This is a genomic window from Mycobacterium sp. 852002-40037_SCH5390672, assembly GCF_001665875.1.
Classification (GTDB): domain Bacteria; phylum Actinomycetota; class Actinomycetes; order Mycobacteriales; family Mycobacteriaceae; genus Mycobacterium.
This window is the reverse complement of sequence record NZ_LZTA01000081.1, coordinates 57,672-115,342: the sequence shown is the minus strand read 5'-3', so window position 1 is coordinate 115,342 and position 57,671 is coordinate 57,672. Positions and strand designations below refer to the sequence as shown.

The window sequence follows — 57,671 nt, the reverse complement described above, 5'->3', positions numbered from 1 at the left end:
GTATCTGGCGACGCTGCGCGACAAGCCCGCCGTGGCCCGCCGGCTCATGCATGTGCTGGGGACCTCGGCGTACGTGCCGGACCTCTTGATGCGCGCCCCCCGGGTGATTCAGGACTACGGCGACGGACCGTCTGGCCCGAAGCTGCTCGCCACCGAGCCCGCCGCGGTGTCCCGCGCGCTGGTCGCCGCGGCCAGTCGCTACCCCGACCCGGTGCGGGCGATCGCCGGGGCGCGCACGCTGCGGCGCCGCGAGCTGGCCCGCATCGCGTCCGCCGACCTGCTCGGCATGCTCGAGGTCACCGACGTCTGCGCGGCGCTGACCTCGGTGTGGGTGGCGGTGCTGCAGGCTTCGCTGGAGGCGATGATCCGGGCCAACCTGCCCGAGAACGGCAAGGCACCGGCGGCCATCGCGGTCATCGGCATGGGCCGCCTCGGCGGCGCCGAGTTGGGCTACGGATCCGACGCCGACGTGATGTTCGTCTGCGAGCCGGCGGCCGGCGTCGAGGATTCCGCGGCGGTGCGCTGGGCGACGGGCGTCGCCGAGCAGGTCCGGGCGCTGCTGGGCACCCCCAGTGTCGACCCGCCGCTGGAGGTCGACGCCAACCTGCGGCCCGAGGGCCGCCAGGGTGCACTGGTGCGCACCCTGGCGTCCTACGCCGCCTACTACGAGCAGTGGGCGCAGCCGTGGGAGGTTCAGGCGTTGCTGCGCGCGCACTCGGTTGCCGGTGACGCGGAGCTGGGCCAGCGGTTTTTGTTGATGGCCGACAAGACGCGGTATCCAGCCGCCGGGGTGTCCAGCGAGGCGATGCAGGAGATCCGGCGCATCAAGGCCCGCGTCGATTCCGAGCGGTTGCCGCGCGGCGCAGACCCCAACACGCACACCAAGCTGGGCCGCGGGGGACTGGCCGACATCGAATGGACCGTGCAGCTGCTGCAACTGCGGCACGCACACGAGATTCCCGCGCTGCACAACACGTCGACGCTGCAGTGCCTGGACGCGATCGCCGCGGCCGACCTGGTGCCCGCCGACGAGGTGGATCTGCTGCGGCAGGCCTGGCTGACCGCCACCCGGGCCCGCAACGCGCTGGTGCTGGTCCGCGGTAAGCCCACCGACCAGCTGCCCGGGCCCGGGCGCCAGCTCAACGCGGTCGCCGTGGCAGCGGGCTGGCCGACCGACGAGGGCGGGGAATTCTTGGACAACTATTTACGGGTGACGCGACGCGCAAAAGCGGTCGTGCGCAAGGTGTTCGGAAGTTGAGTCAGGAGGCCGGCGCGTTGGACGCCATATTCGAGGTGCTCAGCGCGGCGGAGGCCGATCGCGTGACCGCGCTGTACGCTCCGTTGGCCGATGCGGTCCGCGAACTGGTCGACGCCACCATCCGCACCGAGGCCGACGACGACGTCGTCGCCGAGGCCCGGCGGGCGATCGAGGCCGTCACCGCATCGTTGCGGCAACGCACCCGACCGGTCGGGGTGAGCTACCGCGTCAACGGTCGCCCGCTGCCGCTGGGCAACGCCGCGATCGGCGTGTGCAACCCCATCGCCCCGCCGATCGTCGTACAGCACCAGGGCGACGGGCGCTGCTTCAGCGAGTTCATCCTCGGCTCGGCCTATGAGGGCCCGCCCAAACTGGTGCACGGCGGCGTCAGTGCCCTGGTGCTCGACCACATGCTCGGCGAGGCGGCCAGCGAGGGATTGTCCAAGGCGCGGTTCACCGGAACCATCACCGTGAAATATCTGCGCGGGACCCCGCTGGGCCCTCTTCGCTGTGAGGCGTGGGTCGACGGCAAGGAGGGTCGCAAAGTCTTTGCGCGTGGCACCATTTCGGACTCCGAAGGGGTCACCGTCGAGGCCGACGGCGTCTTCATCGAGCCGGCCTGGGCGCAGGAGACGCAGTGAAGTTCTACATCAGCAGCGCCTTCTTGAATACGCGTGAGATCGTCGAGCTCGCCAAGGCGGCCGACGAGCTCGGCTACGACGGGATCGGCATCCCCGACCACGTCGTCAACCTTCAGACCCTGGACACCCCATATCCGTACACCAAAGACGGGCAACGGCGCTGGCAACCCTTCACCGACTGGCCCGATCCCTGGGTGCTCGTCGGCGCGCTGGCTCAGGTCACCACGCGGTTGCGTTTCGTCAACACCGTATACATCCCGGCGATGCGCAACCCGTACTCGGCGGCCAAAGCCATTGGCACCGCGGCGGTTCTGGCATCGGGGCGGGTGGAGCTGGGCATCGGCGTGGGCTGGTGCCGCGAGGAATTCGCTTTGATGGGTGAGCAATTCGAGGCCCGCGGTAAGCGCACCGACGAGATCATCGAGCTGATGCGGGCGCTGTGGGCTCCGGGCTGGACGGAGTTCGACGGCCAGTTCTACCAGGCGCCGCGCCTCGAGATGCAACCCACTCCGCCGCGGATACCGGTGTATGTCGGCGGGCTCAGCGACATCGCGCTGCGCCGCGCCGCCCGCAACGACGGCTGGATCGGCGATTTGATCAAGACCGAGCGGGCCATCGAGGCGGTCGGACGGCTGCGCGACCTGCGCGCCGAAAACGGCTTGACCATGGACGGTTTCACCATCCTGACACCGTTGACCGACGCGTTCACCACCGCCGACTATCGGCGCGTCGAGGACGCCGGCATCACCGGCATCATCACGATGCCGTGGATGTTCTACGCCGGGCCCGACGCCGGCCTGGACGACAAGATCGACGGCATGCAGCGCTTCCGCAAGGACCTGTCACTCGACGGCTGAAGTCCGACGCATAAACAGTGGCGAAGACACGCCGCCGCGGGTGTGCGTCGTCTATGGCTCGTCGACGCCGGCCACGGAAACGACCGCGACCGGGACGCCTGATCCTCGGCAGCGCCGCACATCACTGACGACCATCCAGCGCAGTCGTGGCCCATGCGATCAGCCAGCCGGCCTCCGCCAACGCGTCGACCAGATACATCTTGCTGATCCGTCCCCTCGGGGAGTAGAGCACGTCGATCGTTCCCAGCGTCAACGCCGAGCCGATTCCGATCCGCCGGCCCAGCCGCAGGCTTGCCGTCTCGCCGGTGGCGCTCAATTGGGTCGCCCCGATGCAGGCCATCAGGCCTGCGACGGTATACACCAGCCACCGGTCGACCTTGGGGCCAAGCACGGCTTCGAAGCTTCGCATATGCACCACCGGCCACAGACCGCCGGCAACGTTGAATGCTCCATGTAGCCGTGCCAACGGCAGGGCCCGGCTTTTGTTCAGCGGCGCAGCCGGAAGCGTTGCGTCCATGACCAACCGGCTACCCCGGGCCGGCAATCAGAAACGCGGCGAAGACGAAACCATCACGGCGATTGCCCCGTGGTGGTACGCACCGGCTCAGTCGACCCTGATGACGAGCTTGCCGAGGTGCTTACCGTCGCGCAGTCGTTCGAATGCCGCTCTCGCGTCTGAGAATTCGAAGATTTTGTCGATAACCGGCGTGAGCCCGGTGGTGGTGACGGCCCGCACGAGACTTTGAAGCTCTGTGCGGTCGCCGACCGTGATGGACCGCGTTATTGCGCCGCTGCCCTTGAGCAAGAAATAGTCGATGCCGGGATTGTCCTGGCTCAGGAAGCCGATCAAGGTCACTTCCCCTCCGGCCGCGACCGCGCGCAATGACTGTTCGATGGTGGCCGGTCCGCCGACTTCGACGACACGGTCGACGCCGCGACCTTCGGTCAATTGCCGCACCCGTTGGCCCCATTGAGGGTTGGCGCGGTAATCGATGACCTCGTCAGCGCCCAACGACTGCAACACCTGCGCCTTCTGGGTGCTCGACGTGGTCGCGACGACACGCGCCCCGAGCAGTTTCGCCAGCTGCACGGCAAAGACCGATACCCCGCCCGAGCCGAGCGTCAATACGGTTTGGCCGGCGCGAATCGGTGCGGGACCGCCTAGCGCATTCCAGGCAGTGACACCGGCGCAGGGCAGCGTCGCGGCGTGCTCGTCCGACAGAGCGGGCGGCACGGCGACGACCGATTCCTGCGACACGACTTTGTATTCGGTGAGCCATCCGTCCTGTCCGCCGCCGTAACTGTCGGACTCTGCGGTCGCCGGCAGTGGCCCACCGAACCACCTGGGTTGAAACGTCCCTACCACCCGGTCGCCGGGCCGGTAGTCGGCGACGCCGTCACCGATCTCGACCACTTCGGCAACAGCGTCGCTGCACGGCACCAAACCGGTTTTGGCGTCACGCACGTAGCGGCCCAACGGAATCGCTATGTCGCGGTAGTTCAACGAGACCGCTTTAATCCGTAGTAGGACTTCTCCTCGCTGCGGTGAGGGTACGGGTTCGTCGTGCAATTGCAGACCGTCTAGCCCCCCGTGGTTATCGAATCGGTAAACGCGCATAGCGATAGTCCTTTCAGTCGGATGTCAGTCGCGGACGAGACTCGTGTTTGCCCATAGGAAGTAATCCGCCACAAGGTCCGCAATTACCTTCCGTCGTTTACCTGCGTCCGGTATCACCGGAGTGTGAGTTTGTGTTGGCGCTCGTCGTAGGGGACGAGTTCGTGGCTACGTCCGGCGTGGCGTAGCGTGTCATCGGCGCGAGTGCGAACCGGTTGGGCGGCCGCAGCGAGCCCACCGACAACGGAGTCAGCAAGCCGGAGATGTCGACGGCGTCATCCGCTCGATACGAGCCGGGTGGGCGAAAGTCCTTCGTCATTCGATTCCTCTCAGCGATCGAGCAGTACAGGGTGTTCGCGCGGCTGAGCCCGCGCCGGCTTGTCCGAGCTACCAGGTGAGCACGAGACGACCCCGCAGGCCGCCGGCCTCTAGCCGCCGGTGCGCCTCGGCGGCCTGCTCGGCGGGAAGGGTGTCTGCTACACGCAGGGTCAGGACGCCGGCCTCCACGAGATCGCGCAAAGTGTTGAGAACGTCGGTGCGCGTGGTGTGTTGGTTGACGAAGACCTTGTGCCACACGATGTTTCGTTCGGTGGGGCCGACGTGTTGGCGGCCCGAGGTGACGGCGCCGCCATCGCGGATCGCGGCAACGATCGCATCGTTGTACAGCGCGGCGTCCACCACACCGTCGACTCCCTCAGGTAACGCTGCACGAATGTGATCGGCCAACTTGTCTCCGCGGCGGACGACGATGTCTGCCCCTAACCCCTTCACCAACTGCTCGTCGGTTTCAGCGGCATCAGCAATGACTTGCAGCCCTTGATGTTTGGCCAGTTGAACGGCGTAGCCGCCCAGAGCCCCGGCCGCGCCCGTCACCGCGACCGTGCCGCCGGCCGGGACGGCCACTGCCTCGAGCATGGCATATGCGGTCACCGCATTCATGAGAAGAGTGGATGCGGCAACGGCTGTGGCGTTACCCGGTGCTCGCACAACCGAGCGCGCGTCGGTGACCACGTATTCGGCGTAAGCGCCGACATCGCCGATCGGGCTGAGCGTCAGGCCGATAACGTGTTGGCCAACCGCGATCGGAGCGCCCTCGGGGGACTCGTCGATAACACCGCAGAAGTCCCATCCCGGTACGTACGGCGGTTCGGGGTAGCGTCCTCCGGGAAGCGTGTCTGGCGCATAGGTCCGCTGCATCCAGCCCGACCGGGCCGCTGTGTCAGCAGGATTGACCGCCGCTGCCTGCACACGGACGCGAACCTGCCCGACCCCCGCGTGGGGCTGCGGCAACTCCAAGACGCGCAAGACTTCAGGACCACCGAATTCGGTATATCCGATCGCTTTCATACCTCACCACAACCAACCATGTGCACTCCTATTCCCGAGAATCGACATCTTTTACCCGGCATCCAGCATGAAAAGGGCAGGGCAACACAGTGTTTCAACCATTCGATCAATTCATCGACGCCCATCACCGGCCTGCGGTACCGACAATTAAACGCAGGTAGGACAGGATGGCCTCGGCAACCGCGTCGGGTTGTTCGGGGAACAGCGCATGGCTCGCATGCTCGATGACGACGGTGGTGATGCGATCGCCGTAGCGGGCGCGCAAGTCATTCCATTCTTCTCGGGCGTGAAACGGGTCGAGCGCGGCGATGATCTCGAGCACCGGCGCGGCGCCGGCGCCGCGGTAACGACGCAGGTTGGCGTGCCGGACACAGTCGACTTGCATCGCCAGAGTGTCTGGGTACCAGCCGGTTAACCACGTCGTGGCGTCGTGCTCGCGGGTAAAGAACGCCAGGCGCAGCGCGTCCAGCCGGACGGCGTCAGGCAGTGTCGGGTCGGCTGCGCGCATGGGAGCCGTCATGACCTCGGGCGGCACCGTCTTGCCCGACGCCGCCGCCACGATCACGGCACCCACGTTGGCGGGGTGGTGCACCGCCGTGGCGCGGGCGACAAGGTTGCCGAACGCGTGACCGAGCACCACCGCCGGCCCGTCGGCGAGCTCATCGATCACCGCGGCGAGGTCATCGGCCATGTCTTCGAAGGTGACCCCACTCATCGGACCGATCGAGCGGGCGACGCCGCGCGGCTGGGGCCGCAGCACCCGGTAGCCGCCCCCGACGAGCGCGGCGGTCAGCGCGTCGAAATCGGCGTCACCGCCGCGGCCATAGGACGGGACGATCACTACCGCCGGTCCGTGCCCGTCGACGTAGGTTTCGATGGACGCATCTGGTGTGTCGACGACTTCCCCGTGCCGGGTCATGGCCGCCCCGCGCCGGATGTTTCGGATGGGGCCGAGTCCAGTGCGACGCGCAGCAGCGCCGCGTTGCGCACGATGCCCTGCGGGGGTGCGGTGGTGCCGCCGTCGGTGGTGACATAGAAAACGTTGCCGCCTTGTCCGGGGCGGCGTCCCCAAGCGGCGCTGGAGGGTCCGATCAGCGCTTCGTCGAAGGGATCGCCGACGAGGTGACGGACCTCGCTGCCGTGCCGCGGCTGCAGCGGTACCCGGTCGATGGTGTTGGCGCGGTGGCGGGTGACGTAGGCGAACCCGGCGTCCTCGTCGAGGCAGAAGTCGTCGGCGTTGTCGATCGCGGCGACGAACTCCGGTGCCGCGGCCGGGTTGCGTGTGAGGGGGTCGACGGCGACGCGCATGAACACTTTCTGCGCGGTCGAGGTGTAGTACAGGTAGCCGGTTTTCGGGCTGTAGCGTACGCCGTTGACACCCGGCTGGGGCGGTGGCGGCAGGCCGCTGTCGGGGTCGAACGCCATGGTGTCGTGGGTCAACCACACCTCGGCGGTGGCCGCACGGGTGTCGCCTGCGAGGTCGACCCGCCAGATCAGGCCGGCGAAACAGTCGGCGACCGCCAGCACGTCCGGGCCGAGCATGCAGGCGCCGTTGAGTCCGCGGACGCGGTCGTCGAACCGGTAGATGGTCTCCGGGATGACAGGGTCGCCCGGGGCCCAGCCGACGAGATCGACTCTCACGAGCAGAGATTCGTGGGTCGTGTAGGCCTCGGTGAGGCTAAGGACGAACACGTCGGCTGCGACCTCAACGATGCCGGTGACCGGATGGTCAAAACGATGCAGCAAGACGGGTTCCACCGGCGAACCACTCTCGGTGGCCGGGACGTACCAAAGTTCCTTCTGCAGCACCGCGGTGATCAAGACGGAGCCGTCAGCGCGCACGGCCAGGTTTTCCAGAAAGTATTTCTTCGGGAAGAACGCCACGGGTGCCAACGTGACGGTGGGCAGGGGTACATCAGGCACGGTTGGTCCTACCTTCCGGTGTCTTCAGAACTAGAGCAGGATGTGCAGGCCACGAAGCCCGGCGCGAAATGGTCACGGGGCGGGGATGGCGAAGGCGGTGAGGATGGCGCAAACCGCGTGGTATGTGCCGGCCAGCACGGCGATGTCGAAAACCCCGGATTCGCCGAAGATACGTTCGGCCTGGCCGTAAACGGCGTCATCGACGCAGTGACTCGTCGATAGCTGTCGGGCCAGGCGGTGGGCTGCGGTTTGCGCGTTGGTGAGCTGCTCGGGCTCACCGCCGCCGGCCAGCTCGGTGATCACCGTCTTCGACAGTCCCGCGCGCTGCGCCACCCGGGAATGAGCGTAGAGCTCGTAGGGGGCCCGCCACACCGCACCCACGGTGAGGATGACCACTTGGCGAACTCGCTCGTCGAGCGAAGTGTGCTCCTGTTCGGCGGCCTGCAGCTCCAAAAATGCTGTCGCGAGGCCGGGATTGAGCAAGCTGGGGTTAAACGGTCCGATGAGCTGGCCGCCAGTGGTGGTGGCCGCGAAGCCGCTGCGGTGGGCCCAGGGCACTGCGGTGGACAGGATGTGGTCGAAGAGTTCGCGCTGTGTTCGGCTCAGCGCGCCGGGGTCGGCCAGCGACAGTCGCCCGCCCAGGCCAGAGGCTGCGGCGCTCACTGGTCCAAACCCGTAGCGTCGGCAGGCACGTCGAACGCGCTCAGCGTCAGGCACACCATGGTGAACCAGCCGAGCAGCACCGTCACGTCAACGACGCCGGCGTCGCCGAGCAGATCCCGGGCACGCCGGTACAGTCCCATCGGAACCACCCGCCCTGCCAGCAACGTCGAGGCGAGGTCGTAGACCACCTGCTGGCGTGGATCGCTAAAAGATGTCGGCAACCCGGCGATCAAGGCTGCGACGCACCGCGCGTCGAGCCCGCCGTCCCGCTCGCCGATGATTTCATGCTCGTAGCTGGCGTACGCACTGCGCCATCGACCGCACACCAGGTTGGTCGCAATTTCGATCTCCGCCTTGCTCAGCGTCGAATGGCGCTGATAGTAAGCCCCGGTCGGCACAATCGTCGTGGACAGCGTCGGGTTAGCCAGCCAGATCCTATGCGGACCCGGCACCAACCCGCGCAACTCGCGGGTGAAGTCATAAGCCTGCTTCATCTCCGGTGACATGTCGTGTACCGGCGTCTCCACAAACCGGCCGAAAGTTCCGAATTCTCCTGCATCACTCATCGATCCATCTCCTCGTTAAATCCGAGCTGCCGTGCGGTTCAGTTACAGATAAGAGAATGAGCGCTCATGTTTTTATGTTGCCACTGTCCCGCGCTGGCGTCAAACGCGAACGCTCATGTGCGTTTGAGGTAGGGTGTGACGATGCCGAAGGTGTCACTCGAGTACCGCGCCGAACGGCGCGCGCACATCCTCGCCGCGGCACGCAGGTGCTTCGTGCGCGACGGCTTCCATGGCACTTCGATGCAGGATCTCGTCGACGAGGCTGGCGTGTCCTCGGGCGCGGTATACCGCTACTTTCCCAGCAAGGACGCCGTCATCGAGACGATCGCCGCCGACAACCTTGATCAGGTTGTCAACGTGATCCGCACGTCGATCGAGGACGGCTTGACGGCCGAAGCGGCCATCGGCGCCGTCCTCGACTTCGTCACCGCCCGCCATGCTGAGGATGGTTTTGCAGCGATCGCGCTGCTTGTCTGGTCGGAGGCGATGCGCAATCCCGTTCTGGCGGAACGACTCCGTGCCTCGAGTACGGCCGCAGCACGGCTCTTACGATCGCCCAAGCGCCCCGCCCGTGACGCGGTTGCGGTGACCGACCTGCTGTTGTGTGTCCTGCCGGGCTACCTGATGCAGTTGGCCCTCACCGGACCGGCCGCCGTCAAACGCATACCCCGAACCGTGGAGAAAGTCTTCGGACCGTCGGCCTGACGCCAACCAGTCGCAGACCGCCATGTCACCTCGCCGCATTCGAGCTAGGCGAAAGGTGCAGGGGGAGTGTGAAAGACCGCGCTCCGCAGCCGATCGCGTCCGCAGCGGGCATCAAAGCGGTGCAGGCGCGGGTGCGTCCCGCCGGCGCGTGAACCACTTGGTCCACTTACGGGTACATGGAGCCTGATGCCGATGAGCCCACCACCCCCTCCACCGAGAAGGATTGCGGTCGCCGCGGATAACGCGACAACGCGGCGAGACGAAACCACCCGCGGGGCGATTGCCGAGCGGGTGGTCTCGTCAAGCCGACTTATACGTCGTAGTAGAGCGCGAATTCGTAAGGGTGAGGCCGGATCTGGACCGGCAGGATCTCGTTCTCACGCTTGAAGTTGATCCACGTCTCGATGAGGTCGGGCGTGAATACGCCGCCCTCGGTGAGGTATTCGTGGTCTTCTTCCAGACGGTCGATCACCGCGGACAGCTGGGTGGGCGCCTGCGGGATGTTGGCGGCCTCCTCGGGCGGCAGCTCGTAGAGGTCCTTGTCGACCGGTGCCTGCGGCTCGATCTTGTTCTTGATGCCGTCCAGGCCGGCCATCAGCATGGCCGAGAACGCCAGGTACGGGTTGCCCGACGAGTCGGGGCAACGGAACTCGAGCCGCTTGGCCTTCGGGTTGGTGCCCGTGATCGGGATACGGACACATGCCGAACGGTTGCGCTGGCTGTAGACCAGGTTGATCGGCGCCTCGTAGCCGGGCACCAGACGCTTGTAGGAGTTCACCGTCGGGTTGGTGAACGCCAGCAGCGACGGCGCGTGGTGCAGCAGGCCGCCGATGTAGTGGCGGGCGGTGTCCGACAAGCCGGCGTAGCCGGTCTCGTCGTACATCAGCGGGGTGCCGTCCTTCCACAGCGACTGGTGCGTGTGCATCCCGGAGCCGTTGTCACCGAACAGCGGCTTGGGCATGAACGTGACGGTCTTGCCGTTCGCCCAGGCCGTGTTCTTGACGATGTACTTGTAGAGCATCATGTCGTCGGCCGCGTGCAGCAGCGTGTTGAACTTGTAGTTGATCTCGGCCTGGCCGCCGGTGCCGACCTCGTGGTGGCCCTTCTCCAGACTGAAGCCGGCCGTGATCAGGTTGGTCAGCATCTTGTCGCGCAGGTCGACATAGTGGTCCACCGGGGCGACGGGGAAGTAGCCACCCTTGGGGCGCACCTTGTAGCCGCGGTTGGGGCTGCCGTCGAGTTCGTTCGGCGAGCCGGTGTTCCACCAGCCCGAGATCGCGTCGATCTCGTAGAACGAGCCGTTGGTGCGCGAGTCGAAGCTCACCGAGTCGAAGATGTAGAACTCGGCCTCGGCGCCGAAGTAGGCGGTGTCGGCCACGCCGGTGCTGATCAGGTAGTTCTCTGCCTTGCGGGCGATGTTGCGCGGGTCGCGGGAGTACGGCTCGAGGGTGAAGGGGTCATGCACGAAGAAGTTGAGGTTCAGCGTCTTGGCTTCGCGGAACAGGTCGATCTGTGCGGTCGCCGGGTCGGGGAGGAGCAGCATGTCGGATTCGTGAATGGACTGGAATCCGCGAATCGACGAGCCGTCGAAGGCCAAGCCATCCTCAAAAACGCTCTCGTCGAAGAACGTAATCGGAATCGTGAAGTGCTGCATGATGCCGGGCAGGTCACAGAACCGGACGTCGACAAATTCGACGTTTTCGTCCTTGGCGAGTTTGAAGACGTCGTCGGGCGTCGTTTCCGTCACAGAATGCTCCTTTACTTGGTGAGATCCGCGGCCTGACGCTATGGAGCAGATGTTGCCCGTCAGTCAACCCGATGTTGCGCGCACGTTACGTGACCACTGCCACACGCTAAAAGTGGCCGCTTGGGCGGCGGGTTCTATTGTGGGGCGATGGATCGCAAGATCGTATCTTTTCTGGTGAACGGGCGCACCGCCCGCCCTCCTTACCAGGCCTCTGCGCCGGATTATTCGGACTCCGGTCCGAGTCGATGATGGCGGAATCACGATCCGCATTTCCGGGCGAAAAGCTGGGGTTGCCGGAGAGCGGGCCCGGGTCGTTGGCGCCGATGGGGCGCCGGCTGGGAGCGCTGATGATCGACTGGTTGATCTCTTACGGTCTGGCGGCGCTGGCCATGCGATTCGGCTTTTTCTCCCAACAGGCGCTGGCCACCGCGGTATTGGTGATTTGGTTCGTGCTGGGGGTGGTCTTTTTGCGGTCGTTCGGGTTCACCCCCGGCCAGCTGGTGCTACGCCTGCAGGTGGTGACGGTCGATGGCCGCAACCCGGTCGGCCTCGGCCGGGCCGTGGTGCGCGGAGTGCTGGTCGGGACGGTGGTCCCGGCCTTGTTCACCGATTGGGACGGCCGCGGCATGCAGGATCGGTTGACCGCGACGGCCGTGGTGCGACGGTGAAGGCGAGGCGGCGACCCGCTGCGCCCGGCTGCGCCGCGCTGGCGATCGCCGCTGACCTGATGGCGGCGACCCGCTGCGCCCGGCTTCGCCGCGCTGGCGATCGCCGCTGACCGTCTCGCTGCTACTTGCGACGGACGGTGCGCTGCACGCCGCGCATCTTGCCCGCGTTGGGCAGCGGACCCTTGGGCATGACGGCCGCGCCGGCTCGCGACCCCAGTGCGGCCAACCGCGATTCCAGCGTGTCCATCTGCTTGACGGTGATGTTGGCCGGCAGCCGCGTGAGGTGGCGCTCCAGCTTGGCCAGCGACACCTCGTCCTCGCCGTTGCCGACGATGATGTCGTAGATCGGCACGTCCCCGATCAGGCGGGCGGTGCGCTTTTTCTCCTGCGCCAGCAGCGGCCGGACTCGCGCCGCCGCCCCCTCGCCGACCAGGATGACGCCGGGCCGACCGATCACCCGATGCACGGCGTCGAAGTGGCCGGTGGCGGCCACCCCCGGGGTCACCCGCCACTTGCCGCGCAGGTTGTCCAAAGCCCAAGCCGCGGCTCCGGTTTGGCCTTCGGCCTTGCGGTAGACGGACTTCTGGGCGCGGCGGCCGAACACGATGAAGGCGACCAGCCCGCCCAGCACCACACCAAGCGGGATCAGGGTGAGCATCGTCAGTCCGCCGGCCCAGATACCGACACCCACCGAGATGCCCAGGATCAGCACAAAGGCGCCGATCATGTACGGCAGTAGGCGCTTGTCCTCCTGGCGCTGAATGTTGAACGCCTGCCACAACTGGGTGCGGCGCTCCCGCGCGGCGGCCTTGCGGACAGCCTGCGCCTGCGCTCGGGCGGCCTTGTTCTCAGAGGCAGTGCGGGGTTTAGCCATAGTCAAAGAATACGTAGGCCCGCGACCGGCGAACGCCGCTACCGTGCGCGGCATCTTCAGGCGCGGCTGCGGGCGGCTTGCTCATAGAGGCGTCCCGCGCGATACGACGAGCGCACCAGAGGTCCGGCCAGCACACCGGCGAAGCCAAGCTCCTCGGCGTGCTGCGCGAACTCGACGAATTCCTCCGGGTTCACCCAGCGCTCGACGGGGTGGTGACGCGCCGACGGGCGCAGGTATTGGGTGATGGTGATGATGTCGCAGCCGGCGTGGCGCAGGTCGGCCAGGGCGGTGCGCACCTCGTCTGGGGTTTCGCCCATGCCGAGGATGAGGTTGCTCTTGGTGACCAGCCCGAAGTCGCGCGCGGCGGTCAGGACGTCGAGGCTGCGCTGGTAGGTGAAGGCGGGCCGGATCCGTTTGAAGATGCGCGGCACGGTTTCGACGTTGTGCGCCAAGACTTCCGGGCGTGACTCGAACACCTCGGCCAGCCGAGCGGGTTCGCCGTTGAAATCCGGGATCAACAGCTCGACGCCGGTCGACGGGTTGAGTTCCTTGATGGCGCGCACCGTCTCGGCGTACAGCCAGGCTCCGCCGTCGGGCAGGTCATCGCGGGCCACCCCGGTGACCGTGGCGTAGCGCAGTCCCATCGTGCGCACGCTGTCGGCGACCCGCCGCGGCTCGTCGCGGTCCAGCGCCGCGGGCTTTCCGGTGTCGATCTGGCAGAAGTCGCAGCGGCGGGTGCACTGGTCGCCGCCGATCAGGAAGGTGGCCTCGCGGTCCTCCCAGCATTCGAAGATGTTGGGGCAGCCGGCTTCCTCGCAGACCGTGTGCAGCCCCTCCCGCCGGACCAGGCTCTTGAGCTGGGTGTACTCCGGGCCCATCCGGGCCCGTACCCTGATCCACGGCGGTTTGCGCTCGATCGGGGTCTCGGCGTTACGCACTTCCAGGCGCAGGAGTTTGCGTCCTTCCGGTGCGACAGTCACATCGCTGATGTTACGCGCGCGGCCGGGTGGTCACGGACCGGCAGCACCCCGTCCAGGGCGTCGCAGACGGCATCGGCGACCGCGGTCTGGACATCCTCGACCGACACCGGACGGCGCAGTTCGGCCGACAACGACGTCACTTCCGCGTCGCTGATGCCGCACGGCACGATGGCGTTGAAGGCGTCCAGGTCGCAGTCGCAGTTGAGGGCGAACCCGTGCAGGGTGGTCGCCCGCGAAACCCGGACGCCGATGGCGGCAACCTTGCGGTCGGGCCGACCCTCACCGCCCGGCACCCACACCCCGGACCGGCCCTGCACCCGGACCGCGTCCACGCCCAGGTCGGCGCAGACCTTGATCAGCGCTTCCTCGAGGCGCCGCACGTAGTTGACCACGTCGAGCGGTTCGGCCAGGCCGATGATCGGATACCCGACCAACTGGCCGGGACCGTGCCAGGTGATCTTGCCGCCACGGTCGGTGTCGACGACGGGAGTGCCATCCACCGGCCGTTCGTGCGGCTCGGTGCGCCGCCCCGCCGTGTAGACCGCGGGGTGCTGCAGCAGCAACAACGTGTCGCTGCCGCCGGCCACTCGGGCGTCGGCCAGATCGCGTTGCTGCTGCCAGGCCACGCGGTAGTCGACGATGCCGAGGGGGCGGACGTCGATCAGGGCCTGGCTGGACCGGATGGAATCGATCACGTTCGCGACGGTACTCGGCCCGCGCCGGCGGGGCCCAGTCCGGTCTGGCCGCGGGGCTAGTCGTGCTCGCGGCGGGCGGTGGCGTAGGCGAGCGCCTCGCCAACGGTGTTGTGGTGGAAGTCGAAGCCGGCGCGCTCGAGCGCGGACGGGATGGCGCGCTGCCCCGTCAGCAGGCCTTCGTCGGCGAACTCGCCCAGTGCGGCGCGGATGGCAAAACCGGGCACCATCAACGGGGTTGGGCGATTGACCGCCCGCCCGAACGCGGTGGTGAATTCGGCGTTGGTGACCGGCGCGGGCCCGGTCATGTTCACCGGGCCGGACAGCTCGGGGCGCAGAATCGCGAACAACAGCGCGCGCACTTCGTCTTCCAGCGTGATCCACGACATGTATTGCCGCCCCCCGCCCAGCCGGGCGCCGAGGCCGGTGCGGAACAACGGCCGCAACCGGCCCAACGCGCCGCCGGCGGGAGAGAACACCAGCCCGGTGCGGGCCAGCACCACCCGGGCGCCGCCGTATTGGGCCGGCAGCGTGGCGGCTTCCCAGTCTTCGCACAGCCTGGCCAGGAAACCCGTTCCCGCACGGTCGGTTTCATCGACCACGCGGTCCTTGGTGTTCCCGTAGAAACCCACCGCGCTGGCGTTGACCATGGTCGCCACACCCGCGTCGGCGACGGCGTGCGCCAGGACTTCGGTGGGGGCGATGCGGCTGTCCCGCAGACTCTGCTTGAAGGCGCCCGACCACCGCCGCTTGCCGATGTTGACGCCGCACAGGTTGACGACGGCGTCGACGTGGGTCAGCGTCTCGGGATCCAGATCGCCGCTCTCCGGATTCCAGTGCAGCTCATCGGCATTCGCCGGTGCCCGGCGCACGATGCGCAACACGCGGTGGTCGGCGGCGCGCAGGGCCGCGGCCAGAGCGGAGCCGATCAGGCCGGACGAACCCGCAATCGCGATGACGGCCTTCTGGCCAGCGCGAGCCACGTTCGCTTGTCCTTCTTTTAGAGGCCGAGGTCGGCCTCGAACGCGCCCTCTTCGAGACGGTGCTTGATGGTGGTCAGGAAGCGGCCGGCGTCGGCGCCGTCGATCAGCCGGTGGTCATAGGTCAGCGGGAGGTAGCAGATCGAGCGGACGCCGATCGATTCGTTGCCACTCTCGTCGACCACAACCCGCGGGCGCTTGACGATCGCGCCGGTGCCCAGCATGGCGGCCTGCGGCGGAACCAGGATCGGGGTGTCGAACAGCGCACCCTGGCTGCCGATGTTGGTGATCGTGAAGGTGCCACCGGACAGCTCGTCGGGTTTGAGGTTGCCCGACCGGGCGCGCGCGGCGATGTCGGCGATCGCCCTGGCCAGCCCGGCCAGGGACAGGTCACCCGCGTTGTGCACGACGGGGGAGAGCAGACCCTGCTCGGTATCGACTGCGAAGCCGAGGTGCTCGGCGTCGTAGTAGGTGATCTCCTTGGTTTCCTCGTTGTAGCTCGCGTTGACGTTGGGATGAACCTTCAGCGCGTCGATCACCGCCCGGGCGATGAACGGCAGGAAGGTCAGATTCACCCCCTCGCGCTCGGCGAAAGCCGCCTTGGCCCTGGCCCGCAACCCGACCAGCTTGGTCATGTCGACCTCGTGGGTCTGGGTGAGTTGGGCTGTGGCCTGCAGGGATTCGCGAGTTTTGTTCGCGGTGATCTGGCGGATCCGGCTGGCCTTCTGGGTGGTGCCCCGCAGGTGCGCCAGCGCCGGAGCCGGGGTGGGCGCCGCGGCGGCGCTGGGGGCAGCGGAGGGCTGCGCGGCGGCCGGCGCGGGGGCGGCCGGCTCTTGTTGCCGTTGCTTCTGCTCGGCGGCGGCCAGCACGTCTTGCTTGCGGATGCGACCGCCCACCCCGGTGCCCGTGAGCGAGTTCAGGTCGATGTTGTTTTCGGCGGCCAGTTTTCGCACCAGCGGCGTCACGTACGGCGCGCCGTCGGCGGCGGGGCTTGCCGGCTGGGCCTGCGCCGGTTGAGCTTTCGGCTCCGGCGCGGGCTTGGGCTGTGGTGCGGGCGCCGGCGTGGGCTCGGGCTCGGGCTGCGCCTGGGGCTGGGGCGCCGGTTCCGGCGTGGGTTCAGGCTTGGGCGCGGGCGGGGGCTGGGGAGCGGCGGACGCCTCGGCAGCGTCGGAACCGGCGCCGATGCGCGCCAGCTCGCCGCCGACGGGCACGGTGGCGTCCTCCTCGGCGGTGATGCTGATCAGGACACCGGCCACCGGTGACGGGATCTCGGTGTCGACCTTGTCGGTGGAGACCTCGACCAGAGCGTCGTCGACCTGGACCGAATCGCCGACCTTCTTGAGCCAGCGCGTCACGGTGCCCTCGGCCACCGACTCTCCGAGCTCGGGCATCAACACCGGGGTCGCGGCGCCGCCACCGGAACTCGGCTGGGCGGGCGCGGGCTCCGCCTGGGCCTGGGCCTGGGGCTGCGGCTCCGGTTGGGGCTCGGGTTGGGACTGGGACTGGGCAGGGGCCGCGGACTGTGCCTCGGGCTCCGGCTGGCTTGGCGCCTGCGAGTCGCCCCCAGCCCCACCACCTTCGGAGCCGTCGCCGATGACGGCCAGCTCGCCACCGACCTCGACGGTGTCGTCCTCCTGGGCGACGATCTTGGTCAGCACGCCCGCGGCCGGCGACGGGATTTCGGTGTCGACCTTGTCGGTCGACACCTCGACAAGTGGTTCGTCGAGTTCGACCGTGTCGCCTTCCTGCTTGAGCCAGCGGGTGACCGTCCCCTCGGTGACGCTTTCACCGAGTGCCGGCATCTGGACGGAGAAGGCCATCGTTTTTGACTCCTCGATCGCTCGTGGGTCGGGGCGGGTCGATCAGCTCGCTTTGCGGAAGGCGAAGTAGCAATCCAAAACTATCCTGTCACTGCGCCCTTGTCGGCACACATCCAGGGCAGATACCCCGCGCCGGGCGGGTGACGACGATCACGCTTGCTACGGTGTGGCCACTGCAGCCAGAGCGGGGAGGTCCCGATGCCGCCATCACAACGATTAGGCCAGCGTTTCGTCGAGAGCGCCGACGGCGTCCGCATCGCCGTCTACGAAGAGGGCAACCGCGAGGGCCCGACCGTCGTGCTGGTGCACGGCTTCCCCGACTCGCATGTGCTCTGGGACGGTGTCGTCCCGCTGCTGGCCGAGCGGTTCCGGATCATCCGCTACGACAACCGGGGCGTCGGTGAGTCCTCGGTGCCCAAGCCGGTGTCGGCCTACAGCATGGACCGCTTCGCCGACGACTTCGCCGCGGTGACCGGCGAGCTGAGCCCGGGCCGGCCCGTGCACGTGCTGGCCCACGACTGGGGCTCGGTGGGGGTGTGGCACTACCTGAAGCGTCCCGGCGCCCATGACCGGGTCGCCACGTTCACGTCGGTGTCCGGACCCGCTCAGGACCAGCTGGTCGACTACATCTTCAGCGGTCTGCGGGCGCCCTGGCGGCCGCGCACCTTCCTCCGCGCGCTCAGCCAGGCGCTGCGGCTGACCTACATGATCTTCCTCTCGATCCCGGTGCTGGCGCCGTTGCTCCTGCGGCTGACCCTGTCGATCCCGGCGCTGCGGCGCAACGCAGTCGACAACATCCCCGCCGAACAGATCCACCACTCCGAGAAACTGGCCTCCGATGCCGCCCGGTCGGTGAAAACCTATCCCGCCAACTACTTTCGGTCGTTCTCCGGTCGCAAGGACGGCGTCGCGGTCATCGACGTGCCGGTGCAGCTCATCGTCAACACCAAAGACAAGTACGTGCGGCCCTACGGGTACGATCACGCTCCGCGCTTCGTGCCGAGGCTGTGGCGCCGCGACATCCAGGCCGGTCACTTCTCGCCGATGTCGCACCCCCAGGTGATGGCGGCGGCGGTGCACGAGTTCGCCAATCAGGCCGAGGGTCAAAAACCCAGCCGCGCACTGTTGCGCGCGCAGGTGGGCCGTCCCCGCGGCTCGTTCGGCGACACCCTGGTATCGGTCACCGGTGCCGGCAGTGGAATCGGTCGCGAGACCGCGTTCGCCTTCTCGCGGGAAGGCGCCGAGCTGGTCATCAGCGACATCGACGAGGCTGCGGTCAAGGCCACCGCGGCCGAGATCGCCACCCGGGGCGGTGTCGCGCACGCCTATGTGCTCGACGTGTCCGACGCGCAGGCCGTGGAGTCGTTCGCCGAGCGGGTCAGCACCGAGCACGGCGTCCCGGACATCGTCGTCAACAACGCGGGCATCGGGCACGCGGGCGGATTCCTGGACACCCCGCCCGAGCAGTTCGACCGGGTACTCGACGTCAACCTCGGCGGTGTGGTCAACGGGTGCCGGTCGTTCGCGCGGCGGATGGTGGAGCGGGGGACCGGTGGCTACATCGTCAACGTGTCGTCGATGGCTGCCTACGCCCCGTCGCGGTCGCTGAATGCGTATTGCACGTCGAAGGCGGCGACCTACATGTTCTCCGACTGCCTTCGCGCCGAACTCGACACCGCCGGCGTTGGCCTGACCACCATCTGCCCGGGCGTCATCGACACGAACATCATCAACACCACCCGGTTCGACGCGCCCGTGGGAAAGCGGGACGACGATGTCGACGGCCGCCGTGGGCAGCTGGGCAAGATGTTCGCGCTGCGCCGCTACGGCCCTGACAAGGTCGCCAACGCGATCCTGTCATCGGTTCAAAAGAAGAAGCCGATTCGCCCGGTGGCGCCGGAAGCCTATGCGCTGTACGGCCTTTCGCGTCTGGCGCCGCAGGGGTTGCGAAACGCTGCGCGGATGCGGGTGATCTGAGACGGGCTAAGCGGCCGGTGTCGCCCCGCGACGTCCCGTCAACAATGTCGCGCCGATCGCGATGACCCCCAGCACGGCCAGCGGTATCGCCCACGCGCGCCGGCTGCCCACCGACGACTGGCACTGCGCGACGTAGTCGGTGTGCGGAATGATCTGGTTCAGAATCGGGATGTTCGACCCGTTGCTGTTGTTGGCGTTTCTGGCCGCGGAAAGGTCCGTGGCCACGGCGTTTCCGCATCCGACCGAATGGCCGTTGCTGTCGGAGACCGACACCGGCGCCAGCAGTCCAATGACTCCGGCCAACAAGAGCACGGCGCCCACCCCGAGGATCAACCGTCGCAGCGTCATGGTCTCGCCTTTCGTCGTGGGGGATTTCGACGCTAAGGAGATTAACCGCGGCCCACCGGCGGTAAACCCGACGTTGACGCCGAATAACTCCTCGATTGCCGGGTATCCGCCGCGATAACCAAAGACATGGAGGGTTTCTGAGGTGATCACCGCAACGCGCGAGGTGCCCGAGTCGTGTGAACGGGTGTGGGAGGTGCTCGCCCAGGGCTGGACGTACACCCAGTGGGTGGTGGGTAACAGCCGCATGCGGGCCGTCGATCCGAACTGGCCGGAACCCGGCTCCTCCATCAAGCACTCCATCGGGATCTGGCCGTTGGTTATCGACGACGCGACCATCGTGGAGGAATGTGAACCACCGCGCAAGCTCGTGCTGTGTGCCCGGCTGGGGCCGTTGGGTGCCGCGCGAATCACCATGCTACTGCACGAGATCCCGCAAGGCTGCCGGATCGAGATGATCGAAGTTCCCGTCGAAGGGCCGATGGCGGCCGTTCCCGATTCCCTCGCGTTGGCCGCGGCATACCCCCGCAACAAGGAGTGCCTCTGGCGGCTGGCGGCGTTGGCGGAACGCCTGGAGCCGGGCCAGGTGAAGTGACGTGCGGGATGCCGCCGACGCCGTCGTGATCGGGGCGGGACACCACGGGCTGGTGGCGGCGTCGATGCTGGCGGACGCGGGTTGGGATGTGCTGGTGCTGGAAGCCCAGCCCGAACCGGGCGGCGCGGTGCGCAGCGCCGAGCTGACACCGGGCTACATCACCGATTTGTTCAGCTCCTACTACCCGATGACGGTGGCCTCGCCCGCCATGACGGCGTTGCGGTTGGAGGATCACGGGCTGCGCTGGTCGCATGCACCGACGGTGGTTGGTCACCCGCGCAACGGTGCCGACGACGACCCGCCGATCGTGTACCGCGACCCCGCCCGGACGGCAGCGGAATTCGCGCGGCGAACGCCCGCCGACGGCGAGAACTGGTGGCGTCTGGTCGAGCTGTGGAACAAGATCAAGGGTCCGTTGCTGGACGCCATGCTGGCCCCCTTCCCGCCCGTGCGTCCGTTGCTCGGACTGCTGCGCAAACTCGGCACGCCGGAGGCCGTCCGGGTCGCGCACCTGCTGGTGCAGCCGGCCAATGCCATGGCAAGTCAGCTGTTCGAGGGTGAGGCACCGCGAGTGTTGCTGTTGGGCAATGCAATGCACGCCGACGTCCCCCCGGATGCGCCGATCAGCGGTGCCATGGGCTTCCTCATGACGATGCTGGCCCAGGATCAGGGCTGGCCGGTGCCGGTCGGCGGATCGGGCCAACTCACCGCGGCGCTGGTCAAACGGGCCTGCTCGGCCGGAGCGCGAATCGAATGTAACCAGAACGTTTCTCGCATCCACGTGCGGGGCGGCCGGGCAGTCGGCGTGACCACCGCGGAGGGGCGGACTGTGAGTGCTCGCCGTGCAGTGGTGGCCGACGTGGCGGCACCGCGATTGTTCTGCGACATGCTGCCCGCGGATGCGGTGCCGGTGGCGTTGCGTCGCGACCTCCAACATTACGAGTGGGATCCGCCGGTGGTGAAGGTCAACTATGCGCTGGGAACGCCGATTCCGTGGCGAGCGAAAAATCTGCGGTCGGTGGGCACCGTCCACTTGGGAGCCGACGGGGATGGACTGATCCGCTGGATGGCCGATCTGAACACTCGCGTGATACCCCAGCATCCGTTCATGTTGCTGGGCCAGACCACCACGGCGGATCCCAGCAGATCGCCAGTTGGCACCGAAAGTGTTTGGGCCTATACACATTTGCCGCGAAATGTCTCTGACGACGCTTCGGCGGACCGTCTGGCCACAGCGGTGGACCGGGTCATCGAAGAGCATGCGCCGGGCTTCGGGTCGGCAGTGATCGACCGGTTCGTGCAACGGCCGTCGGATCTCGAGGCCAGCGACGCCAACCTGCATCTCGGGGCGCTCAACGGGGGAACCGCGCAGTTGCAGCAGATGTTGGTCTTCCGTCCGGCACCGGGGATGGGTCGAGCCGAAACACCCATCGAGCGGCTCTATTTGGGCAGCGCGTCCGCGACGCCGGGTGGCTCGGTGCACGGCGCGTGCGGGCGCAACGCGGCCAATGCCGCACTGGCCGCTGACGGCCCGACCGGCTGGCCACGCCGCAAGCTGAGTCGAGCCATGATCACACGGCTGACCCGCTAGCCGTTTTCGGCGATATCCTCCAACACCGCGAACATGGTCCGGGTCGGCACGCCGGTGGAGCCCTTCGGCGAGTAGCCCCACGGGCTGCCGGTGTTGTAGGCCGGGCCGGCCACGTCGATGTGCGCCCAACTCACGCCGTCGGCGACGAACTCACGCAGGAACACCCCCGCCACCAGCATGCCGGCGAAGCGTTGCCCACTGATGTTCGACAGGTCGGCCACCGTGGACTTCAGGTCTTCCTTGAGTTCGTCGGGCAACGGCATCGGCCAGCCGTTTTCGCCGACCTGCTGCGAGATCGACGCGACGCGGTCGCGGAACTCGTCGCTGCCCATCACCCCAGGGATGCGGGCGCCGAGCGCCACGGTCTGCGCACCGGTCAGCGTGGACGTCTCGATCAGGTAATCGGGGTTGTCCTCACACGCCCGCACGATGGCGTCGGCCAGGATGAGCCGGCCCTCCGCGTCGGTGTTCTGCACCTCGACCGTGATTCCGCCGTACTGCGTCAGCACGTCGCCCGGGCGCTGCGCCGTGGCCGACGGCATGTTCTCGGCCATCGGCACGGTGGCGATCACGTCGATCGGAAGTTTGCGCTGCGCGGCCAGCGCGACGGTCGCGACCACCGCGGCGGCACCGCCCATGTCCGAGGTCATGTGGTGCATCCCCGCGGCCGGCTTGATCGAGATGCCGCCGGTGTCGAACGTGACGCCCTTGCCGACCAGCGCCACTCGCTTTCCAGCCTGGCCCTTCTTGGTTTTGGCCAGCTTGGAACCGCGGTGGATCAGGCGTACCAGCCGCGGTGGACGCGACGAGCCCTGCCCCACACCGATGATCCCGCCGTAGCCGCCTTTTTGCAGCGCCTTCTCGTCCAGCACCTCCACCTCGAGGCCGACGGACTCACCCAAAGCTCTTGCGCGCTTGGCGAATTCGGCCGGGAAGAGGTGGCTGGGCGGGGTGTTGACGAAGTCGCGCGCGGTGGCGACCGCCGTCGCCACCGCGGCGCCGTGCGCGGCGTCGTTCTTGGCGTCCTTCGCGGTGGCGAGCACCGTGATCTTGCGCAGCCCTTGGTCTTTGGGCGCAGTCTTGTCGCTGCGGAATTCGGTGAACCGGTAGCTGCCCAGGATCAGGCCCTCGACGGCGGCCGAGCCGATGCCCTCGCCGGGCAGCCCGGTCAACGTGGTGATCACCGACTCGGTCTTGCCGAGCGACCGCGCGGCCACACCGGCGGCGCGACGGATGGTGTCGGCGGGCCACTCGGATCGCGCTTTGCCCAGGCCGATCGTCAGCACACTGGACACCGGCAGCGATCCCACCACCAGCCGGTGCACCTGTTCGGCGCCGCCGGTGGCCTCCAGCGCCCGCAGACCGGATTCGATTTCGGCGACCGCGCCGGAGGACAGGAACGGCTCGGCCGCCGCAACGGCCGCGCCCGGTTTGTCGTCCTCGCCGGTCGAGACGACGGGCACGATCAGCACGGTGGACGCGGCGGCGCGCCGTGGCAGCGAGGAAGCGACACTAACAACGGGGGAGGCGTAACCGGGTTCGGTGCTCATCCGCATCACCCTAACGGTCCACCCGTCACGGCTGATTAGGGTGAAGAGTCGTGAGCAATGAAGCCGACCTTCTGCACGGACCGTTGGAAGACCGTCACCGGAGCTTGGGCGCCAGTTTCGCCGAGTTCGGCGGCTGGCTGATGCCGGTGTCGTATGCCGGCACGGTCAGTGAACACAACGCGACGCGCAACGCGGTCGGTCTCTTCGACGTCAGCCACCTGGGCAAGGCATTGGTCCGCGGGCCGGGGGCCGCGCAGTTCGTCAACTCGGCGCTCACCAATGACCTGAATCGCATCGGGGCGGGCAAGGCTCAATACACACTGTGCTGCACCGAATCCGGCGGTGTCATCGACGACCTGATCGCCTATTACGTCGACGACGACGAGATTTTCCTGGTGCCGAACGCCGCCAACACCGCCGCCGTGGTCGATGCGCTGCAGGCCGCCGCCCCGAGCGGGCTGACGATCACCAACCAGCACCGCTCGTATGCGGTGCTCGCCGTGCAGGGGCCGCGATCGGCCGACGTGCTCGGCGAGCTGGGCCTACCCACCGACATGGATTACATGGCTTACGCCGACACCTCGTTCTCGGGCGTACCGGTGCGGGTCTGCCGCACCGGCTACACCGGCGAGCACGGCTACGAGCTGCTGCCGCCGTGGGACTCCGCGGGTGTGGTCTTCGATGCGCTGGCGGAGGGGGTCACCGCGGCGGGCGGCGAGCCGGCCGGCCTGGGCGCGCGCGACACCCTGCGCACCGAGATGGGTTATCCGCTGCACGGCCATGAACTCGCCCTCGACATCTCCCCGCTGCAGGCCCGCTGCGGCTGGGCGATCGGCTGGAAAAAGGACGCGTTTTTCGGCCGGGACGCCCTGCTGGCCGAGAAGGAGGCGGGCCCGCCGCGGCTGCTGCGCGGCCTGCGGATGGTGGGCCGAGGTGTGCTGCGCGCCGGGCTGACGGTGCTCGCCGGCGACACGCCGGTGGGGGTCACCACCTCGGGCACGTTCTCGCCGACGCTGCAGGCCGGCATCGCGTTGGCGCTCATCGACACCGACGCCGGAGTCGAGGACGGTCAGGAGATCACCGTCGACGTCCGTGGCCGTCCCGCCGCATGCGAAGTCGTGCGCCCGCCCTTCGTCGCGGTGAAAACGCGCTAGCCGCGCCGCGTGCGCGGGCGAAATCCGATTCGGCAGGCGGATATACAATCGGCGAATGACCAGTGGCTCCCTTGAGTTCACGGTTTCGCGCTCGGCAAATCCGGCAACCGACGCTGAACGCGAAACCATCCTGGCCGAGCCGGGTTTCGGCAAGTACTTCACCGATCACATGGTGTCGATCGACTACGACGAGACCGGCGGCGGTTGGCACAACGCGCGCGTGATCCCGTACGGCCCGATCGAGCTGGACCCGTCGGCGATCGTGCTGCACTACGCGCAGGAAATCTTCGAGGGACTCAAGGCGTACCGCTGGGCGGACGGCTCGATCGTGTCGTTTCGGGCCGAGGCCAATGCCGCACGCCTACGGTCCTCGGCGCGTCGGCTCGCCATTCCGGAACTGCCCGAAGAGCTGTTCATGGAATCGCTGCGCCAGCTGATCGCGGTCGACAACGCCTGGGTTCCGGCCGCCGGCGGCGAGGAGGCGTTGTACCTGCGCCCGTTCGTCATCGCCACCGAGCCCGGATTGGGTGTGCGGCCGTCCAAGCGCTACCGCTATCTGCTGATCGCCTCGCCGGCCGGCGCGTACTTCAAGGGCGGCATCAGCCCGGTCACCGTCTGGGTGTCGACGGAGTTTGTGCGGGCCAGCCCCGGCGGCACCGGCGCGGCCAAGTTCGGCGGCAACTACGCGGCCTCGCTGTCGGCTCAGGCCGAAGCCGCGGCCAACGATTGCGACCAAGTGGTGTGGCTGGACGCCGTCGAACGACGCTTCGTCGAAGAGATGGGCGGGATGAACATCTTCTTCGTGTTCGGCAGCGGCGGCTCGGCGCGGCTGGTCACCCCGGAGCTGTCCGGTTCGCTGCTGCCCGGAATCACGCGAAACTCCTTGCTACAGTTGGCCATTGACGCCGGATTCTCCGTCGAGGAGCGCAAGATCGATATCGACGAGTGGCAGAAGAAGGCCGCCGCCGGGGAGATCACCGAGGTGTTCGCCTGCGGTACCGCCGCGGTCATCACCCCCGTCTCGCGCGTGAAGTACGGCGACGCCGAGTTCACCGTCGCCGACGGCCAGCCCGGGGAAGTGACGATGGCGTTGCGCGACACGCTCACCGGAATTCAGCGGGGCACCTTCGCCGACACCCACGGCTGGATGGCCCGGCTCGGCTAGTCGGCGCGGCTAGAGGCGCACCAGAGCCGCGAGCACGACCGCGCTCACCGTCGCGGTCAGTTCGATCGCGGCGCCCAGCACGTCACCGGTGATGCCACCGAATCGGCGCACGCAGTGCCGCACCAGGAGCGCGCCGCAGCCCAGGCCCAGCAGCACCGCCACCGGTCCCTGCCACGGCCGAGGCCCGGCCAGCAGCGAAACACCAACCAGCACCGCGATCCAGGCCGCCACCACCGACGCCGGCTGGCTTCCCGCGACCCGGACACCCAGGGCGCTGCCGCCGGCCGCCGGCACCGAGCGGCGGCTGGCCAGCACCGCGGTCACCCGGCCCGCGAAAACCGCCACGGCGATTCCGGGGATGATCCGGTCCGCGGCCCCCAGTGCCGAAAAGGCCAGGGCCTGCAGCATGATCACCACGACGGCGGCGGCCACGCCGAACGGCCCCGTCGATCCCTCACGCATCACCGCCAGCGCCCGCTGCGGCGGCCCGTAGCAGCCCAGGCCGTCGGCCGTATCGGCGACACCGTCGAGGTGCAGGCCGCGGGTCACCACCAGCAGCACCGCGACCGCGAGCACGCCGGGCAGCGGGCTGGACCGACCGAAGGCCAACGCCGAACCCCAGGTCACGGCCGCGGCCAGGACCCCCAGGGCGCCCCCCACCACCGGCAGCGCGGTCATGGCGCCCCGGCCCATCGGCGCATTGCCGCCACTCGGGACGGGTAGCACCGTCCCGAACGCGAAAGCCGTTGCCAGCGAACGGATCACGACGGGTGAGTGGGATGATCGGAGCTGTCGATGCGGTTGGACACACCGGCCTGGGCGAAGGTCGCCATCGATGACAGCGTGGCCACCGCGGCGCGCAGGACCGGCAGCGCGAGCGCGGCGCCGGTTCCCTCACCCAGCCGCATCCGCAGGTCGAGAATCGGCTCCAAATCCAGCGCCGTCAGCGCGAGTGCGTGCGCGGGCTCGGTGGAGCGGTGACCGGCCTGCCACCACAGCCTGGCGCCCGGCGCCAGATGCTCGGCGACCAGCGCGGACGCCGTCACCGCCATGCCGTCGAGCAGCAGCGGCGTGCGCCGGAGGGCGGCCTGCGCGCAAAAGCCCGCCATCGCGGCCAGGTCGGCGCCGCCGGCGCAACGCAGCAGCGCGACCGGATCGGGCAACACCTGCCGCGCGCGAAACAGGGCGTCGCGCACCGCGGCCGTCTTGCGCGCCCACCCGGCGTCGTCGATCCCGGTGCCGAAGCCCACCGCCACGACCGGCTCGGCGTTCGTCAAGGCCGCCACCAATACCGCTGCGGCCGTGGTGTTTCCGATCCCCATATCGCCGGCGATCAGCAGGTCGGCGCCGGCATCGACCTCCTCGTCGGCGATGGCCACGCCGGCGGCGAGCGCCCGCGCGGTCTCGTCGTCGCTCAGCGCGTCCTGCACCCTGATGTCACCGCTGGCGCGGCGCACCTTGTGGGCGCCGATCCGTTCGGTCAGCGGGTCCGCGTCGACGGCGAGGTCCGCAACCCGCACCGTCGCCCCGGCGATGTCGGCCATGGCGTTGATCGCGGCGCCGCCGGCATCGAAGTTGGCGACCATCTGCGCCGTCACCTCCGGCGGGTAGGCCGATACCCCCGAGCGGGCGACGCCGTGGTCACCGGCGAACACCACCACCCGGGCGCGCTCGAATTGCCTTGGCGGGCAATGCCCCTGGCACGACGCGACCCACACCGACAATTCCTCGAGGCGGCCCAGCGCACCCCTGGGCTTGGTCAGGGTGTCCTGGCGGACACGGGCGGCGGCGGCGGCGTCCACATCCGGCGGCGAGATGGGAGCGAATTTCATCGGGCCCCCGGCGGCTTGATCGGTACCGGCTGGCCGGCCACCACCAACATCACCCGGTCGCACAACCGCGCGAGACGCTGGTTGAGGCTGCCCAGTTCGTCGGCGAACCGGCGTCCGGAGGCGGTGGCGGGCACGATCGTCAACCCGACCTCGGGGCTGACCAAAACCAGCGGGGCGGCGAAGTCGCCGACTGCGGCCAGCACGTCATCGACGGGAGCGGCCACCGAGCCGCCGTCCCAGGCGTTGTTGCGGTCCAGCGCGCCGGTCAGCCAGGTACCGAGATCGTCGACCAGTGTGGGAATGCCCGGCGATTGACGCAATTGCGTTGCGATGTCATCGGTTTCGATCGTCGACCAGTGCACGGGCCGGCGGCCGCGATGCTGGGCGATCCGATCTGCCCAGGCGGCATCGTGCTCGGTCGGGCCGGGCGCCAGGTAACGAACCCCCTGCCCGGCCGGCAACCCGTTGGCGATTTCTTCCTCCGCCCACTGCGATTTGCCTGACCTGATCCCGCCGAGCACCAGGGTGCGCACTCGTGTCAGCCGGACTTCTGGCGAGCTTTAATCGACACTGCTGCCGTGCTTGACCTGGGGCCGCGGCGCCCGCAGCCGGCGCATCTGAGACGCTCGGCTGGCGGCATAAAGGCCTAGCTTCCAACGGCTTTCGGTGTTATCAGGGAACTTCGCGTCGACCAGCCTGCTGACTTTGCGGCCCAGGATGAGGCCGTCGACGCTCATCACGGCCATCAGCACCAGCATCGCCGGAGACACCCACAGCTGCAGCTGGGGGACACCGAACATGGCGAACATCAAGAACAGGGTCGACGGCATGAACAGGCCCAGCAGGTTGCGCCGCGAGTCCACCACGTCGCGAACGTAGCGGCGGATGGGCCCCTGGTCGCGCGGCAACAGGTAGCCCTCTTGGCCGGCCATCATCTTTTCCCGGCGATCCGACATACGGGCACGGCCGGCGGCCTTGTCGGCGCGGCGCTCCTCACGGCTGAGCTTGGAACCGGCCAGCGATTTGCGCCGGGCGCGCGCCTCGGAGGCCGTCATGGGCGCGGGCGCGACGGGACCCTTCCTGGCATTGCGGCGGGCGTCGTTGCGCTTGGGCGTGGGGCGTCCCTTGGGGCCCGTCCGCTGCGCCTCGCGGGTCGCGTCGCCCGAGGCACCAGCACCGCCGGATGCGTCCGACGCGGCTGCGCTCTCGTCAAGGTCGGTGTCCTGGCCTTTCCAGCGGCCCAACAGCTTCACAGTGGCCAGGTTACTTCGCGGACTACTCGCTCCGGAATTCGCCTGGAATGCCTTGCTATTAGACCTGCGTTAGTGCCGCACTTGGTCCTACTCTTACACGTGATGAACGGCTGCCTTTGATGGACGACGGGTCGATGGCCTCGGATGATGCTGGTCCCGGCCTGGCCCCCGGCCGTCTTCAGTTGCCCGCCATGCAAGTTCTGGTGGCCCCGGATTGCTACGCCGACAGCATGTCGGCCCTGGAGGCGTCCGCCGCCATCGCGACCGGTTGGACCCGTTCCCGCCCCGGCGACCGGTTCATCGTCGCCCCGCAGTCCGACGGCGGCCCCGGCTTCGTCGAGGTGCTGGCCAGCCGGCTGGGGGAGACGCGGCGCCTGCGGGTCTCGGGACCGCTGAAAGCCATGGTGGAAGCCGATTGGGTATTCGACCGCGGTTCGGCCACCGCGTTTCTGGAATGCGCGCAAGCGTGCGGCCTGGCGCTGATCGGCGGACCGCCCACCCCGGAGACCGCCATGGCGGCGCACAGCAAGGGCGTTGGGCAGCTGGTCGCCGAGGCGCTGCGGGTCGGGGCGACCCGCATCGTGGTCGGATTGGGCGGCAGCGCCTGCACCGACGGCGGCCAGGGCATGATCGCCGAGCTCGGCGGCCTGGACACCGCCCGCCGGCAACTGGGCAACGTGGAGCTGATCGCCGCCTCCGACACCGAATACCCGATGCTGGGCCCGTGGGGGGCGGCCCGGGTGTTCGGGCCGCAGAAGGGCGCCGACACGGCCACCGTCGCCGCACTGGAGGTTCGGCTGCAGGCGTGGGCGTTGATCTTGGAAGCGGTGGCCGGACGGGACGTGAGCGCCGAACCGGGCGCGGGGGCCGCCGGCGGCATCGGCGCCGGCCTGCTGGCGCTCGGCGGGCGCTGTCAGTCCGGGGCCGCCATCATCGCCGAGCACACGCGGTTGTCCGACGACCTGGACACCGCGGAGCTGATCGTCACCGGTGAGGGCCGGTTCGACGAGCAATCCCTGCACGGGAAGGTGGTGGGCTTCCTCGCCGACGCGGCCCGGCCGCGGGGGATTCCGGTGGTCGTGCTGGCCGGCCAGGTCGACTTGGACAATGCGACGGTGCGCTCGTCGGGCATCATGGCGGCGTTATCCATCGCCGAGCACGCCGGATCGGTGCGGCTGGCGCAGGCCGACGCGGCCAATCAACTCATGGGTCTGGCTTCCGTTGTGGCGGCGCGACTCGGGAATAGCGGTCCTGCAAGGTACCGTTGAAGCAGTGGACTTTTCCGGCGGTCCGGATCGCTCGGCGCTAGCCGGTGACCTGCGGCTTGACCGGACCCACCCAACAATGAGGCATGTAGGAGAAGCAATGACGGTGCAAAACGAGTCGAACGCCACGACGACCCACGGCGTGATCCTGACCGAGGCCGCCGCCACCAAGGCAAAGTCCCTGCTGGACCAGGAGGGACGCGACGACCTGGCGCTGCGCATCGCGGTGCAGCCGGGTGGCTGCGCCGGGCTGCGCTACAACCTCTTCTTCGACGACCGGGCGCTGGACGGCGACCTGACCGCGGAGTTCGGGGGCGTGCGGCTGACGGTGGACCGCATGAGCGCGCCCTACGTCGAAGGCGCGTCCATTGATTTCGTGGACACCATCGAGAAGCAGGGCTTCACCATCGACAACCCCAACGCCACCGGCTCGTGCGCCTGCGGCGACTCGTTCAACTGATCGGTTAATCCCGCAAATCCGCCGGCCGACCTGATGTCCGGCCGGCGGATTGCGTTCAGTATGAGCCGCCGGTGCGCAGCACGTACGAGCAGACCATGATCTGGCCGCGCTGGAACAGCAGCTGCGCGATGCCCTGCACCTGCCCGTGCATCGGGCTCCCGCTCACCGGGGACACCCGCATCGTGAACAACGCCTGGGCCTGGTACTGCGACAGGTACACGATCTTGTCGATCGAGGTCAGCTCGACCTCGGAGAACTGCTTGCGGAACGCGTCGCTGCTGAGCTTGGCCAGGGCCTGGTCGGATCGTTTGTCCTGGACGCCGTCGTACAGGCCGCACAGCGCGTTGCGGGCGATCTCGTTGATGTCGCGGTGCTCGAGTGCGTCCAGATAGCCCTGGATGGCCGTCTTGGCCGCCCCCTCGGAGAACGTGGCGCCGGTATTGGCCCCGTTGGTGCGGACCCCGTACACGATGGCCACCGTCAGCACCGCGACGAGCACGATGGCCAGCACGATGCCGACGATCAGCCGGCGCTTGGAACGTTGCGGCGGGTACGGCACCGGCGGGGGAGGCTGCCCGGCATAATGGGCGGAAGCAGGTCCTGCCTGCGACGCTGCGGCGAAGCCCGGGTCACCGGTGTTGGGGTCATCGGGGAACTCGAGTGGCTGGGATTCGCTTGGGGGGGTTGGTCCTTCGCCGCCGACGGTGTGGTTCGGCGAGTGCGGACCTGCCATCGTGGTTCTCCTACGGTGGTAGACGGGACTGCGAGCGGGTTGCGGCCCGAGCAATGTGATCCCGGCGACGTGAATGAGTAACTGAGTGGGTTTCTAAGGGAGGCTAGCGCACGGCCTCGCGCCGACCGTGCACACAGCGACGGTCAAGCCGGCGTGGGTAAGCTAGATAACCTTACTAACGAAGGGTGGAGTTTTCGTGACGATCGCGGTGACAGGTTCGATTGCGACCGACAATCTGATGCGGTTCCCCGGCCGGTTTTCCGAGCACCTGCTGGCCGAGCACCTGCAGAAGGTGTCCCTGAGTTTTCTGGTTGACGACCTGGTGATTCACCGCGGCGGCGTGGCGGGCAACATCGCCTTCGCCATCGGGGTGCTGGGCGGCGACGTGGCGCTGGTCGGTGCGGCCGGTGACGACTTCGGCGAGTACCGCGATTGGCTGCAGTCGCACGGTGTCAACTGCGACCACGTGCTGATCTCGCAGACCGCGAAGACGGCACGCTTCGTCTGCACCACCGACCTGGACATGGCACAGATCGCCTCCTTCTATCCCGGCGCCATGTCGGAGGCCCGCGACATCAAGCTCGCCGACGTCGCGTCGGTCGTGGGCACGCCGGACCTGGTCATCGTCGGGGCCAACGACCCGGAGGCGATGGTGGTGCACACCGAGGAGTGCCGCAAGCTCGGCTTGGCGTTCGCCGCCGACCCGTCCCAGCAGCTGCCCCGCCTGTCGGGCGCAGAGATCGACAAGCTCGTCGACGGGGCGGCCTACCTGTTCACCAATGACTACGAGTGGGAACTGCTGCTCTCCAAGACCGGCTGGTCCGAGGCCGACGTGCAGGAGAAGGTCGAGCTGCGGGTGACCACGCTGGGCGCCAAGGGCGTCGACATCGTCGAGCGGGACGGAACCACCACCCACGTGGGTGTGGTGCCCGAGACCAGTCAGACCGACCCCACCGGCGTCGGCGACGCGTTTCGGGCCGGCTTCCTCACCGGCCGCAGCGCCGGGCTGAACCTCGAGCGTTCGGCCCAGCTGGGCTCGCTGGTGGCCGTGCTGGTGCTGGAGTCCACCGGAACCCAGGAGTGGACGTGGGACGCCGCGGTCGCCAAGACCCGTCTGGCCGATGCCTACGGCGACGAGGCGGCCGCCGAAATCGCCGCGGTGCTCGCCTAGCCATACTCGGCGCGGCGCGGCTGAGTGTGAACTCAGCGGCGTCGGGTGTGAGCTGACGGCGACGACCCGCCGGAAATCACCGCCCAGCGTTCACATTCGCACCCTCGCCAGACGCTAGAGCTGCACCGGATACTGCGGCTCGCTGATCTGGGGCACCACGCTGTGCTCGACGAAGATCGCGTGCCAGAGCATGAAGATCAGCAGCGTCCACAGCCGGCGGCTGTGATCGCTGACGCCGTTGCGGTGCTCGTCGAGCATCCGGCGCACGGCGGCCGGGTCGATCAGATGATCGGCCTGCGACGAGTCCACCATCGCGTAGGCCCACTCCAGCAGCTCGCCCGCGCGCAGCCAGTGCCGGATCGGCACCGGGAAGCCGAGCTTGGGCCGGTGCAGCACGTGCGCCGGAACGATCGGCTCCAAGGCGCGCCGCAGCGCGTACTTGGTGGTCGTACGGGTGATCTTCGCCTCCACGGGCAACCGGGAGGCGACCGCGAACACCTCGGGATCCAGGAACGGCACCCGAAGCTCCAGTGAGTTGGCCATGGTCATCTTGTCGGCCTTGACCAAGATGTCGCCCCGCAGCCAGGTGAACAGGTCGATGTGCTGCATGCGGGCCACCGGATCCCAGCCCGCCGATCCCGCGTACAGCGCCGCGGTGACGTCGGTGTGGGTCCATTCCTCGCGGAAGCCGGGCAGCACGTCGCGCAGCTGCGCGTCGGAGAAACTGCGGGCATTGCCGTAGTAGCGCTCCTGCAGCGTCAGGGAGCCGCGGTGCAGCAGGCTCTTGCCCCGCATCCCGTCCGGCAGGGGTCTGGACACCTTGCCCATCGACCGCCGCAGGGGCCGTGGCAGATAGTCGAAGGGCTTCAGCGACAACGGTTCCCGATAAATCGTGTAGCCGCCGAACAACTCGTCGGCGCCTTCGCCGGACAGCACCACCTTGACGTGTTTGCGCGCCTCCCGGGCGACGAAGAACAGCGGCACCAGCGCGGGGTCGGCCACCGGCTCGTCGAGGTACCAGACGATCTCGGGCAGGGCGGCGACGAACTCGTCGGGGGTGACCACCTTGGCGATGTGGCGGGCGCCGATCGCCTCGGCCGAGGCCACCGCGACGTCGATCTCGGAGAAACCCTCGCGCTCGAAGCCGGTGGTGAACGTGATCAGCCGGGGATTGTGCCGGATGGCCAGCGCCGCGATGGCGGTCGAGTCGATGCCGCCGGACAGAAACGCCCCGACGGTGACGTCGGCGCGCATGTGCTTGGCCACCGAGTCCTCGAGCACCGCGGTGATCTCGTCGTACCGGGCCTGCTCGGTGTCCCGGGTGATCCGCGTGGCGCCAAAGCGCGGCACGAAATACCGGGTGACCTCCGGTTGTAGGCGGTCGGGACGGATCCGTGCGTAGCAGCCCGACTCCAGCCGGCGCACCCCGCGGTGCAACGTCTCGGGCTCGGGCACGTACTGCAGGACGGTGTAGTGCTGCACGGCCCGCTCATCGATCCCGGTGTCGAATCCGATCAGCTCGGCCAGGTCCAGCAGGCACTTCTTCTCGCTGGCCACCGCGGTGCCGCCGCTGCCGGTCGCCATGAACAGTGGCTTGATGCCGAAAGGGTCACGGGCGCAGAACAATTCGCCGGCGGCGGTGTCCCACAGCGCGAACGCGAACATGCCGCGCAGCCTGGTCAGGGCGTCGGTGCCCCAATAGTGATAGGCGGCGACGACCGCCTCGCCGTCACCGTCGGTGGCGAAGGCGGCGCCATGCCGGCTGGCCAGTTCGTCGCGCAGTTCGAGGTAGTTGTAGATCTCACCGTTGAACACCAGCACGTAGCGGTCGGGCGCCTCGGGCGGACCCCAGCGCAGCGGCTGGTGCGAATGCGCGATGTCGATGATGGACAGTCGGTTGAAGCCGAAAACGACCGAGCCGTCGGCGTCCGGGTCCACCCAGGTGCCCGGCTCGTCGGGCCCGCGGTGGCGCATCGAATGCGACGCGCGCGCGACCGCGTTGTCGGCCCGGGCGGCGGCCGCGTCCTTATCCACGCCCTCGGGGGCAGCAACGAACGCCAGCAGACCACACACGGCGCCCCAGTATGCCGCACTTGGGAGGACGTACGTGGATGTCACGCCCGGCACGTCGTGAATGGCCGGGCAGACTGGCGGGCCGGGGTTTCGTCGCCCGGCTCAGGCGCGTGGTCTACGCTGCGTAGTATTCGATATCCGAGCAGGAGGCGCTAACGTGACCCCTCGCGAGCAGGACCGTTCGCAACGTTTGTCGCAGGGCAGGTTTCGGCGCCATTCCAGCGGGGGCCCGGCTAAGGGTCTTTCCCGTCGTCTTCGGCCCTTCGCGCTGGCCGTGACGCTGGGTGTGCTGGCGTTGTTCTTGAGCGGATGCAGCAGCTGGGCCGACGCACTGGCCCTGGGCTGGCCGCGGGGCATCACCCCGGAGGCTCACCTCAACCGGGAGCTGTGGATCGGTGCGGTGATCGCCTCACTGGTCGTCGGCGGCATCGTGTTCGGCCTGATCTTCTGGGCGTCGGCCTTCCACCGCAAGAAGGCCACCGACACCGTGCTGCCCCGGCAGTTCGGCTACAACATGCCGCTGGAGCTAGTGCTCACGGTGACCCCGTTCCTCATCATCTCGGTGCTGTTCTACTTCACCGTGGTGGTGCAGGAGAAGATGCTGCACCTGGCCAAGGACCCCGAGGTAGTGATCGATGTCACGGCCTTCCAATGGAACTGGAAGTTCGGCTACCAGCGTGTGGCCTTCAAAGACGGCACGCTGAACTACGACGGTGCCGACCAGGCGCGCAAGAAGGCGATGCTGTCTCGGCCCGAGGGCAAGGACGCCCACGGTGAGGAGCGCGTCGGTCCCGTCCGCGGGTTCAACACCTCGGACCGGCAGTACCTGAACTTCGACAAGGTCGAGACGCTGGGAACCAGTGAGGAAATCCCGGTGCTGGTGCTGCCGACCGGCAAGCGCATCGAATTCGATCTGGCGTCCGCGGACGTGGTTCACACCTTCTGGGTGCCGGAGTTCCTGTTCAAGCGCGACGTGATCCCCAACGCCGATGCGAACAACTCGGTGCACGTCTTCCAGACCGAAGAGATCCAGACCCCGGGTGCGTTCGTGGGCCACTGCGCCGAGTTCTGCGGCACCTATCACTCGATGATGAACTTCGAGGTTCGGGTGGTGGCGCCCAACGACTTCAAGGCCTACCTGCAGCAGCGGATGGACGGAAAGAGCAACGCCGAGGCGTTGCAGGCGATCGGGCAGCCCCCGCTCGCGGTGACCACTCACCCGTTCGACACCAAGCGCGGTCAATTGGCCGGAAGCCAGTAGGTTAGGACACCAAATGCATATCGAAGCCAGGCTATTCGAAGTCATCGCCGGGTTTTTCATTGTGGTTGCGGTGCTCTATGGGGTGCTGACCGCGATCTTCGCGACCGGAGGTGTGGAGTGGGCGGGCACCACTGCGCTGGTGCTGACCGGTGGGTTGGCGTTGATCACGGCGACCTTTTTCCGGTTCGTTGCGCGCCGGTTGGACACCCGGCCCGAGGACTACGAGGGTGCTGAGATCAGCGACGGAGCAGGCGAATTGGGCTTCTTCAGCCCGCACAGCTGGTGGCCGATTCTGGTCGCGCTGTCAGGCTCGGTGACCGCGGTCGGCATCGCGCTGTGGCTGCCATGGCTGATCGCCGCCGGGGTGATGTTCATCCTGACGTCGGTGGCCGGCTTGGTCTTCGAGTACTACCTCGGTCCCGAGAAGCACTGATTCGCGGCAGATAAGGTCACAATCAGATCACGTGATCGCCTGCGCCGTTCGCCACGACGGCTTTGCCCCTTTGGGGTTCGGTAGTGTTTTGCCCAGGCAAACGAGAAGTTTCCCAGCGCGCCCGCAACGATGTGATCGCGGAATCTTGCGCGCAGGTGAGGCAGTCGAACAGGGTAGGCAAAGGCAGAGATGAGCGGGTCGAGACCCCCGGGATGGGATCCTGACGAACCCGACCCTGCCGACTCGATCAGCCACGAACCGGATTCCGGCGACGAACCGGCGGATGACCTGCAACCCGGCGCCGAAAGCGATGCCGAAAGCGAGCCGGAACCCTTCGAGGACAGCGCCGAACCGGCCGCGTCGAACCAGACCGATGAGACGGACGCATACTCGCGGGCCTACTCGGCCCCGGAGTCCGAGCATTTCATCAGCGGCCCCTATATGCCGGCCGATCTGCGGCTCTACGACTACGACGACTTCGACGACTCCTCCGACACTGACGACGAGCGCAGCACCGCGCGCTGGCCGTGGGTGGTGGGCATCGCCGCGATCGTGGCCGCGATCGCGCTCGTCGTCTCGGTATCGCTGCTGTTCGCACGCACCGATACCACCAAGCTTGCCAACCCCGGAACCACCACCGCTCCGTCCACGCCGCCGCTGCAGGACGAGATCACGACCACCAAACCGCCGCCCCCGCCGCCTCCACCACCCACGAGCGAACCGCCACCGCCCCCGACAGCAACGGAGACCCAGACTGTGACGGTGACGCCTTCTCTGGCACCGCCGCCCCCGCCCGCACCCGCTCCGGCGCCCCCGCCGGCGACGTCCACGGCGGCCGCGCCACCGCCGCCCACGACGCCGGCGGGTCCGCGGCAGGTCACCTACTCGGTGACCGGCACCAAAGCCCCGGGCGACATCATTTCGGTGACCTACGTCGACGCGTCCGGCCGGCGCCGCACGCAGCACAATGTGTACATCCCGTGGTCGATGACCGTCACCCCGATCTCGCAGTCCGACGTGGGCTCGGTGGAGGCTTCCAGCCTGTTCCGGGTCAGCAGGCTCAATTGCTCGATCACGACCAGCGACGGAACCGTGCTCTCGTCGAACAGCAACGACTTGCCGCAGACGAGCTGCTGATGGTCAGCAGATATTCGCCATATCGGCGCGGGGTGGGCGACGACGACACCATTGCGCCCGAGGTCATCGACCGCATCCTGATCGGCGCGTGCGCCGCCGTTTACCTGGTGCTGCTGGGTGTCAGCGTGGCGGCCGCGGTCGCCCTGGCGGATTTGGGCAGGGGCTTTCACAAGGCGGCCAGCAGCCCGCACACCACCTGGGTGCTGTACGCCGTCATCATCGTCTCGGCGCTGATCATCGCGGGCGCGATCCCCATCCTGTTGCGGGCCCGCCGGATGTCGCAGTCCGAGCCGGCCGCTGAGGCGATGACAGCGCCGGCGCGGGGGGCGTCAAGACCTTCGGTGGGGCTGGGGACCGGCGCCCCGCGCACCGGGACCGGGCGGGCGCAGCGGGCCACGGTGGAAACGGCGGCCCCGGCATCGGGCGCCGCGTGGTCAGGCGACGCGGTAGACCGAGTCTGGTTGCGCGGCACCGTGATACTGACCGGGACCATGGGTGCGGCTCTGATCGCGGTCGCGACGGCGACCTACCTGATGGCGGTTGGTCACGACGGCGCGTCTTGGGTCGGGTACGGGTTCGCCGGCGCAATCACGGCGGCGATGCCCGTGGTCGAATGGCTGCATATTCGCCAGCTGCGCCGCGTTGTCGCCGAGCAGTAGCCGCCGCGACGTCGGTCAAGGAAATGGGCGTCCAGGAAATGGACGGCGGGGTACCGCGCTACGCGAAGGGGAGTGTCCGCGTTCAGCGTGAAGGCTTGTGCGGCTAGGGGATTGGGCGGGCCCGCTGCCCGCCCGGGGCACAGTGAGAAGGCTAGGCGCCGCCCGCGTGAGGGCGGGCGGCGTCGTCACCGGCGCAAAGCGAGCTAGTGCTCGCCGCCCTCTCCGTTTGTCGAACCGTTTGTCGAACCGTTGAAGCCGTCCTGGTGTTCGCGCAGTGCGGTCAGGGCACGCTGCTCCGAGCCGTGCGCCGCCTCCCGCAATGCCGCGTCCTCGGACGCCGGATCGGCGAACAGGAAGCTACCGCTACCCGGAGATCCGGCTGAGCCCAGCTTGTTCATCTTCTTGGGCAGAGCCGCACCCTGGTACTCGAGCGGCAGCGGGTGGCCATGGTCGTCGACCGGGCCCAGCGGCTGGTGCAGCTCGATGTAGGCACCGTGCGGCAACCGCTTGATGATGCCGGTCTCGATGCCGTGCTCGAGCACCGCGCGGTCGCTGCGCTGCAGCCCGATGCACCACCGATAGGTGATGAAGTAGACGACCGGCGGAACGATCACCATGCCGATGCGCCCGATCCACGTCGTCGCGTTCAGTGAGATGTCGAACTTGAACGCGATGATGTCGTTCATCGCCGCGAGCGTCAGCAGCATGTAGAACGCGATCGCCATCGCGCCGATCGACGTGCGCACCGGCACGTCGCGCGGTCGCTGCAGCAGGTTGTGGTGCGCATAGTCACCGCTGAACCGCTTCTCCAGGAACGGGTAGACGATCAGCAGACCGAAGACCCCGCCCATGATCAGCGCCACCCAGACCGCCGCGGGAATGGTGTGGTGCCAGAAGTAGAACTCCCACGGTGGCCAGATGCGGGCCAGGCCTTCGGTCCACATCATGTAGAAGTCCGGCTGCGAACCGGCCGAGACGTGAGATGGCTTGTAGGGGCCCAGGTTCCAGATCGGGTTGATCTGCAGCAGACCACCCAGCAGGCCCAGCACACCGACGATCGCGGCGAAGAACGCGCCGGACTTGACCGCGAATATCGGCATCACTCGCACGCCGACCACGTTGTGCTCGGTGCGGCCGGGGCCGGGGAACTGGGTGTGCTTCTGGAACCACACCATGGCCAGATGCAGCCCGATCAGCGCAAGGATGATCCCCGGCAGCAACAGGATGTGCAGGGCGTACATCCGCGGAATGATGTAACCCGCTGTGGCGCATTCGCTTCCGACGCCACCGCAGGGGAAGTCACCACCGAATAGGGCCCAGTGCAGCCAGGTGCCGATCACCGGCATGCCCAACGTGATCGAGGACAGCGCGGCGCGCAACCCGATGCCCGACAACAGGTCGTCGGGCAGCGAGTAGCCGAAGTAGCCCTCGAACATGGCCAGGATCAGCAGCAGCGAACCGATGACCCAGTTGGCCTCGCGTGGCCGCCGGAAGGCGCCGGTGAAGAAGATGCGGGCCAGGTGCACCATGATCGACGCGGAGAAGATCAGCGCGGCCCAGTGGTGGACCTGACGCACGAACAATCCGCCGCGTACCTCGAAGGAGATGTCGAGGGTCGAGGCGAAGGCCTTCGACATGTCCACGCCGCGCAGCGGCTGGTAGGCGCCGTTGTAGGTGACTTCGCCCATGGACGGGTCGAAGAACAGCGTCAGGTACACACCGGTGAGCAGCAGCACGATGAAGCTGTACATCGCGATCTCACCCAGCAGGAACGACCAGTGCGTGGGGAAGACCTTGTTGAGCTGTCTGCGTACGGCGGCCGACGGGTGATAGCGCGTGTCGATGTCCTCGCCCTGGCGGGCCAAGACATCGCCGATCTTCGGGGGACTCAGTTTCGGACTCATGTTGTCGTCCTCTCCCAGAATGCCGGTCCGACGGGCTCGACGAAGTCACCGTTGGCGACCAGGTACCCGTTGGTGTCGATGGTGATCGGCAGTTGCGCCAACGCACGCGCGGCCGGCCCGAAAATCGGCTTGGCGAAGTGCAGCGCGTCGAACTGCGACTGGTGGCAAGGGCACAAGATCCGGTAGGACTGCTCCTCGTACAGCGATGCGGGGCAACCCAGGTGCGAGCAGACCTTGGTGTAGGCGAACAGCTCGCCGAAGTTGAAGCTCTCCTGGCCCTGTCGTTTGACCACGCGGCCCATGTCGGTGGGCCGAACCCGGATGAGCATCACCGGGTTTCGCACACCCTGGTTGATGGCCCGCAGCTTTTCCTGCGATTCCGGAGTCGTGCCGTCCCCGTCGGACTCCCGCCATGGGAAGACGGTTTCCATGCCGCCGGCGTCGAGGTCTTCGGGGCGCATCTTGATGAACGGCGACGTGGATGCGGAGCCGGTGGCGCGCGCCAGATAGATGGTCTCGCCGTGGTAGCGCGGGGTCCACCCGGACGTGAACAGCACGGCCTTCTTGCCGTCTGCGGTCTGCACGACCGGCTTCCACGGGTTCTTGATCAATCCGCCAGCAAAGGCGACCAGGGTGGACAGGCCGAAGGCGCCCAGGCCCATGCCCAGGGACAGACCGATCAGCTTGCGCCGCCCGACCGTCGAACCCTGATACGCGTCGCCCAGGTTCGCCGCCACCGTCTTGCGGTCGACGTCGCGCGACGCACCGTCGTGGCGGTCCTGGATCGAAATCTCTTCGGGAATAAAGCGTTTCTGGTACAGGATGACGCCGACCCCGATCGAAAGGATCGACATCCCGAAGGTCAGGCCGTAGAGCGGGGTGGCCAGGTCGTAAAGGAAGCTCCCGGCCTCCTCCTTGGGCTTGTACTCCCACGGCCAGAACACGAAAATCAGCAGCAGGGCGAGCCCGAAAAAGCCTCCCAGCAAAAGCCAGAGGGCGACGCCACGCTCGGCGCGCTTTTCGGCCTTGGTGCCTTCGATCGGCCAACGGGGTTCCTTGAACACCGTTTCGACACCGTCCAGCTTGCCGCCCAGCGTCACCAGTTCCTGCTGGCTCATGGCGGCCAGTGCCGCGTCGTCGGGCTCCCTCTCGCCGGCGCCGTGCGGGTTCCCGCCGGTGTCAGAGCCGCGACCGTCTCCCTGATTCAAGGCGTCGCTCATTTTGCGCCGCTCCTCCTCATCGCTTCGCTCTGCATCGTCTCGGCGCGGCTCACGCTCGTGCCCCAATCCACAGTGCCAGCCCGATGGCGGCGACCATCCCGATGATCCAGGCGGCCATACCCTCGGGTGCGGGCCCGAAGCCGCCCAGGCCGTAGCCGCCCGGCTGGCGCTCCTCGGTCACGGCCTTGATGTAGCCGATGATGTCCTTCTTGGCCTCAAAAGACAGCTGACGGTCGGAGAACTTCGGCATGTTCTGCGGACCGGTCCGCATCGCCGCCAGGATCTGCTGCTCGTTGGCCGGCTCCAGGTCCGGCGCGTACTTACCGGACGACAGCGCCCCACCCTTGCCGGTGAAGTTGTGGCACGAGGAGCAGTTCAGCCGGAACAGGTCGCCACCGCGTCCCAGATCCTGGCCGCGCAGCGAGTGCATCGCCAGGGAGCCGTCCGGGTTGCGCACCGTCGTGGGGCCGCCGCCGTTGGCCTGGACGTAGGCGCCCAGCGCGTCGACCTGTCCCTCGTCGAAGATCGGTTCCTTGCGCGGCGCCTGGGCTTCACCGGTCATCGCGGGCATCCGGCCGGTGGACACCTGGAAGTAGACGGCTTCCTCGCCGACGCCGATCAGGCTCGGACCGCGGTCCGGCACACCCTGCAGGTTGGCACCGTGGCAGGACACGCACGACGTGTCGAACAGCTGCTTGCCGGTGCGCAGCAGCGCCGAGTTCGACTCGTCGGCGACGGCCACCTGCGGCCGGGGGGTCAGGATGGCGGCCAGACCGCCGGCGATGGTCAGCGCGATGAGCAGCAGCAGGCCGCCGGACAGCCGACGGCGAAGGCGCCGTCGTGAGCGGTCACGCTGTCCGTTTGGCGGCTTGGCCGCACCGGATCGGGTAGATCCCAGTTTCTTCAACCGAGCACTCCTGTTCGTCCAGCGCCTGCTCATCGGATGAAATAGATCACGGCGAACAGCGCGATCCACACGATGTCGACGAAATGCCAGTAGTACGAGACGACGATGCTGGCCGTAGCCTGCGCCGGCGTGAACTTGCTCATCGCGGTGCGGGCCAGCAGGAAGATGAAGGCGATCAAGCCGCCGGTGACGTGCAGGCCGTGGAACCCGGTCGCCAGATAGAACACACTGCCGTAGGCGCTGCCGGGGATGGTGGTTCCGTGCGACACCAGGTGGAAGTACTCGTAGCCCTGGCCGCAAACGAAGAACAGGCCCATCAGGAAGGTGAGCACGTACCAGCGGCGGAGCCCGAACACGTCGCCGCGCTCGGCCGCGAACACCCCCATCTGGCAGGTGAACGACGACGCGATCAGCACCAATGTGACCGGGACGGCCTGGTACAGGTTCAGCTCGGTCGGCGGCGGCGGCCACTTCCCGCCCGATTGGGCGCGAGCGGTGAAGTACATCGCGAAAAGGCCAGCAAAGAACATCAGCTCGCTGGAAAGCCAAACGATGGTGCCGACGCTGACCATGTTGGGTCGGTTCAGCGAATGCACCCGCGACGTAATTGCAGTACCCGAAGTCCCGGCAGCGCTGGTCACATCCGCAAGTATGACGCTTTGTAGTTGTTGAACTCCACCCGGGGCGGCATTTGATGTCTGGCGCGCCGCGCCAGCCGGCGAAGCGGGCGGCTCGCGGCGACGGTTGGGGCTGCTGTGGTCCTCGTGGGACCATCGGCGGGTGGCTTTGTCATCCGAGGCTTCCCCTTCCGGCGCGTCCGGGGCGTCCGGGGCGTCCGCAACATCGTGGCCGCAGGTCCTGTCTCGGCTGACGGGCGGTCAGGACCTGAAGCGCGGGCAGGCCGCCTGGGCGATGGACCAGATCATGGCCGGCGACGCGAGCGCGGCCCAGATCGCGGCCTTCGCGGTGGCGATGCAGGTGAAGGTCCCCACCTCGGCCGAAGTCATCGAGCTGGCCGAGGTCATGCTCAACCACGCGTTGCCGATGCCCACCGGCGCCATCCGCGACGACACCGTCGACATCGTCGGAACCGGTGGCGACGGCGTCAACACCGTGAACCTGTCCACCATGGCGGCAATCGTTGCCGCGGCCGCAGGTGTGCCGGTGGTCAAACACGGCAACCGGGCGGCCTCGTCGCTGTCCGGCGGCGCCGACACGCTCGAGGCGCTCGGAATCCGGATCGACCTGGGCCCCGAAGAGGTTGCCCGCAGTCTCGCCGAGGTCGGCATCGGGTTCTGCTTCGCGCCGCTGTTCCACCCGTCCTACCGGCATACCTCCGCGGTGCGCCGCGAGATCGGTGTGCCGACGGTGTTCAATCTCCTTGGGCCGCTTACCAATCCGGCCCGGCCGCGGGCCGGATTGATCGGCTGCGCGTTCGCTGACCTCTCCGAGGTGATGGCGGGCGTGTTCGCCGCCCGCCGGTCCAGTGTGCTGGTGGTGCACGGTGACGACGGGCTCGACGAGTTGACGACCACCACCACCAGCACCATCTGGCGGGTGCAGGCCGGCACCGTGGACAGGCTGACATTCGATCCGGCCGGGTTCGGTTTCCCCCGAGCCGATCTCGATGACTTGTTGGGCGGGGACGCGCACGCCAACGCGGCCGAGGTGCGTGCGGTGATGGCCGGCGGCAAGGGCCCGGTGCGCGACGCCGTCGTCCTCAATGCCGCCGGTGCGATCGTCGCACACGCCGGGTTATCCAGCCGCGCTGAATGGCTGCCGGCGTGGGAGGAAGGGCTGGCCCGTGCCTGCGCGGCCATCGATTCCGGTGCGGCCGAACAGCTGCTCGCGCGATGGGTGCGGTTCGGCCAGCAGTAGAAGCCAACATGCCGCGTGCAAACCTTCGCGCCTTAGTGAGCAGTGGGGGACCAGCCCGTGACCCGGAGGGTGTTCCGTACCGGGGGAGGGTCATTCGCACGAGCTGGAGCAATCAGAGCCACTATCGACCGGCTCAGGCGTGAGTCGGATGCGGGACTCGTAGTCTCAATCGACGACGAGCGGGTGTACCTGGAACGGATGCGGTCCCTGATCAACCGCAGGACCCGCCTGGAGGCCCTTCCCGCCCGTTCGGCGGGTTGGATGACGGAGGAGACATCCGCTCCAGGCCAGTCTGAGTACTCCCTAGCACGCCGTAACGCCGGTTCCGTCAGAACTCCTTCGCCGTGTACCAGTCGATGATGGTGCCACCGAGTAACTCGGCGTCGTCCGGTAGCTCGTACGGGTCGAGCATGCTCCACAGCCGGTTGATGAGATTGGTCAGCATCGCGTGGCTTCCTTCGGTACCACAGGGAACAGATGCTCCGCGGTGTGCTCTTCCCAGGTAGTCGTCGGGACAAAGCCGTACCCGTAGCCGCACCGGCAGATGCCGGGGTATTCCCAGTTTGGGTAATGGTCGGTCAGGGTCCGAGCGACCCTGACTTGTAGCTCATTGAGCGTGCGAACAGCCTGCATAGGGCGCAGTTCTCCAAATCAGTTCGTTAATGGTTTGCGCCCGGAGCTGGAGCGAAAGCTTGTGTTGGTTACTACCCATCGGTGCGCCCGTTAATTCCGTATGTGGCGAACAGCACCCCATCGACCTCGCAACCCGTGCAGGTGGGCCCAGGAGGGATCAGGGCCGCCGGATGATGAATGAGGCGCTGGTGTCAGGCAGACGATGCCATGGTCGCTTTCAGCGTGGCGCCCTGCAACGCTGACCACCTCGTCGGAGCATCCACCTGCGGTGGTCTCCGAGAACCACCAATGCACCATCAGGCACACCTCCCTCACCAGTTTCATTTCTTGCGCGGGGGGTAGTGCAGGTAAAGGCGACGCGCGGGGCCGGCACCGTTTGCGCTGCCTAGCCCCCGGCAAGTCATGAAGCGGCTCCGGGGGCGCCTTATCGGCGTTCACACGCATGGTGCACGGTCTCGTTGTCGAAAGCTGCGGTGCTGTACGCCTCAACGGCATGTGTACCGGCGACGCACACAGCACAGGTGCGAGCTTGTAGTAGCGGGAACGGTCGGCGGACGGGTGCAGGGACCAGCGCAGATAGTTCCTGGCGCCCGCATCGGAGCTGGGTAATCACCTCAAGCCGGTAGGCGTCCTTGCGACGATGCCCTGTCCCGCCTTCGCGGTGTAATCATGTTTTGCACTGCCAGCAGGTCTGATTCCCGCAGGGCCTGCTCGCTGGCCAGGCGTGCCGAGCGCGCCGACGCGGCCCACGCCGACCAGGCGCCCGCCGCCCGCATCGGGGAAGCCCAACCATCCTCGGCGACCCGAACGATGCGCACCCCGGGCGTCGTCAACCAGCGCGTGATGAGCGCGGTCTCCTCGACGAGTGCGCCGCCCAGCGGGGACGGTGTAGGCAAAATCGATTGTGCCCCAGCAACTATCGCGTCGACGACCGGCACCGGCGGGACCCCGCGCCTGGCGCTGCCCGCCGCGGCGAGTTGGCCGTGGCGGATGACGGCCAGCTCATAGCCACCCTGCCCGTCGGGCGCGGCGGCGATCAGTTCGGGCAACGCGGCCAGGGCGCGCAGCCGCTGGCCGCGCCACAGCGTCTCGACCGCGGTGACGGTGCGGTCGCGCAGTCGCGCGGCGCTCTCGAAGTGATGCCCCTCGGCGAGCGCGCGGATCTGGTCGACGGCCGCCGTCAGGGCGCTGTTGTCCGCGCCGTCGACCAGCGCCGCGACCCGCGCCACGGCGGCGGCGTACTGGGTGGCGGTGACCTCACGCGCCGCCGGGCACGGCGACACCTCCGCCTCGGCACACAGCGGCCCGTGTAGCGCCGAGCGCCCCAGCCGGTTGGTGCAGGTGCGTAGCCCGGTGAACCGGGCCAGCAGGGCGGCCGTGTCGGCGGCGTCGGTGCGGGCGCGGAACGGGCCGACGGCGCGGTCGTGCCGCGGCGCCCGCACCACCGCCAGGCGGGGGAATGCCTCCTCGGTCAGCGCCACCCACCACCATCGGTGCGGGAACCTGGACCGCCGGTTATACGGCGGGGCGTGGGCGGCCAGCAACCGCAGTTCGCGCACGCCGGCCTCGAGGGCGTGCGCGCACTCGACGTGGTCGACCGCACCGGCCAGCGTGACCATCTCCTTCATGCGGCCCCGAGGATCGGCGCCAGTGAAGTACTGATTGACCCGTCGTCGCAGGTCGACGGCGGTGCCGATGTAGAGCACCTCGCCTGAGGGCCCGCGGAAGAGATACACGCCGGGCCGGCGCGGCAGGCCCTCGGCGAGCACCCGCTTGCGACGCTGGGTGGGTGTGACGTCCGGCAGGTAGGCGCGCAGGTCGGCGTAGGTGTGCACCCCCTGGTTGCCCACCCGCTCGATTAGGGCGTGCAACACGTCGACGGTGGCGCGCGCATCGTCGAGGGCGCGGTGGGTGGGTTGGGTGGCGACCGCGAACAGCCGCGCCAGCGAGGCCAGCCGCACGCTGGGTGCTTCCTCGCGGCTGAGCACCCGGCGGGCCAGCCGGACCGTGCACAGCACCTGCGGCCGTGGCCAGGCGATATCGCACTGCTGCGCCGCGGCACGCAGGAAGCCGACGTCGAAGCCGGCGTTGTGGGCGACCAGCACGGCCCCGTGGTCCAAGCCCGCGAACTCCAAAAACATCGGCAGCACCGCGTCGATGGCCGGTGCGTCGGTGACCATTGCGGTGGTGATGCCGGTCAGCTGCACGATCTGGGGCGGGATGCTGCGCCGCGGATCCACCAGGGTGGCGAACTCGCCGAGCACCACGCCGCCGCGCACCTTGACCGCCCCGATTTCGGTGATGGCGTCGGGAACGGTTCCCTCGGTGCCCTTGGTGCGCCCTCCGGTGGTCTCCAGATCCACCACCACGAAGGTGGTGTCTCGCAGGGAAAGCTCGTCGGGGGCGAACGGTGGCCCCACGTCGGCGAAGCTCAGCTGCGTCGCAACCCCGGAAGCCACGGCGGTGACGTTAAGGCCGCCGACCGACACCCGCGCGGCTCCCACGCCGGGTGCGGGGCCGCAACGCCGGGAACGGATACATGTCGGTGGCCGCGATTACCGTTCGGGCAGTCCGGCGTGATGTTCGCCCACCCACTTCGCCGGTCAGAGCGAGAGGACCGACCCCGATGGCACCAAGAACTGGACCTACCGACCTCGGCATGACGCCGCCGGAACCCGGGACGCCGGTGGTGATCGACTGTGACGAATGCGCGGTGCGCGGCCCCGGCTGCCGCGACTGTGTCATCAGCGTGATACTCGGGGTCCCGGATACTTTATTGCAGGATGAACGAGCGGCTTTGGAGGTTCTTGCCGAAGTTGGCTTGGCGCCGCGACTTCGTCTGGTCCCGATTCGTCGGGACCGCGGATCTGGTGTAGCTTAAACGCCTTGTCCCACAAAGATCCTCGACCACGCGAAACGATTCACATAGAAATGACAGGATTCTTTCTAACTTCTTAACCGCTCGCTTTGGACAAACGTCGATATCGTTTCGTAACCTGTTTGAGACCTAAACCAGCTCGCTCGGCGACCTATTCGTCGATGGCCGTTTAAGGAAGCAAATCTTGAGGCTTGAATCTAGGTACCCGGTTGCGCGTGTCCTGACACGTTTGGCCATAGGGACGCTAGCTGGCTTCGCGATCTTCTCCGGCGTCATGACCGCCCCGGCGTGGGCCGACCCGGCCGAAGACGCCACGGCAAAACTCAACGAACTGTCCCGCCAGGCCGAGCAGACCACTGAGGCCATGCACAGTGCCCAGCTCGATCTGAACGACAAGCTGGCCGCGCAGCGCGCAGCGGACAAGAAGCACAACGATGACCAGGCCGCGGTCGATGCGGCCAAGGCGCATCTGGCGTCGTATCAGGACTCGGTCAACAAGCTGGCCGCCGCCACCTACATGGGCGGCCACGTCGACGGCATGGAGGCCATCCTGACCGCCGGCTCGCCGCAGGGCCTGATCGACAAGCTGGCGGTGCAGCGCGTGATGGCCACGCAGATGGCCGGCCAGATGAAGAGCTACCGGATCGCCGGAGACCAGGCCGCCAAGGCCGAGCGGGAGTCCGCCAAGTCGGCCTCCGACGCCAAGAGCGCAGCCGAGCAGGCCGCCGCTGTCCGGGCGAGCCTGCAGTCCAAGCAGAGCCAGCTGCAGGTGCAGATCGCGGTCGTCAAGTCGCAATACCTTTCATTGACGGCCGATCAGCGCACCGCGCTGGCCAACCCCGGCCCGGCCGCGCCCGCCCCGGGCGCCCCGGCGCCGGACGCGGCGCCCCCGGGCACGCTTCCCGGACAGGCGCCGGGTGAGGCTCCGCCCGCCGGTGGAATGCCCGGCATGCCCGGCATGGCTCCCAACGGAGTCGGCGGCGGTGACCGCGCCACCGTCGTGCAGGCCGCGCTGACCCAGGTCGGTTCGCCCTATGTCTGGGGTGGCTCCGCGCCCGGCGGATTCGACTGCTCCGGCCTGGTGATGTGGGCATTCCAGCAAGCCGGCATCTCACTGCCGCACTCCAGCCAGGCGTTGGCCCACGGTGGCCAGCCCGTCTCGATCGGGGATCTGCAGCCCGGTGACGTGCTGACCTTCTATTCCGACGCCTCGCACACCGGCATCTACATCGGTGACGGCATGATGATCCACTCCTCCACCTATGGCGTGCCGGTCCGGGTGGCGCCGATGAGCGCCGGCGGCCCGATCTACGACGCTCGCCGTTACTAGACACCCCCGACCGCCCCGCCGGCGGCTCCCGATACTGCTGGCTTGGGTGTTCGTCGTCGAACTATTGGTGGCCGCGGCCGTGCCGTTCGACGCCGAACGGGAAAGCCGGATCCGGCCCGCACAGCTGGTCACGCCCGCCCCCAGCCAAACAAGTGCGTCGACGAGGTCGGTCACCGTTGGCGACCGCACCGTCCGGCTGTCGGGGCTCGGCGGGCCCGCCAGCGACCGGTTGTTGTCCCGGGTGGCGTCGAACATGGGCGCGGCGATCACCGCGGTGGAGTCGTTCTGGGGCCGCGACTGGACCCGCGAGATCTCGGTGGCCGCGGCCGGTACGGACGAGGAATTTCGCGCCGCCGCCGGCGGGGGACCGCCGGCGCAGTGGGCCGACATCGCGGCCGTGACCGTCGTCGACCGTCTGGATCCCGTTCACCGCGTTGCCCTCGGTCAGCGGATCGTGTTCGCGCCGGGGGCGGCCAACATGAGCGCCGCATCGTTGCGAATCGTCTTGGCACACGAGCTCTTTCACTATGCCGCGCGCGCCGACACCGTCGCGGATGCGCCCCGCTGGCTCACCGAAGGGGTGGCCGACTTCGTTGGCCGCCCGCCCACCCGGGTGCCCCCCGACGCGTTGCTACCCATGACGCTGCCCACCGACAGCGACCTGGACGTGCCGGGGGCGCAGCGCTCGTTGGCCTACGACCGTGCCTGGTGGTTCGCCCGATTCGTCGCCGACACCTACGGACCGCCGAAGCTGCGCGATCTCTACCTGGCCACCTGCGGCATCCGGCACACCGACATGACCGTCGCCGGCCAAGACGTGCTGGGCAGCAGCCCCGCGGACCTGCTGACGCGCTGGCATCAGTGGCTGACCCACTAGGGCGGCTCGCCCGGGTGGCCGCCGGCCGCCGCGGGCGAGCTCAGACCGTGTGCGGGGTTCGCATCGCCGCCCAGCTAGCCTGACGCAGGTGAGTCGGGTCCTGCTGGTAACCAACGACTTTCCGCCCCGCCCGGGCGGCATCCAGTCGTACCTCGGTGAGTTCGTCGGTCGGCTGGTCGACGCCGGGCCGCATTCGGTGACGGTGTACGCGCCGCAATGGAAGGGCGCCGAGGCTTACGACGAGGCCGCCGGTTATCGGGTGGTGCGCCATCCCGGCACGTTGATGCTGCCCGGTCCCGCGGTCGATACCCGGATGCGGCGGCTGATCGCAGAGCATGGCATCGACACCGTCTGGTTCGGTGCGGCCGCGCCGCTGGCGCTGCTGGCCGAACGCGCCCGCGGGGCCGGGGCGAGCCGGGTGCTGGCCAGCACCCACGGCCACGAGGTCGGGTGGTCGATGCTTCCGGTCGCGCGCTCGGTGCTGCGCCGCATCGGCGACGACACCGACGTCGTCACCTTCGTCAGCCGCTACACCCGTTCCCGGTTCGCGCCGGCGTTCGGTCCCAAGGCGTCGCTGGAATACCTGCCGTCCGGCGTGGACATCGGCCGGTTCCGGCCCGATCCGGCGGGCCGGGCCGAGTTGCGTGACCGCTACGGGTTGGGACAGCGGCCCACCGTGGTGTGCGTGTCGCGGCTGGTGCCGCGCAAAGGCCAGGACATGCTCATCAAGGCGCTGCCGTCGATCCGGAAAAGAGTCGACGGCGCCGCCCTGGTCATCGTCGGCGGCGGCCCGTACGAGGACTCGCTGCGCGCACTGGCTCGCGAGTGCGGGGTGGCCGACGACGTGACCTTCACCGGCGGCGTACCGGCCGCCGAGTTGCCCACGCATCACGCGCTGGCCGACGTGTTCGCGATGCCGTGCCGGACCCGCGGCGCCGGGCTGGACGTCGAGGGATTGGGCATCGTATTCCTCGAGGCGTCGGCGACCGGCGTGCCCGTCATCGCCGGCAAATCCGGGGGAGCTCCAGAGACGGTGCAGCACAACAAGACCGGGCTCGTCGTCGACGGACGCGAGGCGGACGAGATCGCCGACGCCGTCACCGAATTACTGACCGATCGGGACCGGGCCACCAAGATGGGCGCGGCCGGGCGGGAATGGGTGACGGCCCAGTGGCGCTGGGACAGCCTGGCGGCACGGTTGGGCGCGCTGCTCGGCTGAACGGTGCTCGGCGCGGGGGACGGCTAGTCCTTCTCGTAGATGGCCTCGATATCGGAGGCGAACTTCTCGGCCACCACGTTGCGCTTGACCTTCATCGTCGGTGTCAGTTCACCGGTGTCCTCGGTGAAATCGACCGGCAAGATGCGGAACTTGCGGATCGATTCCGCATGCGACACAGCCTGATTGGCGGCCTTGATGGCCGCGTCCACCTCGGCGACCAGGTCGGGGTCGGTGGCCAGATCGCCCACCGAGGCGCCGGCGCCCTTCTGGTTGCGTTGCTTCCAGCCGTCGAACGCTTCCGGGTCGATGGTGATCAACGCGCCGATGAACGGCTTGTTGTCGCCGACGACCATCGCCTGACTGATCAGCGGATGGGCCCGCAGCCGGTCCTCCAGGACCGCCGGTGCGACGTTCTTGCCGCCCGCGGTCACGATGATCTCCTTCTTGCGCCCGGTGATCTTCAAGAAGCCGTCTTCGTCGAGCACTCCGAGGTCGCCGGTCCTGAACCAGTCGTCGGTGAAGGCGTCGTCGGTGGCCTGCTCGTTGCGCCAGTAACCGCTGAACACCACACCGCCGCGCACCAGCAGTTCGCCGTCGTCGGCGATGCGCATGCTGTTGCCGGGCACCAACGTTCCGACGGTGCCGATCTTGACATTGCCGACCTGGTTGACGGTGATCGCCGAGCTGGTCTCGGTCAGGCCGTAGCCCTCATGGATGGTCAGACCCACGCCGCGATAGAAATGCCCCAGGCGCGAGCCCAGCGGTGCTCCGCCGGAGACCGCCGCGTGGCAGTCGCCGCCCAGCGCGGCGCGCAGTTTGCTGTACACCAGCCGGTCGAACACGGCGTGCTTGGCGCGCAACACCGGCCCGCGGCGGCCACGGTCCTGCGCCTCGCTCCAGTCGACGGCGGTTTGGACGGCCGTCGCGAAGATCCGGCCCTTGCCGTCGTTCGAGGCGTTCTGCTCGGCGGTGTTGTACACCTTCTCGAACACCCGGGGGACCGACACCACCACGGTCGGTTTGAACACGGCGAACAACGGCACCAGGTTCTTGATGTCGCTGGTGAACCCGACGGTGACCTTGTTGGCGAACGCGGACAAGGTGAGTGCGCGCGCCAGCACGTGAGCCAGCGGCAAAAAGATCAGCAGCCGCTGCCCCTCGTCGAGCAGCGTCGGCAGGCTCTCCTTGGCACCCCGGGTCTCATACAGCAGGTTCGAATGCGTCAGTTGGCAGCCCTTGGGCCGCCCGGTGGTGCCCGAGGTGTAAATGAGCGTCGCCGGATCCTGCGCCCGCAGCGCCTCGAGACGCGCGGTCAGCTCGGCCGGTTCCACGGCAGCGCCGGCCTCCACGAGCTGGTCGAGGGCCTTGGGACCCGAACCGTTGATGTGCAGCACCCGGCGCAGCGCGGGCAGTTCGGCGGTCAGCTCGGTGACCATCGCCGCGTGTTCGTCGGTCTCGGCGAACGCCAGCACCGCCTCGGAGTCCTGCAGCACCCAGCGCACCTGCTCGGCCGACGACGTCTCATAGATCGGCACGGTCACCGCGCCCACCGACAGGATCGCCAGGTCGAGGATGGCCCATTCGTAGCACGTGGCCGAGAAGATGGACACCCGGTCGCCGGCCTGTACACCCAGGGAGATCAAACCCAGTGCGGCGGCGCGGATCTGATCGGCCGCCTCGCCGCAGGTGACATCGGTCCACTCACCGTCGATTTGACGTTGGTAGATGACGAAGTCGGGGTCATCGCGCTCGTGTTCGAAGACCATCGCCGCGACGTTGTCTTCTTCGCCGACGGAGAAGCGGGCGGGGACGCTGTACTCACGCACTCTGATGACCTCGATTGACCTCGTGGAGATTCCCGGGCGCCGGGTTGTTGTTGACCAGCCTAATCCGCGCGTTGACCCAGCACGGCCGGAGTGGGTCGGGGCGGGACCGCGATTGCCCGTGACGACGACCGGCCCGCCCTCGGCGGGCCGCTGCGGGCCGGTGTGTGAAGCTGTGATCATGAACAGCATCCAGATTGCGGATGAGACGTTCGTCGCCGCCGAGGGCGCACGGGTGGGCGCCGCGGTCGCCGATCCGTCGAGCTGGCGACGCTGGTGGCCGGACCTGCGGCTGCAGGTCGTCGAGGATCGCGGGGAAAAGGGCATCCGGTGGTCGATCACCGGGGCGTTGACCGGGACCATGGAGATCTGGCTGGAACCGTCGCTGGACGGCGTCGTGCTGCACTACTTCCTGCACGCCGAGCCGACCGGGGTGGCGGCCTGGCAGCTGGCCAAGCTGAACTTGGCGAAGATGACACACCGCCGTCGGGTGGCGGGCAAGAAAATGGCGTTTGAGGTCAAGACGACACTGGAACGGTCACGTCCGGTCGGAGTTTCTCCGGTAGTTTAGCCGGGTCAGGGCCGGGCACAGAGTACCGTGTCGGACCGAGGCCCGCGGGGTCCCCACATTCGGAGGGGTCGATCCGTTCGCGGGAGAGAGGGCAGCAACCAGGTGGCGGAGAAGACGACGCAAACCATCTACATCGAAGCCGACCCGGGCACCGTGATGCAGGTGATCGCGGATATCGATTCCTACCCGCAGTGGATCTCGGAGTACAAGGAAGCCGAGGTCCAGGAGAAGGACGCCGACGGCTACCCCAAGGTTGCGCGGATCGTCATGGACGCCACGGTAATCAAGGACACGATGGTGATGTCCTACGAGTGGCCCAAGGATCGCCAATCGGTGAGCTGGACCCTGGTGTCGAGCTCGCTACTGCGTTCGCTTGAAGGTTCGTATCGTTTGGCCGCCAAGGGATCTGGCACCGAAGTCACCTACGAACTCTCCGTCGACCTGGCCATGCCGATGATCGGCCTGCTCAAGCGCAAGGCCGAGCGCCGGTTGACCGACACCGCATTGAAAGATCTGAAGAAACGAGTCGAGGCTGAGTGAGTCCGTTGCGCCTGCCCCGGCCCGGATCAGCCTTTTCGTCGGCAAAGGCGGGGTAGGGAAATCCACCCTGGCTTGCGCCACCGCCGTCGGTGCCGCAAGCGTTGGGCAGCGAGTGCTTGTGGTCTCCACCGACCAGGCGCACTCGCTGGGTGACGTACTGGGCGTCACCGTCTCGCCGAGTCAAGGCGAACTGGTGCGGGTGCTCGCCGACGACCCGGAGGCCGGCGGCGGGTTTCTCGACGCGCTGGCATTGGACACGCTGGCCCTACTCGAGGTCCGATGGCATGACGTCGTCGCCACCTTGGACCGTCGCTTTGCTGACTCTGAATTGAGCACCATTGCGCCCGAAGAACTTTCGGCCCTGCCGGGCGTTCAGGAGGTGCTGGGCCTCTACGCCGTGGGTGAGCTGGCCCGGTCCGGGAACTGGGATCGGGTGGTGGTCGATTGCGCCTCGACCGCCGATGCCCTGCGGATGTTGACGTTGCCCGCCACCTTCGGGCTGTATGTCGAGCGGGCGTGGCCGCGGCATCGCCGGCTGTCCGTCATGGCCGACGACGCCCGGTCTGCGGCGGTGGTCGAACTGCTCGAGCGGATCAGCACTCACGTGGAGTCGCTCAGCGCCCTGCTCACCGACGGCGATCTGGTCGGTGCGCACCTGGTGCTGACCCCCGAGCGGGTGGTCGCCGCCGAGGCGGCCCGAACGCTGGGGTCACTGGCCCTGATGGGGGTGCGCGTCGAAGAGCTGATCGTGAATCAGGTTCTGCTGCAAGCTGACTCGTACGAGTACCGCAACCTGCCCGAACACCCGGCGTTCTACTGGTACACCGAACGCATCGTCGAGCAGCAGGGTGTCCTCGACGAGCTGGACGCCACCATCGGTGACGTGGCGCTGGTGATGACGCCTCACCTGTCGGGCGAGCCGATCGGCCCCAAGGCGCTGAGCGGGTTGCTCGACGCGGCGCGGCGGCGGGGCGGCGCGGCGCCGCCGGGCCCGCTGCGGCCCACCGTGGACCTCGAATCCGGGACGGGATTGGGGTCCATCTATCGAATGCGGCTAGCGTTGCCGCAAGTCGATCCGTCGGCCCTGACATTGGGCCGCGTCGACGACGACCTGATCATCAGTGCCGGGGGATTGCGGCGCAGGGTTAGGTTGGCATCAGTACTTCGGCGGTGCACGGTGCTGGACGCACACCTGCGGGGTAGCGAGCTGACGGTGCGTTTTCGACCAGATCCGGAGGTGTGGCCGAAGTGAGTGGGGTTCATTCCGACATCGGTCCGGAACTGCGCAGGCTCGCCCAGACGATCCTGGACGGCATCGACCCCGCGGTGCGCGCGGCGGCGGCGCTGACTGCCGGCGCGGGCGTCGGCACGGGCAAGTGTCAGCAGGTGTGGTGCCCGGTGTGCGCGCTGGCCGCGTTGGCCAGCGGAGACCAGCACCCGCTGCTCACCGCAATCGCCGACCACAGCGTCGCGTTGCTCGACGTGATCCGCAATATCCTCAACGACATCGACCGGTCCGCCAAGCCGACACCGGAACCGCCGCCAGACGGAACACCCGGCGGTGGGCCCGGCGAGCCGGGCGATGCCAACGGCGCCACGTCGCGGACCCGGTATCAGCCCATCCCGGTGACGCTCGAAGAGTGAGCGGACTGCGTCGCAGGTGGTCGGTTCGGGTGGGGATGGGTACAGTTGGCGCAGAACATCAGCGGTGAAGCGCCAGAGGGAGGGCCATGTGGTACTGGCTGTTCAAGTACGTGCTCCTCGGCCCGCTGCTGTCATTGCTGGGGCGGCCGAAAGTTGAAGGCTTAGAACACGTTCCGAGCTCCGGTCCCGCGATACTGGCCAGTAACCACTTGGCGGTGATGGACAGCTTCTACCTTCCGTTGGTGGTGCGTCGCCGAATCACGTTCCTGGCCAAGTCGGAATATTTCACCGGCACCGGTTTGAAGGGCTGGTTCCAGCGGTGGTTCTTCACCGCGGTCGGCCAGGTGCCGATCGACCGCACCGACGCCGACAGCGCCCAGGCCGCGCTGAACACCGCGCAGCAGGTCCTGAGCCAGGGCAAGTTGTTGGGCATGTACCCCGAGGGCACGCGGTCACCGGACGGCCGGCTGTACAAGGGCAAGACGGGCCTGGCGCGGCTGGCGCTGGAGACCGGTGTTCCGGTGATCCCGGTCGCGATGATCGGCACCAACGTCGTCAACCCGCCCGGGACGAACATGTTGCGGTTCGGCCGGGTCACCGTCCGCTTCGGCAAGCCGATGGACTTCTCCCGGTTCGAAGGACTGGCCGGCAACCGCTTCATCGAACGTGCCGTCACCGACGAAGTGATCTACGAGCTGATGGGGCTGTCCGGCCAGGAATACGTCGACATCTACGCGGCGAGCCTAAAAAAGGGCGGTGACGGCGACACGGCCGACGGCGAGGCCGTGCGGATCCCCGAGACCGCCGCCGGTTAGCCGACGGCGGTAACCGGCGCCAACCGCTGCGGAGCCGCATCCCGCGAAAGTCCCCGGGCGCGGACGGTGAGTCCGACCGTGACGAGGACCGCCAGCGCCCACCACACATAGGACATCCCGGCAAGCTGACGCCACCAGACCGCGCTGGCCTCGTGATGCTTGGGAAGCAGGTCGATCGGCGACCAGCGCATCAGCGCCACCCCGACAGCGCTGATCACCATCAGCGCCGCATTGCGGCGCCGCCAGCCCAAGATCCCCGTCACCAGCACCGCCGGCAGTACCCAGACCCAGTGGTGCGACCAGGACACCGGCGACACCACCAACCCGAACAGCGCGACGCACACCAGCGCAAGCGTCGGTTCGTCGGCGCGCAATGCCCGTCGCAACGCCCAGACCGTCACCGCCAGCACCAGCAGCGATGCCGCCACCCAGAGCAGGGAGCGTTCCTGCTGTCCCAGTCCCAGCCGGGCCAGGGCACCGGCGATGTTCTGGTCGGTGTTCAGCGTCGCGGCGCCGATCCGGTCGGTGTGATGCAGGGTGTGCGTCCAGTACTCCCACGAGTCGTTCCAGGCCAGAACGAAACCGAGAAGCGTCGCCCCCACAAAAGACGCCAGCGCGATCAGCGCCGCACGGTTGTCGCGCCGCAGCAGGAAATAGAGCAGGAACACGGCCGGGGTCAGCTTCAGTGCCATGCCCAGGCCCAGCAGCAGGCCGCGCGGCCACGGCGTGCGCCGCGGCACACAGTCGGCGATCACTAGCGTCATCAGCACGACGTTGATCTGGCCGAAGGCGAAGTTCGAGCTGATCGGTTCCAGCCAGATCGTCGCGGCCGCCGCGGCGACGATCGCCAGCCACCACCGGCGCAGCCAGGCCGGGCCGGGCAGCCTCGGCGAGGCGCTCCACACGTCGAGGCGGGTCAGCACGATCACGGTCGACACGACCAGCAGCACCAGCGTCAACGCCGTGATCGCGACGCTGGCGGAGGGCATGTGCATCCAGGCGAACGGGCAGAACACGATGGCGGCCAGCGGTGGATAGGTGAACGGCAGATCCACGATCGGGGTGTGGAACAGCACGTCCCCGCGGTACAGCGGGTGGCCGTCCATCCAGGCCCGGGCCCCCATCTGATAGACGTCGATATCGATGCGATAGGGCGTGTGCCCGAACAGCTGCCACGTCGCATAACTCAGCACCGCGGCGGCCACCAGCCAAGCCAGCCCCCACAGCGCCCACCCGTGTCGATTGCCCACGCCGGGCGCCTGCCGTGTACTCATGTCGCACAACAGCGTAATGGGTGCCCGGGCCCCGACCCGCCTGGTGCAGCGCGGCTCCCACGGCACCCACGCAGACAGGCGTACGTTTCAAGGGTGCTCCATTCGTTCGTGGCCGAGGTGACCCGATGGTTTGCACACGACGTCTACGACCGCGGTCACCTGCCGTTA

Annotated in this window: 56 protein-coding genes (2 of these 56 cut by a window edge); 28 read left to right on the top strand and 28 right to left on the bottom strand. The window is 67.9% G+C overall.

The window, feature by feature from the left end; all coding sequences use genetic code 11:
• The 3 genes in view from A5782_RS14655 to A5782_RS14645 are tightly spaced (each overlapping or abutting the next) and all read left to right on the top strand, a layout consistent with a single transcriptional unit that may run on beyond the window.
• A protein-coding gene (locus tag A5782_RS14655; RefSeq protein ID WP_067101145.1) for a bifunctional [glutamine synthetase] adenylyltransferase/[glutamine synthetase]-adenylyl-L-tyrosine phosphorylase crosses the window boundary here: on the top strand, positions 1–1,258 show its 3' portion. The gene continues 1,727 nt to the left of window position 1, outside the view; only the last 1,258 of its 2,985 coding nucleotides appear in the window; the start codon falls outside the window, past its left edge; its stop codon occupies positions 1,256–1,258.
• Positions 1,255–1,899 (top strand): PaaI family thioesterase, encoded by a 645-nt coding sequence (locus A5782_RS14650; protein WP_067101142.1) that lies wholly within the window; start codon positions 1,255–1,257, stop codon positions 1,897–1,899. The genes A5782_RS14655 and A5782_RS14650 overlap by 4 nt, the downstream gene beginning before the upstream one ends.
• Positions 1,896–2,756: a TIGR03619 family F420-dependent LLM class oxidoreductase gene (locus tag A5782_RS14645; protein WP_067101139.1), complete on the top strand. Its 861-nt coding sequence runs from the start codon at positions 1,896–1,898 to the stop codon at positions 2,754–2,756. Before A5782_RS14650 ends, A5782_RS14645 begins: the two co-directional genes overlap by 4 nt.
• A gap of 121 nt (positions 2,757–2,877) precedes the next feature.
• Here A5782_RS14645 and A5782_RS14640 read toward each other — a convergent pair whose 3' ends face one another.
• From A5782_RS14640 to A5782_RS14610, 7 genes are all read right to left on the bottom strand, one after another.
• On the bottom strand, positions 2,878–3,273 hold the full coding sequence (locus tag A5782_RS14640; protein WP_067101136.1) for a hypothetical protein: 396 nt from the start codon (positions 3,271–3,273) through the stop codon (positions 2,878–2,880).
• An 87-nt stretch (positions 3,274–3,360) separates the two neighbouring features.
• Positions 3,361–4,374 carry an NAD(P)-dependent alcohol dehydrogenase gene (locus A5782_RS14635; RefSeq protein ID WP_197694228.1) on the bottom strand — a complete coding sequence of 338 codons (1,014 nt, stop codon included), beginning with the start codon at positions 4,372–4,374 and terminating at the stop codon, positions 3,361–3,363.
• 384 nt (positions 4,375–4,758) lie between these two features.
• Positions 4,759–5,718, bottom strand: a complete 960-nt coding sequence (locus A5782_RS14630; protein WP_067101130.1) for an NADP-dependent oxidoreductase — start codon at positions 5,716–5,718, stop codon at positions 4,759–4,761.
• 124 nt (positions 5,719–5,842) lie between these two features.
• Positions 5,843–6,637 (bottom strand): alpha/beta fold hydrolase, encoded by a 795-nt coding sequence (locus tag A5782_RS14625; protein ID WP_067101127.1) that lies wholly within the window; start codon positions 6,635–6,637, stop codon positions 5,843–5,845.
• Positions 6,634–7,641, bottom strand: coding sequence for a hypothetical protein (locus A5782_RS14620; RefSeq protein ID WP_067101124.1), 1,008 nt, complete (start codon positions 7,639–7,641; stop codon positions 6,634–6,636). Before A5782_RS14620 ends, A5782_RS14625 begins: the two co-directional genes overlap by 4 nt.
• Before the next feature lie 72 nt (positions 7,642–7,713).
• Positions 7,714–8,304 (bottom strand): carboxymuconolactone decarboxylase family protein, encoded by a 591-nt coding sequence (locus A5782_RS14615; protein WP_067101121.1) that lies wholly within the window; start codon positions 8,302–8,304, stop codon positions 7,714–7,716.
• Positions 8,301–8,870, bottom strand: a complete 570-nt coding sequence (locus tag A5782_RS14610) for a carboxymuconolactone decarboxylase family protein (protein ID WP_067101118.1) — start codon at positions 8,868–8,870, stop codon at positions 8,301–8,303. Before A5782_RS14610 ends, A5782_RS14615 begins: the two co-directional genes overlap by 4 nt.
• 141 nt (positions 8,871–9,011) lie before the next feature.
• Between A5782_RS14610 and A5782_RS14605 the strand changes: the two genes are divergently transcribed.
• Entirely contained in the window at positions 9,012–9,575 is a 564-nt protein-coding gene (locus A5782_RS14605) for a TetR/AcrR family transcriptional regulator (RefSeq protein ID WP_067101115.1), read from the top strand.
• Positions 9,576–9,885: 310 nt separating this feature from the next.
• Here A5782_RS14605 and glnA read toward each other — a convergent pair whose 3' ends face one another.
• Positions 9,886–11,322, bottom strand: coding sequence for a type I glutamate--ammonia ligase (gene glnA / locus A5782_RS14600; RefSeq protein WP_067101112.1), 1,437 nt, complete (start codon positions 11,320–11,322; stop codon positions 9,886–9,888).
• Positions 11,323–11,567: 245 nt separating this feature from the next.
• Between glnA and A5782_RS14595 the strand changes: the two genes are divergently transcribed.
• The gene (locus A5782_RS14595; protein WP_067101109.1) at positions 11,568–11,990 is read left to right on the top strand and encodes an RDD family protein; all 423 of its coding nucleotides are present in this window, start codon (positions 11,568–11,570) and stop codon (positions 11,988–11,990) included.
• Between the two features lie 121 nt (positions 11,991–12,111).
• Here the strand turns inward: A5782_RS14595 and A5782_RS14590 are convergent, their stop codons facing one another.
• Genes A5782_RS14590 through sucB form a run of 5 tightly spaced genes read right to left on the bottom strand, consistent with a single transcriptional unit; the run spans position 12,112 to position 17,336 of the window.
• Positions 12,112–12,864: a DUF4191 domain-containing protein gene (locus tag A5782_RS14590; protein ID WP_067101106.1), complete on the bottom strand. Its 753-nt coding sequence runs from the start codon at positions 12,862–12,864 to the stop codon at positions 12,112–12,114.
• A gap of 56 nt (positions 12,865–12,920) precedes the next feature.
• Positions 12,921–13,844 carry a lipoyl synthase gene (gene lipA / locus A5782_RS14585; RefSeq protein ID WP_067101103.1) on the bottom strand — a complete coding sequence of 308 codons (924 nt, stop codon included), beginning with the start codon at positions 13,842–13,844 and terminating at the stop codon, positions 12,921–12,923.
• Positions 13,841–14,539 (bottom strand): lipoyl(octanoyl) transferase LipB, encoded by a 699-nt coding sequence (gene lipB / locus A5782_RS14580; protein ID WP_067101100.1) that lies wholly within the window; start codon positions 14,537–14,539, stop codon positions 13,841–13,843. Before lipB ends, lipA begins: the two co-directional genes overlap by 4 nt.
• 56 nt (positions 14,540–14,595) lie before the next feature.
• Entirely contained in the window at positions 14,596–15,519 is a 924-nt protein-coding gene (locus A5782_RS14575; protein ID WP_067101097.1) for a TIGR01777 family oxidoreductase, read from the bottom strand.
• Between the two features lie 17 nt (positions 15,520–15,536).
• The gene (sucB, locus tag A5782_RS14570; protein WP_067101094.1) at positions 15,537–17,336 is read right to left on the bottom strand and encodes a 2-oxoglutarate dehydrogenase, E2 component, dihydrolipoamide succinyltransferase; all 1,800 of its coding nucleotides are present in this window, start codon (positions 17,334–17,336) and stop codon (positions 15,537–15,539) included.
• A gap of 198 nt (positions 17,337–17,534) precedes the next feature.
• Here sucB and A5782_RS14565 point away from each other — a divergent pair, with 198 nt between their 5' ends.
• A complete protein-coding gene (locus tag A5782_RS14565) occupies positions 17,535–19,313 on the top strand; it encodes an SDR family oxidoreductase (protein ID WP_067101091.1) in 1,779 nt (592 codons plus the stop codon).
• 6 nt (positions 19,314–19,319) lie between these two features.
• On the opposite strand, the gene A5782_RS14560 is transcribed toward A5782_RS14565, so the two are convergent.
• Positions 19,320–19,661 carry an aminopeptidase gene (locus tag A5782_RS14560; RefSeq protein WP_067101087.1) on the bottom strand — a complete coding sequence of 114 codons (342 nt, stop codon included), beginning with the start codon at positions 19,659–19,661 and terminating at the stop codon, positions 19,320–19,322.
• A gap of 142 nt (positions 19,662–19,803) precedes the next feature.
• On the opposite strand from A5782_RS14560, the gene A5782_RS14555 reads away from it, so the two are divergent.
• Both A5782_RS14555 and A5782_RS14550 read left to right on the top strand, forming a co-directional pair.
• A complete protein-coding gene (locus A5782_RS14555; protein ID WP_067101085.1) occupies positions 19,804–20,253 on the top strand; it encodes a hypothetical protein in 450 nt (149 codons plus the stop codon).
• A gap of 1 nt (position 20,254) precedes the next feature.
• Positions 20,255–21,844, top strand: a complete 1,590-nt coding sequence (locus A5782_RS14550; protein ID WP_067101082.1) for an NAD(P)/FAD-dependent oxidoreductase — start codon at positions 20,255–20,257, stop codon at positions 21,842–21,844.
• Here A5782_RS14550 and A5782_RS14545 read toward each other — a convergent pair.
• Entirely contained in the window at positions 21,841–23,394 is a 1,554-nt protein-coding gene (locus A5782_RS14545) for a leucyl aminopeptidase (RefSeq protein WP_067101079.1), read from the bottom strand. The genes A5782_RS14550 and A5782_RS14545 overlap by 4 nt on opposite strands.
• Before the next feature lie 50 nt (positions 23,395–23,444).
• On the opposite strand from A5782_RS14545, the gene gcvT reads away from it, so the two are divergent.
• Positions 23,445–24,548 (top strand): glycine cleavage system aminomethyltransferase GcvT, encoded by a 1,104-nt coding sequence (gene gcvT / locus A5782_RS14540; protein ID WP_067101077.1) that lies wholly within the window; start codon positions 23,445–23,447, stop codon positions 24,546–24,548.
• A 55-nt stretch (positions 24,549–24,603) separates the two neighbouring features.
• Positions 24,604–25,713 (top strand): branched-chain amino acid aminotransferase, encoded by a 1,110-nt coding sequence (locus A5782_RS14535; RefSeq protein ID WP_067101074.1) that lies wholly within the window; start codon positions 24,604–24,606, stop codon positions 25,711–25,713.
• Positions 25,714–25,722: 9 nt separating this feature from the next.
• On the opposite strand, the gene A5782_RS14530 is transcribed toward A5782_RS14535, so the two are convergent.
• The 4 genes from A5782_RS14530 to A5782_RS14515 are packed head-to-tail and all read right to left on the bottom strand — an operon-like array spanning position 25,723 to position 28,798.
• Entirely contained in the window at positions 25,723–26,478 is a 756-nt protein-coding gene (locus A5782_RS14530; protein WP_067101071.1) for an adenosylcobinamide-GDP ribazoletransferase, read from the bottom strand.
• A complete protein-coding gene (gene cobT / locus A5782_RS14525) occupies positions 26,475–27,545 on the bottom strand; it encodes a nicotinate-nucleotide--dimethylbenzimidazole phosphoribosyltransferase (RefSeq protein WP_067101068.1) in 1,071 nt (356 codons plus the stop codon). Before cobT ends, A5782_RS14530 begins: the two co-directional genes overlap by 4 nt.
• Positions 27,542–28,078, bottom strand: a complete 537-nt coding sequence (locus A5782_RS14520) for a bifunctional adenosylcobinamide kinase/adenosylcobinamide-phosphate guanylyltransferase (protein WP_067101065.1) — start codon at positions 28,076–28,078, stop codon at positions 27,542–27,544. The genes cobT and A5782_RS14520 overlap by 4 nt, the downstream gene beginning before the upstream one ends.
• 27 nt (positions 28,079–28,105) lie before the next feature.
• The gene (locus tag A5782_RS14515) at positions 28,106–28,798 is read right to left on the bottom strand and encodes a DUF3043 domain-containing protein (protein WP_067101062.1); all 693 of its coding nucleotides are present in this window, start codon (positions 28,796–28,798) and stop codon (positions 28,106–28,108) included.
• A 191-nt stretch (positions 28,799–28,989) separates the two neighbouring features.
• Here A5782_RS14515 and A5782_RS14510 point away from each other — a divergent pair, with 191 nt between their 5' ends.
• Both A5782_RS14510 and A5782_RS14505 read left to right on the top strand, forming a co-directional pair.
• Entirely contained in the window at positions 28,990–30,066 is a 1,077-nt protein-coding gene (locus A5782_RS14510; RefSeq protein WP_067101261.1) for a glycerate kinase, read from the top strand.
• 97 nt (positions 30,067–30,163) lie between these two features.
• A complete protein-coding gene (locus tag A5782_RS14505) occupies positions 30,164–30,523 on the top strand; it encodes an iron-sulfur cluster assembly accessory protein (protein WP_067101059.1) in 360 nt (119 codons plus the stop codon).
• Between the two features lie 55 nt (positions 30,524–30,578).
• Here A5782_RS14505 and A5782_RS14500 read toward each other — a convergent pair whose 3' ends face one another.
• Entirely contained in the window at positions 30,579–31,256 is a 678-nt protein-coding gene (locus A5782_RS14500) for a hypothetical protein (RefSeq protein WP_067101056.1), read from the bottom strand.
• Between the two features lie 196 nt (positions 31,257–31,452).
• On the opposite strand from A5782_RS14500, the gene A5782_RS14495 reads away from it, so the two are divergent.
• Entirely contained in the window at positions 31,453–32,427 is a 975-nt protein-coding gene (locus A5782_RS14495; protein WP_067101053.1) for a carbohydrate kinase family protein, read from the top strand.
• Between the two features lie 114 nt (positions 32,428–32,541).
• Here the strand turns inward: A5782_RS14495 and asnB are convergent, their stop codons facing one another.
• The gene (gene asnB / locus A5782_RS14490) at positions 32,542–34,500 is read right to left on the bottom strand and encodes an asparagine synthase (glutamine-hydrolyzing) (protein WP_067101050.1); all 1,959 of its coding nucleotides are present in this window, start codon (positions 34,498–34,500) and stop codon (positions 32,542–32,544) included.
• A gap of 157 nt (positions 34,501–34,657) precedes the next feature.
• Here asnB and A5782_RS14485 point away from each other — a divergent pair, with 157 nt between their 5' ends.
• The 4 genes from A5782_RS14485 (at position 34,658) to A5782_RS14470 (ending at position 37,990) form a co-directional block, all read left to right on the top strand.
• Positions 34,658–35,761 (top strand): cytochrome c oxidase subunit II, encoded by a 1,104-nt coding sequence (locus A5782_RS14485; RefSeq protein WP_082942931.1) that lies wholly within the window; start codon positions 34,658–34,660, stop codon positions 35,759–35,761.
• Positions 35,762–35,774: 13 nt separating this feature from the next.
• Complete coding sequence (locus tag A5782_RS14480) at positions 35,775–36,194, top strand: cytochrome c oxidase subunit 4 (protein ID WP_067101044.1); 420 nt, start codon at positions 35,775–35,777, stop codon at positions 36,192–36,194.
• Between the two features lie 189 nt (positions 36,195–36,383).
• A complete protein-coding gene (locus A5782_RS14475; RefSeq protein ID WP_067101041.1) occupies positions 36,384–37,331 on the top strand; it encodes an MmpS family transport accessory protein in 948 nt (315 codons plus the stop codon).
• Positions 37,331–37,990 (top strand): DUF2561 family protein, encoded by a 660-nt coding sequence (locus A5782_RS14470; protein ID WP_067101038.1) that lies wholly within the window; start codon positions 37,331–37,333, stop codon positions 37,988–37,990. Before A5782_RS14475 ends, A5782_RS14470 begins: the two co-directional genes overlap by 1 nt.
• A gap of 203 nt (positions 37,991–38,193) precedes the next feature.
• Here A5782_RS14470 and A5782_RS14465 read toward each other — a convergent pair whose 3' ends face one another.
• The 4 genes from A5782_RS14465 to A5782_RS14450 form a co-directional block, all read right to left on the bottom strand.
• On the bottom strand, positions 38,194–39,894 hold the full coding sequence (locus tag A5782_RS14465) for a cytochrome bc complex cytochrome b subunit (protein ID WP_067101035.1): 1,701 nt from the start codon (positions 39,892–39,894) through the stop codon (positions 38,194–38,196).
• The gene (locus A5782_RS14460; protein WP_067101258.1) at positions 39,891–41,102 is read right to left on the bottom strand and encodes a ubiquinol-cytochrome c reductase iron-sulfur subunit; all 1,212 of its coding nucleotides are present in this window, start codon (positions 41,100–41,102) and stop codon (positions 39,891–39,893) included. Before A5782_RS14460 ends, A5782_RS14465 begins: the two co-directional genes overlap by 4 nt.
• A 61-nt stretch (positions 41,103–41,163) precedes the next feature.
• Entirely contained in the window at positions 41,164–42,021 is an 858-nt protein-coding gene (locus A5782_RS14455; protein WP_067101032.1) for a cytochrome c, read from the bottom strand.
• Between the two features lie 29 nt (positions 42,022–42,050).
• A complete protein-coding gene (locus A5782_RS14450) occupies positions 42,051–42,662 on the bottom strand; it encodes a heme-copper oxidase subunit III (protein WP_067101029.1) in 612 nt (203 codons plus the stop codon).
• A 139-nt stretch (positions 42,663–42,801) separates the two neighbouring features.
• Here A5782_RS14450 and trpD point away from each other — a divergent pair, with 139 nt between their 5' ends.
• Positions 42,802–43,899 carry an anthranilate phosphoribosyltransferase gene (gene trpD, locus A5782_RS14445; RefSeq protein WP_067101026.1) on the top strand — a complete coding sequence of 366 codons (1,098 nt, stop codon included), beginning with the start codon at positions 42,802–42,804 and terminating at the stop codon, positions 43,897–43,899.
• A 1,247-nt stretch (positions 43,900–45,146) separates the two neighbouring features.
• On the opposite strand, the gene A5782_RS14440 is transcribed toward trpD, so the two are convergent.
• A complete protein-coding gene (locus A5782_RS14440) occupies positions 45,147–47,021 on the bottom strand; it encodes a DEDD exonuclease domain-containing protein (RefSeq protein WP_369815626.1) in 1,875 nt (624 codons plus the stop codon).
• Between the two features lie 137 nt (positions 47,022–47,158).
• On the opposite strand from A5782_RS14440, the gene A5782_RS25550 reads away from it, so the two are divergent.
• From A5782_RS25550 to pimB, 4 genes are all read left to right on the top strand, one after another.
• Positions 47,159–47,413, top strand: coding sequence for a hypothetical protein (locus A5782_RS25550; RefSeq protein WP_197694227.1), 255 nt, complete (start codon positions 47,159–47,161; stop codon positions 47,411–47,413).
• 181 nt (positions 47,414–47,594) lie between these two features.
• Positions 47,595–48,740, top strand: coding sequence for a peptidoglycan hydrolase RipC (ripC, locus tag A5782_RS14435; RefSeq protein WP_067101023.1), 1,146 nt, complete (start codon positions 47,595–47,597; stop codon positions 48,738–48,740).
• Positions 48,741–48,786: 46 nt separating this feature from the next.
• Entirely contained in the window at positions 48,787–49,617 is an 831-nt protein-coding gene (locus tag A5782_RS14430; protein WP_067101020.1) for a DUF4157 domain-containing protein, read from the top strand.
• A gap of 88 nt (positions 49,618–49,705) precedes the next feature.
• A complete protein-coding gene (pimB, locus tag A5782_RS14425) occupies positions 49,706–50,836 on the top strand; it encodes a GDP-mannose-dependent alpha-(1-6)-phosphatidylinositol monomannoside mannosyltransferase (protein ID WP_067101017.1) in 1,131 nt (376 codons plus the stop codon).
• Between the two features lie 23 nt (positions 50,837–50,859).
• Here pimB and A5782_RS14420 read toward each other — a convergent pair whose 3' ends face one another.
• Positions 50,860–52,662: a long-chain fatty acid--CoA ligase gene (locus tag A5782_RS14420; protein WP_067101014.1), complete on the bottom strand. Its 1,803-nt coding sequence runs from the start codon at positions 52,660–52,662 to the stop codon at positions 50,860–50,862.
• 178 nt (positions 52,663–52,840) lie between these two features.
• On the opposite strand from A5782_RS14420, the gene A5782_RS14415 reads away from it, so the two are divergent.
• The 5 genes from A5782_RS14415 to A5782_RS14395 all read left to right on the top strand — a co-directional run bounded on the left by A5782_RS14415 (position 52,841) and on the right by A5782_RS14395 (position 56,229).
• Complete coding sequence (locus A5782_RS14415) at positions 52,841–53,230, top strand: polyketide cyclase / dehydrase and lipid transport (RefSeq protein WP_067101012.1); 390 nt, start codon at positions 52,841–52,843, stop codon at positions 53,228–53,230.
• A gap of 102 nt (positions 53,231–53,332) precedes the next feature.
• Positions 53,333–53,770: an SRPBCC family protein gene (locus A5782_RS14410; protein ID WP_066995794.1), complete on the top strand. Its 438-nt coding sequence runs from the start codon at positions 53,333–53,335 to the stop codon at positions 53,768–53,770.
• Positions 53,763–55,022 (top strand): ArsA family ATPase, encoded by a 1,260-nt coding sequence (locus A5782_RS14405; protein ID WP_082942928.1) that lies wholly within the window; start codon positions 53,763–53,765, stop codon positions 55,020–55,022. Before A5782_RS14410 ends, A5782_RS14405 begins: the two co-directional genes overlap by 8 nt.
• A complete protein-coding gene (locus tag A5782_RS14400; RefSeq protein WP_067101255.1) occupies positions 55,019–55,414 on the top strand; it encodes a hypothetical protein in 396 nt (131 codons plus the stop codon). Before A5782_RS14405 ends, A5782_RS14400 begins: the two co-directional genes overlap by 4 nt.
• A gap of 86 nt (positions 55,415–55,500) precedes the next feature.
• Complete coding sequence (locus A5782_RS14395; protein ID WP_067101006.1) at positions 55,501–56,229, top strand: 1-acyl-sn-glycerol-3-phosphate acyltransferase; 729 nt, start codon at positions 55,501–55,503, stop codon at positions 56,227–56,229.
• Here the strand turns inward: A5782_RS14395 and A5782_RS14390 are convergent.
• On the bottom strand, positions 56,226–57,503 hold the full coding sequence (locus A5782_RS14390) for a glycosyltransferase 87 family protein (protein WP_067101003.1): 1,278 nt from the start codon (positions 57,501–57,503) through the stop codon (positions 56,226–56,228). The two genes, A5782_RS14395 and A5782_RS14390, sit on opposite strands and share 4 nt — an antisense overlap.
• A gap of 108 nt (positions 57,504–57,611) precedes the next feature.
• On the opposite strand from A5782_RS14390, the gene A5782_RS14385 reads away from it, so the two are divergent.
• Positions 57,612–57,671, top strand: the start of a protein-coding gene (locus tag A5782_RS14385) for a hypothetical protein (protein ID WP_369815630.1). The gene runs 810 nt beyond the window's last position; only the first 60 of its 870 coding nucleotides appear in the window; its start codon is at positions 57,612–57,614; the stop codon falls past the right edge of the window.

Bases quoted from the DNA above. Each gene is read 5' to 3' on its own strand.
- A5782_RS14610 (WP_067101118.1), bottom strand. From the start codon at position 8,870: ATGAGTGATGCAGGAGAATTCGGAACTTTCGGCCGGTTTGTGGAGACG.
- A5782_RS14595 (WP_067101109.1), top strand. From the start codon at position 11,568: ATGATGGCGGAATCACGATCCGCATTTCCGGGCGAAAAGCTGGGGTTG.
- A5782_RS14635 (WP_197694228.1), bottom strand. From the start codon at position 4,374: ATGCGCGTTTACCGATTCGATAACCACGGGGGGCTAGACGGTCTGCAA.
- A5782_RS14640 (WP_067101136.1), bottom strand. From the start codon at position 3,273: ATGGACGCAACGCTTCCGGCTGCGCCGCTGAACAAAAGCCGGGCCCTG.
- A5782_RS14470 (WP_067101038.1), top strand. From the start codon at position 37,331: ATGGTCAGCAGATATTCGCCATATCGGCGCGGGGTGGGCGACGACGAC.
- A5782_RS14510 (WP_067101261.1), top strand. From the start codon at position 28,990: ATGCAAGTTCTGGTGGCCCCGGATTGCTACGCCGACAGCATGTCGGCC.
- A5782_RS14625 (WP_067101127.1), bottom strand. From the start codon at position 6,637: ATGACCCGGCACGGGGAAGTCGTCGACACACCAGATGCGTCCATCGAA.
- A5782_RS14415 (WP_067101012.1), top strand. From the start codon at position 52,841: ATGAACAGCATCCAGATTGCGGATGAGACGTTCGTCGCCGCCGAGGGC.
- A5782_RS14480 (WP_067101044.1), top strand. From the start codon at position 35,775: ATGCATATCGAAGCCAGGCTATTCGAAGTCATCGCCGGGTTTTTCATT.
- A5782_RS14395 (WP_067101006.1), top strand. From the start codon at position 55,501: ATGTGGTACTGGCTGTTCAAGTACGTGCTCCTCGGCCCGCTGCTGTCA.
- A5782_RS14500 (WP_067101056.1), bottom strand. From the start codon at position 31,256: ATGGCAGGTCCGCACTCGCCGAACCACACCGTCGGCGGCGAAGGACCA.
- A5782_RS14465 (WP_067101035.1), bottom strand. From the start codon at position 39,894: ATGAGTCCGAAACTGAGTCCCCCGAAGATCGGCGATGTCTTGGCCCGC.
- A5782_RS14535 (WP_067101074.1), top strand. From the start codon at position 24,604: ATGACCAGTGGCTCCCTTGAGTTCACGGTTTCGCGCTCGGCAAATCCG.
- A5782_RS14475 (WP_067101041.1), top strand. From the start codon at position 36,384: ATGAGCGGGTCGAGACCCCCGGGATGGGATCCTGACGAACCCGACCCT.
- A5782_RS14560 (WP_067101087.1), bottom strand. From the start codon at position 19,661: ATGACGCTGCGACGGTTGATCCTCGGGGTGGGCGCCGTGCTCTTGTTG.
- A5782_RS14545 (WP_067101079.1), bottom strand. From the start codon at position 23,394: ATGAGCACCGAACCCGGTTACGCCTCCCCCGTTGTTAGTGTCGCTTCC.
- cobT (WP_067101068.1), bottom strand. From the start codon at position 27,545: ATGAAATTCGCTCCCATCTCGCCGCCGGATGTGGACGCCGCCGCCGCC.
- A5782_RS14605 (WP_067101115.1), top strand. From the start codon at position 9,012: ATGCCGAAGGTGTCACTCGAGTACCGCGCCGAACGGCGCGCGCACATC.
- A5782_RS14590 (WP_067101106.1), bottom strand. From the start codon at position 12,864: ATGGCTAAACCCCGCACTGCCTCTGAGAACAAGGCCGCCCGAGCGCAG.
- A5782_RS14630 (WP_067101130.1), bottom strand. From the start codon at position 5,718: ATGAAAGCGATCGGATATACCGAATTCGGTGGTCCTGAAGTCTTGCGC.
- A5782_RS25550 (WP_197694227.1), top strand. From the start codon at position 47,159: ATGGCACCAAGAACTGGACCTACCGACCTCGGCATGACGCCGCCGGAA.
- A5782_RS14565 (WP_067101091.1), top strand. From the start codon at position 17,535: ATGCCGCCATCACAACGATTAGGCCAGCGTTTCGTCGAGAGCGCCGAC.
- sucB (WP_067101094.1), bottom strand. From the start codon at position 17,336: ATGGCCTTCTCCGTCCAGATGCCGGCACTCGGTGAAAGCGTCACCGAG.
- A5782_RS14390 (WP_067101003.1), bottom strand. From the start codon at position 57,503: ATGAGTACACGGCAGGCGCCCGGCGTGGGCAATCGACACGGGTGGGCG.
- A5782_RS14505 (WP_067101059.1), top strand. From the start codon at position 30,164: ATGACGGTGCAAAACGAGTCGAACGCCACGACGACCCACGGCGTGATC.